Annotated in this window: 62 protein-coding genes (2 of these 62 running past the window's edge); 35 read left to right on the top strand and 27 right to left on the bottom strand. The window is 61.5% G+C overall.

What is annotated here, in order from left to right:
• From B8746_RS04855 to B8746_RS04840, 4 genes are all read left to right on the top strand, one after another.
• Positions 1–339, top strand: partial view of an aromatic amino acid lyase gene (locus B8746_RS04855; protein WP_084392100.1) — the 3' end only. Its footprint begins 1,014 nt before the window's first position; only the last 339 of its 1,353 coding nucleotides appear in the window; the start codon falls outside the window, past its left edge; its stop codon occupies positions 337–339.
• A gap of 119 nt (positions 340–458) precedes the next feature.
• Positions 459–1,172, top strand: coding sequence for a 2,3-diphosphoglycerate-dependent phosphoglycerate mutase (gpmA, locus tag B8746_RS04850; RefSeq protein WP_084393119.1), 714 nt, complete (start codon positions 459–461; stop codon positions 1,170–1,172).
• A gap of 6 nt (positions 1,173–1,178) precedes the next feature.
• Positions 1,179–2,033 (top strand): formyltetrahydrofolate deformylase, encoded by an 855-nt coding sequence (purU, locus tag B8746_RS04845; protein WP_084392099.1) that lies wholly within the window; start codon positions 1,179–1,181, stop codon positions 2,031–2,033.
• A complete protein-coding gene (locus B8746_RS04840) occupies positions 2,030–2,473 on the top strand; it encodes a bifunctional diaminohydroxyphosphoribosylaminopyrimidine deaminase/5-amino-6-(5-phosphoribosylamino)uracil reductase RibD (RefSeq protein ID WP_233123922.1) in 444 nt (147 codons plus the stop codon). Before purU ends, B8746_RS04840 begins: the two co-directional genes overlap by 4 nt.
• Before the next feature lie 117 nt (positions 2,474–2,590).
• On the opposite strand, the gene B8746_RS04835 is transcribed toward B8746_RS04840, so the two are convergent.
• The 3 genes from B8746_RS04835 to B8746_RS04825 are packed head-to-tail and all read right to left on the bottom strand — an operon-like array spanning position 2,591 to position 3,944.
• Complete coding sequence (locus tag B8746_RS04835; protein WP_084392098.1) at positions 2,591–3,367, bottom strand: glycosyltransferase family 2 protein; 777 nt, start codon at positions 3,365–3,367, stop codon at positions 2,591–2,593.
• Positions 3,364–3,669, bottom strand: a complete 306-nt coding sequence (locus tag B8746_RS04830; RefSeq protein ID WP_084392097.1) for a cell division protein ZapA — start codon at positions 3,667–3,669, stop codon at positions 3,364–3,366. The genes B8746_RS04835 and B8746_RS04830 overlap by 4 nt, the downstream gene beginning before the upstream one ends.
• The gene (locus B8746_RS04825; protein WP_084392096.1) at positions 3,669–3,944 is read right to left on the bottom strand and encodes a DUF4164 family protein; all 276 of its coding nucleotides are present in this window, start codon (positions 3,942–3,944) and stop codon (positions 3,669–3,671) included. Before B8746_RS04825 ends, B8746_RS04830 begins: the two co-directional genes overlap by 1 nt.
• Positions 3,945–4,040: 96 nt before the next feature.
• Between B8746_RS04825 and tkt the strand changes: the two genes are divergently transcribed.
• Positions 4,041–6,008: a transketolase gene (gene tkt, locus B8746_RS04820; RefSeq protein ID WP_084392095.1), complete on the top strand. Its 1,968-nt coding sequence runs from the start codon at positions 4,041–4,043 to the stop codon at positions 6,006–6,008.
• 211 nt (positions 6,009–6,219) lie between these two features.
• Here the strand turns inward: tkt and B8746_RS04815 are convergent, their stop codons facing one another.
• Positions 6,220–7,350, bottom strand: coding sequence for a citrate/2-methylcitrate synthase (locus B8746_RS04815; protein WP_084392094.1), 1,131 nt, complete (start codon positions 7,348–7,350; stop codon positions 6,220–6,222).
• Positions 7,351–7,427: 77 nt separating this feature from the next.
• Here B8746_RS04815 and B8746_RS04810 point away from each other — a divergent pair, with 77 nt between their 5' ends.
• The 9 genes from B8746_RS04810 to B8746_RS17070 all read left to right on the top strand — a co-directional run bounded on the left by B8746_RS04810 (position 7,428) and on the right by B8746_RS17070 (position 14,864).
• Positions 7,428–8,495 carry a citrate synthase/methylcitrate synthase gene (locus tag B8746_RS04810; RefSeq protein ID WP_084392093.1) on the top strand — a complete coding sequence of 356 codons (1,068 nt, stop codon included), beginning with the start codon at positions 7,428–7,430 and terminating at the stop codon, positions 8,493–8,495.
• 295 nt (positions 8,496–8,790) lie between these two features.
• On the top strand, positions 8,791–9,255 hold the full coding sequence (locus tag B8746_RS04805; RefSeq protein ID WP_084392092.1) for an ABA4-like family protein: 465 nt from the start codon (positions 8,791–8,793) through the stop codon (positions 9,253–9,255).
• Positions 9,256–9,257: 2 nt separating this feature from the next.
• A complete protein-coding gene (purT, locus tag B8746_RS04800; protein WP_084392091.1) occupies positions 9,258–10,442 on the top strand; it encodes a formate-dependent phosphoribosylglycinamide formyltransferase in 1,185 nt (394 codons plus the stop codon).
• A gap of 173 nt (positions 10,443–10,615) precedes the next feature.
• On the top strand, positions 10,616–11,623 hold the full coding sequence (gene gap, locus B8746_RS04795) for a type I glyceraldehyde-3-phosphate dehydrogenase (RefSeq protein WP_084392090.1): 1,008 nt from the start codon (positions 10,616–10,618) through the stop codon (positions 11,621–11,623).
• A 26-nt stretch (positions 11,624–11,649) separates the two neighbouring features.
• Positions 11,650–12,285 carry a class I SAM-dependent methyltransferase gene (locus B8746_RS04790; protein ID WP_084392089.1) on the top strand — a complete coding sequence of 212 codons (636 nt, stop codon included), beginning with the start codon at positions 11,650–11,652 and terminating at the stop codon, positions 12,283–12,285.
• A 3-nt stretch (positions 12,286–12,288) separates the two neighbouring features.
• Positions 12,289–13,488: a phosphoglycerate kinase gene (locus B8746_RS04785; RefSeq protein ID WP_084392088.1), complete on the top strand. Its 1,200-nt coding sequence runs from the start codon at positions 12,289–12,291 to the stop codon at positions 13,486–13,488.
• 13 nt (positions 13,489–13,501) lie between these two features.
• A complete protein-coding gene (locus B8746_RS04780) occupies positions 13,502–14,395 on the top strand; it encodes a fructose bisphosphate aldolase (protein WP_084392087.1) in 894 nt (297 codons plus the stop codon).
• Between the two features lie 98 nt (positions 14,396–14,493).
• Positions 14,494–14,727 carry a DUF1272 domain-containing protein gene (locus tag B8746_RS04775; RefSeq protein ID WP_084392086.1) on the top strand — a complete coding sequence of 78 codons (234 nt, stop codon included), beginning with the start codon at positions 14,494–14,496 and terminating at the stop codon, positions 14,725–14,727.
• On the top strand, positions 14,727–14,864 hold the full coding sequence (locus tag B8746_RS17070) for a hypothetical protein (RefSeq protein ID WP_158084534.1): 138 nt from the start codon (positions 14,727–14,729) through the stop codon (positions 14,862–14,864). Before B8746_RS04775 ends, B8746_RS17070 begins: the two co-directional genes overlap by 1 nt.
• 7 nt (positions 14,865–14,871) lie before the next feature.
• Here B8746_RS17070 and B8746_RS04770 read toward each other — a convergent pair whose 3' ends face one another.
• Positions 14,872–15,345, bottom strand: a complete 474-nt coding sequence (locus B8746_RS04770) for a VOC family protein (protein ID WP_084392085.1) — start codon at positions 15,343–15,345, stop codon at positions 14,872–14,874.
• Positions 15,346–15,483: 138 nt separating this feature from the next.
• Here B8746_RS04770 and thiE point away from each other — a divergent pair, with 138 nt between their 5' ends.
• Positions 15,484–16,149 (top strand): thiamine phosphate synthase, encoded by a 666-nt coding sequence (thiE, locus tag B8746_RS04765; RefSeq protein ID WP_084392084.1) that lies wholly within the window; start codon positions 15,484–15,486, stop codon positions 16,147–16,149.
• Positions 16,150–16,393: 244 nt separating this feature from the next.
• On the opposite strand, the gene B8746_RS04760 is transcribed toward thiE, so the two are convergent.
• Both B8746_RS04760 and B8746_RS04755 read right to left on the bottom strand, forming a co-directional pair.
• Entirely contained in the window at positions 16,394–16,660 is a 267-nt protein-coding gene (locus B8746_RS04760) for a DUF4282 domain-containing protein (RefSeq protein WP_084392083.1), read from the bottom strand.
• A 41-nt stretch (positions 16,661–16,701) separates the two neighbouring features.
• Complete coding sequence (locus B8746_RS04755; RefSeq protein WP_084392082.1) at positions 16,702–16,986, bottom strand: DUF4282 domain-containing protein; 285 nt, start codon at positions 16,984–16,986, stop codon at positions 16,702–16,704.
• A gap of 160 nt (positions 16,987–17,146) precedes the next feature.
• On the opposite strand from B8746_RS04755, the gene efp reads away from it, so the two are divergent.
• Together efp and B8746_RS04745 are read left to right on the top strand one after the other, a co-directional pair.
• Positions 17,147–17,713: an elongation factor P gene (gene efp, locus B8746_RS04750; protein WP_084392081.1), complete on the top strand. Its 567-nt coding sequence runs from the start codon at positions 17,147–17,149 to the stop codon at positions 17,711–17,713.
• An 8-nt stretch (positions 17,714–17,721) separates the two neighbouring features.
• Positions 17,722–18,531, top strand: a complete 810-nt coding sequence (locus tag B8746_RS04745) for an inositol monophosphatase family protein (RefSeq protein WP_084392080.1) — start codon at positions 17,722–17,724, stop codon at positions 18,529–18,531.
• Positions 18,532–18,771: 240 nt separating this feature from the next.
• On the opposite strand, the gene B8746_RS04740 is transcribed toward B8746_RS04745, so the two are convergent.
• Entirely contained in the window at positions 18,772–20,610 is a 1,839-nt protein-coding gene (locus B8746_RS04740) for an ABC transporter transmembrane domain-containing protein (RefSeq protein ID WP_084392079.1), read from the bottom strand.
• 128 nt (positions 20,611–20,738) lie between these two features.
• Between B8746_RS04740 and rpmE the strand changes: the two genes are divergently transcribed.
• Both rpmE and B8746_RS04730 read left to right on the top strand, forming a co-directional pair.
• Positions 20,739–20,954 carry a 50S ribosomal protein L31 gene (gene rpmE / locus B8746_RS04735; RefSeq protein ID WP_084392078.1) on the top strand — a complete coding sequence of 72 codons (216 nt, stop codon included), beginning with the start codon at positions 20,739–20,741 and terminating at the stop codon, positions 20,952–20,954.
• 162 nt (positions 20,955–21,116) lie between these two features.
• Entirely contained in the window at positions 21,117–21,830 is a 714-nt protein-coding gene (locus B8746_RS04730) for a hypothetical protein (RefSeq protein ID WP_084392077.1), read from the top strand.
• Here the strand turns inward: B8746_RS04730 and zapE are convergent.
• The 3 genes from zapE to B8746_RS04715 are packed head-to-tail and all read right to left on the bottom strand — an operon-like array spanning position 21,789 to position 24,077.
• The gene (zapE, locus tag B8746_RS04725; RefSeq protein WP_084392076.1) at positions 21,789–22,955 is read right to left on the bottom strand and encodes a cell division protein ZapE; all 1,167 of its coding nucleotides are present in this window, start codon (positions 22,953–22,955) and stop codon (positions 21,789–21,791) included. The genes B8746_RS04730 and zapE overlap by 42 nt on opposite strands.
• 8 nt (positions 22,956–22,963) lie before the next feature.
• A complete protein-coding gene (locus B8746_RS04720) occupies positions 22,964–23,584 on the bottom strand; it encodes a rhomboid family intramembrane serine protease (RefSeq protein ID WP_084392075.1) in 621 nt (206 codons plus the stop codon).
• A gap of 58 nt (positions 23,585–23,642) precedes the next feature.
• Positions 23,643–24,077, bottom strand: coding sequence for a DNA-binding transcriptional response regulator (locus B8746_RS04715; protein WP_084392074.1), 435 nt, complete (start codon positions 24,075–24,077; stop codon positions 23,643–23,645).
• Between the two features lie 231 nt (positions 24,078–24,308).
• On the opposite strand from B8746_RS04715, the gene B8746_RS04710 reads away from it, so the two are divergent.
• Positions 24,309–25,196, top strand: a complete 888-nt coding sequence (locus B8746_RS04710; RefSeq protein ID WP_084392073.1) for a 1-acyl-sn-glycerol-3-phosphate acyltransferase — start codon at positions 24,309–24,311, stop codon at positions 25,194–25,196.
• A gap of 89 nt (positions 25,197–25,285) precedes the next feature.
• A complete protein-coding gene (locus B8746_RS04705; protein WP_084392072.1) occupies positions 25,286–26,476 on the top strand; it encodes a mechanosensitive ion channel in 1,191 nt (396 codons plus the stop codon).
• 75 nt (positions 26,477–26,551) lie between these two features.
• On the opposite strand, the gene secA is transcribed toward B8746_RS04705, so the two are convergent.
• The gene (gene secA, locus B8746_RS04700; protein WP_084392071.1) at positions 26,552–29,338 is read right to left on the bottom strand and encodes a preprotein translocase subunit SecA; all 2,787 of its coding nucleotides are present in this window, start codon (positions 29,336–29,338) and stop codon (positions 26,552–26,554) included.
• A gap of 190 nt (positions 29,339–29,528) precedes the next feature.
• On the opposite strand from secA, the gene B8746_RS04695 reads away from it, so the two are divergent.
• The 5 genes from B8746_RS04695 (at position 29,529) to B8746_RS04675 (ending at position 33,572) form a co-directional block, all read left to right on the top strand.
• Positions 29,529–30,503 (top strand): peptidylprolyl isomerase, encoded by a 975-nt coding sequence (locus tag B8746_RS04695; protein ID WP_084392070.1) that lies wholly within the window; start codon positions 29,529–29,531, stop codon positions 30,501–30,503.
• Positions 30,500–31,750: a bifunctional glutamate N-acetyltransferase/amino-acid acetyltransferase ArgJ gene (gene argJ / locus B8746_RS04690; RefSeq protein WP_084392069.1), complete on the top strand. Its 1,251-nt coding sequence runs from the start codon at positions 30,500–30,502 to the stop codon at positions 31,748–31,750. Before B8746_RS04695 ends, argJ begins: the two co-directional genes overlap by 4 nt.
• Positions 31,747–32,151 (top strand): 8-oxo-dGTP diphosphatase MutT, encoded by a 405-nt coding sequence (gene mutT, locus B8746_RS04685; protein ID WP_084392068.1) that lies wholly within the window; start codon positions 31,747–31,749, stop codon positions 32,149–32,151. The genes argJ and mutT overlap by 4 nt, the downstream gene beginning before the upstream one ends.
• Before the next feature lie 10 nt (positions 32,152–32,161).
• Positions 32,162–32,329, top strand: coding sequence for a Flp family type IVb pilin (locus B8746_RS04680; protein WP_084392067.1), 168 nt, complete (start codon positions 32,162–32,164; stop codon positions 32,327–32,329).
• A gap of 79 nt (positions 32,330–32,408) precedes the next feature.
• Positions 32,409–33,572 carry an epoxide hydrolase family protein gene (locus tag B8746_RS04675; RefSeq protein ID WP_084392066.1) on the top strand — a complete coding sequence of 388 codons (1,164 nt, stop codon included), beginning with the start codon at positions 32,409–32,411 and terminating at the stop codon, positions 33,570–33,572.
• A 9-nt stretch (positions 33,573–33,581) separates the two neighbouring features.
• On the opposite strand, the gene B8746_RS04670 is transcribed toward B8746_RS04675, so the two are convergent.
• The 4 genes from B8746_RS04670 to B8746_RS04655 form a co-directional block, all read right to left on the bottom strand.
• Complete coding sequence (locus B8746_RS04670) at positions 33,582–33,884, bottom strand: aa3-type cytochrome c oxidase subunit IV (protein ID WP_084392065.1); 303 nt, start codon at positions 33,882–33,884, stop codon at positions 33,582–33,584.
• Between the two features lie 99 nt (positions 33,885–33,983).
• Positions 33,984–34,421, bottom strand: coding sequence for a DUF1178 family protein (locus B8746_RS04665; RefSeq protein WP_084392064.1), 438 nt, complete (start codon positions 34,419–34,421; stop codon positions 33,984–33,986).
• 12 nt (positions 34,422–34,433) lie between these two features.
• Positions 34,434–34,694: a glutaredoxin 3 gene (grxC, locus tag B8746_RS04660; protein WP_084392063.1), complete on the bottom strand. Its 261-nt coding sequence runs from the start codon at positions 34,692–34,694 to the stop codon at positions 34,434–34,436.
• A 28-nt stretch (positions 34,695–34,722) separates the two neighbouring features.
• Entirely contained in the window at positions 34,723–35,493 is a 771-nt protein-coding gene (locus tag B8746_RS04655) for a ComF family protein (protein WP_084392062.1), read from the bottom strand.
• On the opposite strand from B8746_RS04655, the gene B8746_RS04650 reads away from it, so the two are divergent.
• On the top strand, positions 35,492–36,397 hold the full coding sequence (locus tag B8746_RS04650) for a methyltransferase domain-containing protein (RefSeq protein ID WP_084392061.1): 906 nt from the start codon (positions 35,492–35,494) through the stop codon (positions 36,395–36,397). The genes B8746_RS04655 and B8746_RS04650 overlap by 2 nt on opposite strands.
• A gap of 241 nt (positions 36,398–36,638) precedes the next feature.
• On the opposite strand, the gene B8746_RS04645 is transcribed toward B8746_RS04650, so the two are convergent.
• From B8746_RS04645 to B8746_RS04625, 5 genes are all read right to left on the bottom strand, one after another.
• Positions 36,639–37,307, bottom strand: a complete 669-nt coding sequence (locus B8746_RS04645) for a DUF1013 domain-containing protein (protein ID WP_084392060.1) — start codon at positions 37,305–37,307, stop codon at positions 36,639–36,641.
• A gap of 144 nt (positions 37,308–37,451) precedes the next feature.
• Complete coding sequence (locus tag B8746_RS04640) at positions 37,452–39,065, bottom strand: DUF4332 domain-containing protein (RefSeq protein ID WP_084392059.1); 1,614 nt, start codon at positions 39,063–39,065, stop codon at positions 37,452–37,454.
• A 95-nt stretch (positions 39,066–39,160) separates the two neighbouring features.
• On the bottom strand, positions 39,161–39,823 hold the full coding sequence (locus B8746_RS04635; RefSeq protein ID WP_084392058.1) for an N-acetylmuramoyl-L-alanine amidase: 663 nt from the start codon (positions 39,821–39,823) through the stop codon (positions 39,161–39,163).
• A 55-nt stretch (positions 39,824–39,878) separates the two neighbouring features.
• Complete coding sequence (locus tag B8746_RS04630; RefSeq protein WP_084392057.1) at positions 39,879–41,291, bottom strand: HWE histidine kinase domain-containing protein; 1,413 nt, start codon at positions 41,289–41,291, stop codon at positions 39,879–39,881.
• A gap of 117 nt (positions 41,292–41,408) precedes the next feature.
• Complete coding sequence (locus tag B8746_RS04625; RefSeq protein WP_084392056.1) at positions 41,409–42,386, bottom strand: NAD(P)H-quinone oxidoreductase; 978 nt, start codon at positions 42,384–42,386, stop codon at positions 41,409–41,411.
• Positions 42,387–42,471: 85 nt separating this feature from the next.
• On the opposite strand from B8746_RS04625, the gene B8746_RS04620 reads away from it, so the two are divergent.
• Positions 42,472–42,642: a DUF1192 domain-containing protein gene (locus B8746_RS04620; RefSeq protein WP_084392055.1), complete on the top strand. Its 171-nt coding sequence runs from the start codon at positions 42,472–42,474 to the stop codon at positions 42,640–42,642.
• Positions 42,643–42,748: 106 nt separating this feature from the next.
• Positions 42,749–43,291, top strand: coding sequence for a DUF1465 family protein (locus B8746_RS04615; protein ID WP_084392054.1), 543 nt, complete (start codon positions 42,749–42,751; stop codon positions 43,289–43,291).
• Between the two features lie 42 nt (positions 43,292–43,333).
• Here the strand turns inward: B8746_RS04615 and B8746_RS04610 are convergent, their stop codons facing one another.
• Complete coding sequence (locus tag B8746_RS04610; RefSeq protein ID WP_084392053.1) at positions 43,334–43,792, bottom strand: winged helix-turn-helix transcriptional regulator; 459 nt, start codon at positions 43,790–43,792, stop codon at positions 43,334–43,336.
• Positions 43,793–43,897: 105 nt separating this feature from the next.
• Here B8746_RS04610 and B8746_RS04605 point away from each other — a divergent pair, with 105 nt between their 5' ends.
• The 3 genes from B8746_RS04605 to B8746_RS04595 all read left to right on the top strand — a co-directional run bounded on the left by B8746_RS04605 (position 43,898) and on the right by B8746_RS04595 (position 45,662).
• Positions 43,898–44,446, top strand: coding sequence for a GNAT family N-acetyltransferase (locus B8746_RS04605; RefSeq protein WP_084392052.1), 549 nt, complete (start codon positions 43,898–43,900; stop codon positions 44,444–44,446).
• A gap of 73 nt (positions 44,447–44,519) precedes the next feature.
• Complete coding sequence (locus tag B8746_RS04600; RefSeq protein WP_084392051.1) at positions 44,520–45,110, top strand: peroxiredoxin family protein; 591 nt, start codon at positions 44,520–44,522, stop codon at positions 45,108–45,110.
• A 42-nt stretch (positions 45,111–45,152) separates the two neighbouring features.
• Positions 45,153–45,662, top strand: a complete 510-nt coding sequence (locus tag B8746_RS04595; RefSeq protein WP_084392050.1) for a hypothetical protein — start codon at positions 45,153–45,155, stop codon at positions 45,660–45,662.
• Here the strand turns inward: B8746_RS04595 and B8746_RS04590 are convergent, their stop codons facing one another.
• Positions 45,663–46,145, bottom strand: a complete 483-nt coding sequence (locus tag B8746_RS04590; RefSeq protein ID WP_084392049.1) for an arsenate reductase ArsC — start codon at positions 46,143–46,145, stop codon at positions 45,663–45,665. It lies immediately after the preceding gene.
• Positions 46,142–47,869 carry an amidase gene (locus B8746_RS04585; protein WP_084392048.1) on the bottom strand — a complete coding sequence of 576 codons (1,728 nt, stop codon included), beginning with the start codon at positions 47,867–47,869 and terminating at the stop codon, positions 46,142–46,144. The genes B8746_RS04590 and B8746_RS04585 overlap by 4 nt, the downstream gene beginning before the upstream one ends.
• Positions 47,870–47,955: 86 nt before the next feature.
• Between B8746_RS04585 and B8746_RS04580 the strand changes: the two genes are divergently transcribed.
• Positions 47,956–50,151 carry a prolyl oligopeptidase family serine peptidase gene (locus B8746_RS04580; protein ID WP_084392047.1) on the top strand — a complete coding sequence of 732 codons (2,196 nt, stop codon included), beginning with the start codon at positions 47,956–47,958 and terminating at the stop codon, positions 50,149–50,151.
• 123 nt (positions 50,152–50,274) lie between these two features.
• Positions 50,275–51,159, top strand: coding sequence for an SDR family NAD(P)-dependent oxidoreductase (locus tag B8746_RS04575; protein WP_084392046.1), 885 nt, complete (start codon positions 50,275–50,277; stop codon positions 51,157–51,159).
• Between the two features lie 3 nt (positions 51,160–51,162).
• On the opposite strand, the gene B8746_RS04570 is transcribed toward B8746_RS04575, so the two are convergent.
• Positions 51,163–51,447, bottom strand: a complete 285-nt coding sequence (locus tag B8746_RS04570) for a hypothetical protein (protein WP_084393117.1) — start codon at positions 51,445–51,447, stop codon at positions 51,163–51,165.
• Here B8746_RS04570 and B8746_RS04565 point away from each other — a divergent pair.
• Complete coding sequence (locus tag B8746_RS04565) at positions 51,446–52,435, top strand: DMT family transporter (RefSeq protein ID WP_158084533.1); 990 nt, start codon at positions 51,446–51,448, stop codon at positions 52,433–52,435. The two genes, B8746_RS04570 and B8746_RS04565, sit on opposite strands and share 2 nt — an antisense overlap.
• 68 nt (positions 52,436–52,503) lie before the next feature.
• Here the strand turns inward: B8746_RS04565 and B8746_RS04560 are convergent, their stop codons facing one another.
• A complete protein-coding gene (locus B8746_RS04560; protein WP_084392044.1) occupies positions 52,504–53,181 on the bottom strand; it encodes a hypothetical protein in 678 nt (225 codons plus the stop codon).
• Between the two features lie 153 nt (positions 53,182–53,334).
• Positions 53,335–53,488, bottom strand: the 3' portion of a protein-coding gene (locus tag B8746_RS04555) for a DUF1674 domain-containing protein (protein WP_095380848.1). It continues 32 nt past the right edge of the window; 154 of the gene's 186 nt are visible here — the last part of the coding sequence; the start codon falls outside the window, past its right edge; it ends in the stop codon at positions 53,335–53,337.

Here is a 53,488-nt window from a genome sequence, read left to right as displayed (position 1 = left end):
GGGGTCGCTCAGGATGCAGCGACGCATGATAATCCGCTCGGTTTCATCCAGTGGCCAAAGCTCGCTGTTGCCAAACTCGAGAACATGAGAATGAGGTTTGCCGGCAAAGCCTTCCTGTCGGGCGGGGCGACATCATACGGCGTCGAGGATTTCTGGACGCAGGGCGTGTCGGTTTCAGATCAGCTTGCATGCGCCTGCGAGGCCCTGAGCGAGATTCTTGTGCTTGAACGCGCGGTGCTCGAAAGTCATGCCGACCCAGACAAAGCCGATATCGCCGAGGCCGTCCGTCAGCTCGAAGACGCGTCCAATAACGTGCCAGCATCTCTGGCCTTTGAGTAGGTTGCACAGGCGCGTCGAAGCGCACGTTTCTTGCGTGCGCGCTTTGTGTCGCGCTTGGATTTGGCATGGCCATGCTCTAAGGGCGGCTGTTGTAGAACAAATTGCACGGGATGATCGATATGCCGACGCTTGCCTTGATCCGACACGGCCAGAGCCAGTGGAACCTCGAAAACCGCTTCACGGGTTGGTGGGACGCCGACCTCACCGAAAAGGGCGAAGCCGAAGCGAAACGGGCAGGCGAGCTTCTCAAGGCAGCCGGCTTTGAACCGCGTCAGGCCTTCTCTTCGGTGCAGACCCGCGCCATCCGCACGCTGTGGCTGTCGCTGACGGCGATGGGCCGGGTCTGGCTGCCGGTGGAGAAGCACTGGCGTCTCAATGAACGCCATTATGGCGGCCTCACCGGCCTCGACAAGAAACAGACTGCCGAGAAACATGGCGACGAGCAGGTTCATATCTGGCGTCGCTCCTATGATGTCCCGCCGCCGCCCATGGAGGCTGGCAGCGAGTTCGATCTGTCCAAGGACCCGCGCTATGACGGCGTCGATGTGCCCGCGACCGAAAGCCTTAAACTGACACTGGAGCGCGTGCTGCCCTTCTGGGAGAGCGATATTGCGCCGGTGCTGAAATCAGGCACGGATGTCGTGATCGCGGCGCATGGCAATTCGCTTCGCGCGCTGGTCAAACATCTGTTCAACGTGCCGGATGAGACGATTACCGGTGTAGAGATCCCGACCGGCAATCCGCTGCTGATCGAGCTCGATGCCTCACTGAAGCCAACCGGGGCGCGCTATCTCGATGAGGCGCGTGCGACCGAATTGCCAACGCTGCCATAAGCGACGATGCCCGGTAAACGCTATATCCTTCGAGCGGCCGCACCCGACGCCATTGGTATCCTCGCCGATGTGGCGGGCTATCTGGCGCGCGGCGGACTGAATGTCGTCGAGAGCCAGGATTTCGGCGACCCGGATTCGGAACGCTTTTTCGTCTGGGTCGAGTTCGATTCGCCAGAAGGCTTTGACCGTGGGAGCTTCGAGGCGGGCTTTCGTGCGCTGGCGGAGAAGCGGGAGATGAGCTGGTCGCTGCGGCGCAAGGATGACGTGCCACGGGCGCTGATCATGGTGTCGAAGGGCGATCATTGCCTGAATGACCTTCTCTATCGTCATCGGCGCGGCCAGCTGGGCTGCGATGTCAGTGCGATTGTCTCAAACCATGAGGATGCGCGCTGGCTGGCCGAGCGTCATGAGCTGCCCTTTCACCATGTGCCGGTGACGCGGGACACCAAGCCGGACGCCGAAGCGCGCCTGCTTGAGCTGATCGCGGAGACGGACAGCGATTTCGTCGTGCTCGCCCGCTATATGCAGGTGCTGTCAGATGGGCTTTGCCAGGAGCTTTCAGGCCGCTGCATCAATATCCACCATTCCTTCCTGCCAAGCTTCAAGGGCGCAAGGCCGTATCACCAGGCGCACAAGCGCGGCGTGAAGCTGATCGGGGCGTCGGCCCACTATGTGACGGCTGACCTCGATGAAGGCCCGATCATCGCGCAGGATGTCGCCCCTGTGGACCACCGCATGAGCCCGGCGCGCATGGCCCAGATTGGCCGCGATATCGAAGCAAGGGTGCTGTCGCGGGCTGTAACCGCGCATGCCGAAGGCCGTGTGTTCCTCAATGGCGTCAGAACGGTGGTGTTCGAATGAGTCTGGACCATGAAGCCTATATGCGCCGCGCAATCGGCCTGGCGAAGGTCCAGCATGGGCGCACGGGCAAGAACCCGTCCGTAGGCTGTGTGATTGTGGGTCTGGATGGCAAGGTGCTGAGCGAGGGCGCGACTGGTGATGGCGGTCGTCCGCATGCCGAGCAGCTCGCGCTGGGCGGGCTGAAGGGCAAGTCGGCGGCCGGCGCGATCGTCTATGTGACGCTGGAGCCCTGCCGGGAACGCTCAACCGGTGAGGATGCCTGTTCGAAGCGGCTCATCGATGCGGGTGTTGCGAAAGTCTTCGTGTCGGTGATGGACCTTCACCCGCAGGGTGCAGGCGGCAAGGGCGCGCTGGAGACGGCGGGTATTGCTGTCGAGACGGGACTTCTGGGAGACGAGGCAGCCGCGCTCTATCGGGACTTCTTTGCGTCGCTGGACTGAGACCAGTTTTCCGCAGATGCCTGCGAAGGCAGGCATTCATGGACCGCCTTCTCAACGATCAATTGCGGTTTGGAGTCGCTGCATGGACACCTGCCTTCGCAGGTGTCGGCGGTTGCGTTACTTCCGATCGTCCGCCCGCGGATCGTCCCATTCTGCGGCGATGCCGGGCTTGCCGCGGCGCACCAGCCAGAACATGCCAATCAGGTCTGCGATGCCGGCGCCGAGGCGGCCGAGAAAGCCGTATTTTGAACTGCCATGCCAGCGGCGGCGGTCGTTCACCAGTTCCTCGCGCACCTCCCATCCGGCGCGCTTGATGAGTGCGGGGAGAAATCGGTGCATGCTGGCAAAATAGGGCAGTTCACGAAACGCGTCCGTGCGCATCAGCTTCCAGCCACAGCCTGTGTCGGTGGCGTCATCGCGCAGCATGAAGCGGCGGATGCCATTGGCGACGCGCGATTGCAGCCATTTGAAGCCACTGTCATTGCGGCTGTTGCGCTTGCCGGCGATGAGGCCGAGCTTGCCGGTGTTTCCCGGCGCGATGATTTCGGCCCAGAGGCGTTTCGTATCGGCAATGTCATTCTGGCCATCGCCGTCGATGAGCTGTGTCCAGCGTCCTGAAACGGCACGAAGGCCGGTCATCAGGGCGGCAGACTTGCCTGCGCGGCGAACATGGGTGCGGATGATGACGCGGTCCGGGTGCCGGGCCTGGGCCTCCGCGAGTTCGGCGCCTGTCGCATCGGCCGAGCAGTCATTCACGCAGACGATTTCATAGTCGAGATGGGCGAGCGCTTCGTGCACCTCGTCGAGCAGCGGGATGACGTTTCCTTCCTCATTGAAGAAAGGGATGAGGACCGAGAGATCGCGCTGGCCGGGTGGGCGCCCGTCTGGGGTCACTGGCCGGCCTCAACGCGCCGGGCGAGGGCTTCGATGCGTGCGGCGGCATCGGACAGCGCCGAAGCGGCCTTCTGCTGGCTGAGATCGGCGGGCGTGCTGCGGCGGGCGGCGTCGAGTTCGTCGAGCAGGGCAAGCGCGGCAACAAGGAGCAGGCGCGCTTCTCCAATATCGCCAACAGCATCAGCGATCTGGCGCACGCGCTTGTCGAGACGGCGCGAGAGCTCGACGAGGCGGGCCTCCTGTCCGGGGGCGCAGGCGACGGCGTATTCACGGCCGCGAATGGTGATGTCCGCCTTGGCCATCAGCTTGACCCTTCCCGGTTGAGGGCGGCGCGGACCTCATTGATGGCCGAGCCGAGCGCTTCGGAGGCTTCATCGGCGAGCGCCTGCAATTGCCGCTCACGGGCGAGCGAGGCGTCAAGCTCATCGGCGAGGCGTGCGCGGTCGGCGACCATGGCGGCGAGCTCGCGTTTTACGACGCCCGGATCTCCCGCGCGCTCGAAAAGCGTGTCGAGCGCGCCTTCAAGGCGTGACAGCGCCCGGTCGAGACTTTCCGCAGCAGAATTCAATTTATCCATAGCTTTCCCGATAGCAGGATGCAGGCCAGTTCGCCAAGCAGGTTGACATTAAAGGCTGCAGGCGTCCAAAGCGTTGCAAAAAGCAGGGGTATCAGCATGGCGGTTGAACACAAGGACATGGCGAACGCCATCCGCGCTCTGTCGATGGATGCGGTCGAACAGGCAAAGTCGGGGCATGTTGGCCTGCCCCTCGGCATGGCGGATGTCGCCACCGTGCTGTGGACGCATTATCTCAAGCATGATCCGCGCGACCCGTTCTGGCCGGACCGGGACCGGTTCGTCCTGTCGGCGGGCCACGGCTCGATGCTGATCTATTCGCTGCTCCACCTCACCGGCTATGAAAGCGTGACGCGCGATGCGATCCGCAATTTCCGTCAGGTCGGCCAGAAGACGCCGGGCCATCCGGAGAATTTCGTGACGCCGGGTGTTGAAACGACAACCGGCCCGCTGGGGCAGGGCATTGCGACCGCCGTCGGCATGGCGATGGCTGAGCGTCACCTGAATGCGCGCTTCGGCGATGACCTCGTCGATCACAAGACCTGGGTGATTGCAGGCGATGGCTGCCTGATGGAAGGGGTCAGCCAGGAAGCGATCACGTTGGCCGGACACCTCAAGCTCAACAAGCTGATCGTTCTGTTCGACGACAATTCCGTCACCATCGATGGCTCGACGGATCTTTCCGACGGTACTGACCAGCTGAAGCGATTCGAGGCGGCTGGCTGGGCGACCAAGGCGATTGACGGTCACAATACCCGCGAGATCTATGGTGCGCTCGAATGGGCGCAGCGCCAGGACAAGCCGGCCATGATCGCCTGCAAGACAATCATCGGCTATGGTGCGCCGACGATTGCCGGGACAGGCAAGGCGCATGGCGGCCCTTATGGCGCTGACGAGATCGCCGGGATCCGCAAGAATATCGGCTGGAGCCATGAACCGTTTGTCGTGCCCGAAGACATCGAGCACGCCTGGAAGCGCGAAGGCGCGCATGCCGCGCACCTCCACGATGAGTGGAAGGCCCGCCATGATGCGTCGAAGCTGAAAGACGAGTTCGACAAGGCGCTGGCCGGCGAGCTGGGGGACATCGCCGCTGTCGTCAAGGCGCACAAGAAAGCGGTCGTGGATGGCGGCGAGGACAAGGCGACACGCCAATGGTCTGGCGCTGTGCTTGAAGAACTGACCAAGGCCATTCCGGAAATGGTCGGTGGTTCGGCAGACCTTTCAGGCTCCAACAACACCAAGACCAAGGCGACCGAGCCGATGACGCCGGACAACTGGGCGGGCCGTTATGTACATTACGGCGTACGCGAGCATGGCATGGCGGCGGCAATGAACGGCATGGCGCTGCACAAGGGCATCATCCCTTATTCTGGCACCTTCCTTGTCTTTGCAGACTACTCACGCGCGGCGATCCGGCTTGGCGCACTGATGGGCGAACGTGTCATCCATGTGATGACGCATGATTCCATCGGCCTGGGTGAAGATGGCCCCACCCACCAGCCGGTCGAACATGTCGCCTCGCTGCGCGCGATGCCGAACATGCATGTCTTCCGCCCCGCGGACGGGGTCGAGACGGCGGAATGCTGGGAGCTGGCGCTGAAGAATGCCGATGGCCCGTCGACTATCGCCTTGACCCGTCAGAAGGTGAAGAGCGTCCGCAAGACGCATACGGATGAGAACCTGTCGGCAAAGGGCGCTTATGTGCTCTCACCGGCAAAGGCGGACGAGAAGCTTGTGCTGATCGCGACAGGCTCAGAGGTCGAGATTGCCGTGGCCGCTCAGGCCGAGCTTGAAAGCAAGGGCATTGGCGCACGCGTCGTCTCCATGCCCTGTATGGAGCTGTTTGAAGCGCAACCGGCGAGCTATCAGCGCGAGACGCTGGGCGGCGACCTGCCGAAGATTGCAGTTGAGGCCGGTGTGCGTTTTGGCTGGGACCGCTGGATCGGTTTCGATGGCGGCTTTGTCGGCATGGACAGTTTCGGTGCAAGCGCGCCGTACAAGGACCTCTACATGAAGTTCGGCATTACGTCCGAGGCGGTTGTCGTCCTGGCGGAGAAGCTGGCCTAAGCCACGCCCCGACCCTCCCTCCTTCGACAGGCTCAGGATAGAGGGGGGAGGGGCGTCGGTCTGAGACGCTTGTGAATACCGCCCTCTATGGTTCGACTTCGCTCACCATGTCGGGCTCTCCTTGACCTTCCAAAAGGCGACATGGTGAGCGAAGTCGAACCACGACGCCGCTGGCGCGCCACCCCCTCTCTTCTGGGGGGTAGGGGTGGGGTCAGGTGCCGGTATAGGTGGCGCGCGGCCTTATCAGCTTGCCGGAGGTAAGCTGTTCGATGGCATGGGCGATCCAGCCGGTGAGGCGACCGCTGGCGAAGAGCAGGAAGGGCGCATCGTCGGGCAGGTTCAGCTCCATGGTCAGCGCAGCCAGTGCCATGTCGATATTGGCGGCCTGTCCGGCTGCGTCTTCTGCGGCATCAATCGCGTCTTGCACCAGGCGTGAGGGGGACAGCCAGTCGATGAGGTGGGCCGCGCGCGGGTCACCGCCTGTATATAACGGGTGACCGACAGCTGGCACGCGCTCGCCCCGGGCTGCAAGAGCGCCCAGCGCCGTATTCGGGTAGGTTTCGGTGGCGTGGCGAAGATAGGCGAGCGCGCGGGCGCTGGCTTCGCCGTGCAGGGGACCGGTCAGCGCTGCGCACCCGGCAAGCGCCGCTGCGGCGAGCGATGCGCCGGTCGAGGCGGCGATACGCGCGGCAAAGGTCGACGCATTCAGTTCATGGTCGGCGACAAGGACGAGGGCGCGGCGGACAAGGTCCTCGCCTTCAGCGTTCAGGCTCCAGAAGCGGGCAAGGCGCGTATGAAACGGGTTCGGGCCGCCCTGGCGCGTGATGGCGTGGGAGGCGTTGTCGAGCAATCGCGCGCCGTCATGGATGAGAGCGTCATGGCCGCGTCCGAAGCCGGGCGGATCGATGGCGGCCTGTGCGGCGAGGCTGGAGAGCAGGCGGGCCTTGCCGGTCGCGCCGGGAACGGCGGTCAGGATGGGCGGAACCTCAGGAAAGTCGTCGGCTTGCCAGAGGATGGCGGCGGTCTCTTCGAGCGTCGCGGTGCTGGCAAGTTCGATGGCGGAATTGCCGCGATAGATGAGGTCCCCGTCTCGTACCGTGGTGATTGCGGTTTCCATGACCGGGTCGCCCCATGAGATAGCGGCGCGGGCGATGGCATTGCGGTTGCGGCCCGTGCGGCGCCGCTTGAGGAAGGCGTCGATATCGGCGGCTGAATAGAGGCTGATGCGCGAATCGGTCTCGTCCGGGCGGGAGTGGATCACACCGCGGCTGACATAGGCATAGAGCGTCTGAGGCTTGACGCCGAGCCGCTCCAGTGCGGCATCGCGGGGAATCCACTTCATATATTGATGCTATTGATCAAGATTGACGTTCGTGAGTCGTTACCAGACATCTCCGGTGAAAAACAGGAGAAATTGCAATGGACTCTGGACTTGAAAACATTGTCGCTGCCGAAACGGTTCTTTCCGATGTGGACGGGAAGGCCGGCCGCCTCGTCATCCGGGGCTGGCCAGTCGAGAAACTGGCGGCCGAGCTTGGCTATGAAGAGACGCTGGCGCTGCTCTGGGACGGCTTTCTCGATTGTCCCGGCGATGCGGGCAGCGTCCGTCGGGCCCTTGGCGAAGCGCGCCGGGCGGCATTCAGCCATGTCGGCACATTCGGCCCGGCTGTCGGGGTAGTCTCCTATCTGCGCACCGGATGGAGCCTGCTTGCCGACGATGAGACGCTGGAGACGGCGTTGGCGCTGCCAGCTGCGGCGGCAGTGTTTACCGCTGCAGCAATCCGCGAATTGCAGGGGCTTGAACCCATTGCACCGGATGCGTCGCTTGGTCAGGCGGAGGATTTCCTGCGCATGATGCGCGGTCGGCCCGCCCCCGCGCCGGACGTGAAGGCGTTTTCGGCCTATCTGGTGACGGTGTCCGATCATGGGCTGAACGCATCGACCTTTGCGTCGCGCGTGATCGCATCCACGCGGGCCGGCTTGACGTCGGCTGCGCTTGGCGGGCTATCAGCCCTGAAAGGTCCGCTGCATGGCGGCGCGCCGGGGCCGGTCCTCGACATGCTGGACGCTATTGGTGCGCCGGAGAATGCCGAAGAGTGGATCGAGGCGGCGCTGGCCCGCAAGGAGCGCCTTATGGGGTTTGGTCACCGGGTCTACCGCGTGCGCGACCCACGAGCCGACGCGCTGAAGGCGGCGGTTGCGCAGCTGCCCGGAACGGCGGGACGCATCGGCTTTGCCGAACATATCGAAAGCGCCGTCCTGAAGTCACTCGCGGTGAAATATCCCGAGCGGTCGCTGGAGACGAATGTCGAATTCTATACGGCGGTCCTGCTCGAAGCGCTCGACATACCGCGCGAAGCGTTCACGGCGATCTTTGCGATGGGGCGCATCCTCGGCTGGATCGCGCATGCCTGCGAGCAGATCGAAGAAGGGCGGCTGGTGCGGCCCAAGTCCGTCTATACCGGCCCGGTACCGCAAATAGCTTGAGAGCCATTGCCGTGGCCTCCGAGCGTTCGAAAGCCCCATCCCGACCTTCTCCGCGCGCGGGGAGGGGCGATGGGAGCAATCATATCTACCAGTCGCCCGCCAGTGGTTCGACTTCGCTCACCATGGCGGGCTATCTCCAAGGATGCATCAAGCCGACATGGTGAGCGAAGTCGAACCATAAGGCTGCGATGCTCACGGCTAACGGCATGCCCTTTCGGTGGGGCAGAAAGTATTGCGGAGAGCGCCAGACTGTTCTTATAAGCCCGACCACGGGCTTATGGGGAGGGGAAGGGCGATGAGTCTTGAGCTTGTTTACGTCGTGATCAATGCGCTGGTGGTGCCGGCCTGGTTGCTGCTGGTGCTGGGGCCGAAATGGCGGACGACCCAGCTTGTTGTGCATTCCGGTATCTATCCGCTCGTCTTTGGCGCCTTTTACACAATCTGCCTCATCGCCTCGATGTTTTTCGGCCAGTCTGCAGAGGGTGTTGGCATGGCCACGATTGCCGGAGTGTCTGCCCTGTTCAGCCATCCGAATGGTGTGCTGATCGGCTGGAGCCACTATCTCGTTTTTGATCTTTTCGTCGGTGCCTGGATCGGGCGTGACGCGCAGCGGCGCGGCCTGCCGCATATGGCCGTTGCGCCATGCCTGATTGCCAGCTTCCTGTTCGGGCCGGTGGGGCTTCTCGCCTATATCCTGGTGCGGCTGGTCAAGGGCGAGGGTATCAGCCTGTTTGAAGCCCCGGCAGAAGGGGCGCGGTAGACATGGTTTCCATCGGTACGCCGCTGTCGCCGTCGGCGACGCGCATCATGTTTCTAGGTTCAGGTGAGCTTGGCAAGGAAGTCGTGATCGAGCTGATGCGGCTCGGCGCGGAAGTCGTGGCCGTTGACCGTTATGAGAATGCGCCGGGCATGCAGGTCGCCCATCGCAGCCATGTGGTCGACATGACCGATGCTGCGGCGCTGCGAGCGCTGGTCGAGCAGGAAAAGCCGCATCTGATCGTGCCGGAGATCGAGGCGATTGCAACGGACGAACTGGCCAGGATTGAAGCGCAAGGGCTGGCGACCGTCATTCCGACGGCGCGGGCGACACAGCTCACCATGAACCGGGAAGGCATTCGCCGGCTCGCCGCGGAGGAACTCGGCCTGCCGACGAGTCCTTATGCGTTTGCGTCGACGGGACACGAACTGGCCGAGGCCGCCGAGAAGATTGGATATCCCGTGTTTGTGAAGCCGGTGATGTCGTCATCCGGCAAGGGCCAGTCGCATGTGAAGTCGGAAGCCCATATCGACCATGCCTGGATCTATGCGCTGGAGGCCGGCCGCAAGCGCGAGATGCGGGTGATTGTCGAAGGACAGGTGGATTTCGATTTCGAGATTACATTGCTGACCGTGCGCGCGGCGAACGGCACGGTATTCTGCGAACCGGTGGGTCACCGGCAGGAAAGCGGCGACTATGTTGAAAGCTGGCAACCCCAACCCATGAGCGAAAAAGCGCTGGAAACAGCGCGCGATATGGCACGGAAGGTGACTGATGCCCTGGGCGGCCTCGGCCTGTTCGGTGTGGAACTGTTCGTGAAGGGCGATGAGGTCTGGTTTTCCGAGGTCAGCCCGCGCCCGCACGATACCGGGCTTGTTACGCTCGCGACGCAGAATCAGAGCGAGTTCGCGCTGCATGCGCGCGCCATTCTCGGCCTGCCCGTCGATGCAAGCCTGAGATCCCCCGGTGCGAGCGCTGTCATCTATGGCGGGATCGACGCTGCAGGTGTGGTGTTCGACGGGCTCGAGGATGCGCTGGCCGTGCCGGAAAGCGAGCTTCGCCTGTTTGGCAAGCCGGAGAGTTTCAAGAAGCGGCGCATGGGCGTTGCCGTGGCGCGCGGATCGACCATTGAAGAGGCGCGCGAGCGGGCGCGAAAAGCGGCTGGCAAGGTGAGCGTGCGCAAGCGCTGACGCGGGCGGAGCGGTCAGGAATCGGGGCGACGAATGCCACTTTAATGGTGAATCGCCGCGACACTTCATGCCTATCGAGGGGTGAAAGCTGGACCTCGGCGTCCAAGCCGTCTAGACCCGGCGCGAAACCTGCATATTCGCGGGCGCAAATCGCCATTTTGGAGGAATAAGCTATGGCTGTTCGTGTCGCCATTAACGGATTCGGCCGGATCGGCCGGAATGTTCTTCGGTCAATCCTGGAGAACGGACGCACTGACATTGAAGTTGTCGCAATCAACGATCTGGGCCCCGTTGAGACCAATGCGCACCTTCTGAAGTTCGACTCGGTTCACGGCACGCTGCCGATGGATGTTTCGGTGGAAGGCGACACGATCAAGGTTGGTGGCCAGTCCTTCAAGGTGACCGCGATCCGCGACCCGAAAGAGCTGCCGCATGCCGCGAACAATGTCGACATTGCGATGGAATGTACCGGCATCTTCACCGACAAGGAAAAGGCGTCGATGCACCTCACAGCCGGTGCCAAGCGCGTTCTCGTGTCTGCACCAGCCTCCGGCGCGGACAAGACCATCGTCTATGGCGTGAACCATGACACGCTGACCGGCGACGACATGGTTGTCTCCAATGCCTCGTGCACGACGAACTGCCTCTCGCCTGTCGCCAAGGTGCTGAACGACACGATCGGCATCGAAAAAGGCATGATGACGACGATCCACTCCTATACCGGTGACCAGCCAACGCTCGATACGATGCACAAGGATCTCTATCGCGGCCGCGCAGCAGCGACCTCGATGATCCCGACCTCGACCGGGGCGGCAAAGGCTGTCGGCCTCGTCCTTCCGGAACTGAATGGCAAGCTCGACGGCTTCGCGATCCGCGTGCCGACCCCGAACGTGTCTGTGGTCGATCTGAAATTCATCGCCAAGCGCGCCACCACAGTCGAAGAGATCAATGACGCGATCCGCGCCGCCGCCAACGGCCCGCTGAAAGGCGTGCTCGGCTATACGGACGTGAAGAACGTGTCGATCGACTTCAATCACAACCCGCACTCTTCGGTGTTCCACACCGACCAGACCAAGGTGATGGACGGCACGCTGTGCTCTGTCCTGTCCTGGTATGACAATGAGTGGGGCTTCTCGACCCGTATGAGCGACACGGCCATTGCGATGTCGAAATTCATCTAGGGAGCGGCGAACGGAGTAGCGCGCTCATGGAACCGCCCCTTCCCAAATCATTCTGGGATGACCGGTTTTCCGGAGAAGATTTCGCCTATGGTGACCGCGCCAGCCGTCTGCTGATGGCCTGGCGCGACGTCATCGAAGAGACTGGCGGGACAGCGCTTGTTCCGGCTTGCGGAGAAGGGCGAGACGCCGTCTTTCTTGCCCGGCTGGGCCTTGATGTGACGGCGGTCGACATGTCGGACCTCGGCCTCGCCAAGACTGAAGCCCTGGCCGAATGCCATGGCGTGAAGGTTCGTACCGTCGAGGCCAATCTGTTCGAATGGGACTGGCCGGAGGCCGGCTTCGACATTGTCGCGTCCATGTTCGCGCACATGCCGCCGCATGCCCGCCCGAAGCTGCATGCGCTCTATGCGCGTACGCTGAAGCCGGGCGGACTGCTGTTCATGGAAGGCTTTTCACCGGAACAAATCGCCTATCAGGAGCGATATCAGTCAGGCGGGCCTGCCGATGTAGAGATGCTCTATGCCGCTGGCATGATCCAGGCCGACTTCGAAACGCTAGAGAGCCTCGCCTTCTGGACCGGAGTCGAGACGCTCAGCGAAGGAAAATATCATACCGGCCCGGCGGCATTGCTGCGGGCGGTATTCCGCAAGGATGGAGACTAGACAATGGCAGACTTCAACAGGCTCGAAGACGCAGACGGCCTCGCCGGCAAGACAGCGCTGGTGCGGGTTGATTTCAACGTACCGATGAATGATGCGGGTGAGGTGACCGACGATACGCGCCTGCGGGCTGCGCTCGATACGGTCCAGGCCCTCTCTGGCAAGGGTGCGAAAGTGGCGCTGCTCGCGCATTTTGGACGCCCAAAGGGTGAAGTGAAGCCGGAAATGAGTCTGCGACCTGTCGCGGATGCCTTTGCAACAGTGCTTGGCGCGCCGGTCGCCTTTGCTGAAGACTGCGTCGGCGAGACGGCGATGAATGCGATTCATTCGATCCAGGGCGGGGGCGTTGTCCTGCTGGAGAATACCCGCTTCAAGCCTGGCGAGGAAAAGAACAGTCCGGAGCTTGCCGACGAGATGGCAAAGCTCGGCGATGTCTATGTGAATGATGCCTTCTCAGCGGCCCACCGCGCGCACGTGTCGACCGAGGGGCTCGCGCGCCGCCTGCCGGCCTATGCGGGCAAGTCAATGGAGCGTGAACTTGATGCGCTGAATGCGGCGCTCGGGTCGCCGGAGCGTCCCGTGCTGGCCGTGGTCGGCGGGGCGAAAGTCTCGTCCAAGATCGACCTTCTGAAGAATCTTGTCTCGAAAGTGGACATGCTGGCGATTGGCGGGGGCATGGCGAACACCTTCCTCGCCGCGCGCGGTGTCAAAGTGGGCAAGTCACTCTGTGAGCATGACCTTGCCGATACGTGCCGCAAGATCGAGGAAAATGCGAAGGCGGCAGGTTGTGAGATCCTGCTGCCGGTTGACGTCGTCGTCGCAAAGGAATTTGCGGCCAATGCCGAGAACCGGACCTGCGCTGCCGCTGATGTCGCAGAGGACGAGATGATCCTTGATGCGGGCCCGCGGACGGTCGAAGGCCTCGAAGCGGCAATGGACCGGGCGAAGACGCTAGTGTGGAACGGCCCGCTTGGTGCGTTCGAGATTACGCCGTTCGATGCCGCGACCGTCGCTGCGGCGCGAGCAGCCGCGAGCCGCGCGAAAGCTGGCGACCTGATCGCAGTCGCCGGGGGCGGCGATACAGTTGCAGCACTGAACCATGCGGGCGCGGGCGAGGACTTTACCTTCGTCTCCACCGCCGGCGGTGCATTTCTTGAATGGATGGAGGGCAAGGCGCTACCGGGCGTTGAAGCCTTGAAACACTAGGGGAAGTAAATTCATGGCAAACACTGAAATGATGAAACAGGCGAGCGAGAAAGCCGGATTTATCGCGGCGCTCGACCAGTCGGGCGGATCAACGCCGAAGGCGCTGCGCCTGTATGGCGTGAATGAGGATGCCTATTCGAATGATGAGGAAATGTTCAGCCTGATCCATGAGATGCGGGCGCGGATCATCAAATCCCCGGCCTTCAATGGCGAAAAGGTGATGGGCGCGATCCTGTTCGAGCGCACCATGGATGGCGATATCGATGGCACGCCGACGGCGACCTATCTCTGGAATGAATGCGGCGTCGTCCCATTCCTCAAGGTCGACAAGGGCCTCGCGGACGAGAAAGACGGCGTCCAGGTGATGAAACCGATGCCGGACCTCGATGCGCTGCTGGAAAAAGCCGTGTCGAAAGGCATTTTCGGCACCAAGATGCGCTCTGTCATCAATGCGGCGAACCCTGCGGGCATCTCTGCTGTCGTGCACCAGCAATTCGATGTCGGCCGCCAGATTCTCGGCCATGGCCTCGTTCCGATCATCGAACCGGAAGTCACCATCTCGATCTCTGACAAGGCGGAGGCCGAGGAGATCCTGCTGAAGGAAATCAAGACGCAACTCGACGCGCTCGGCGCTGACCAGAAAGTCATGCTAAAGCTGACGCTTCCGGAGAAGGCAAACCTCTACAAGCCGTTGATTGACCATCCGCGCGTGATGCGGGTCGTCGCGCTGTCCGGAGGCTATTCGCGCGAAGAGGCCAACAATCGCCTGTCGCAGAACACCGGCATGATTGCGAGTTTCTCCCGCGCGCTGACCGAAGGCCTGTCAGCCCAGCAGAGCGATGAGGCGTTCAATGCGACGCTCGCAAGCTCGATCGACAGCATTTACCAGGCCTCCAAGGCCGGCTGATTGCCGCTTCATCGCGTGACAAATATTTAAGTGAAAAGGCGGCCTTTCGGGGCCGCCTTTATCATGACGGGGCAGGGCAATTGCCGTAGGCTCTGGCCATGCTCGAAATGCGTCCCTGTTGCGAAACCTGCGGAAAAGACCTGCCGGCCGATGAGCCGGGCGCCGTTATCTGTTCCTTTGAATGCACCTTCTGCAAGGATTGTGGGCGCAATGTTCACAAGGGCACCTGCCCCAATTGCGGTGGCGGTTTCTATCCGCGCCCACTGCGCAAGGGCAAGGCGCTGGCCAGGCATCCGGCCAGCAAGGAACGGATCATCAACCGGCCCGCCTGATGTATATCGGCATCATTGTCGCGGGAGGCGGCCTGCTGACTGTGTTCGCAGGTGACAGGCCGATCGTCGGAGGCATCTGCGCACTGGCCGGCATTGGCATGTTCGTCGTCGGGGTGCGCTCGGTGACTGAAAAATGACCCTGTCCTAGAGGTTCGGCAACAGTTCCAGCAGGTAGCCGTCCGGATCCTTTGCAAAGCCGACAATCGCGCCGCCGACTTCGGGGACAGGCTCGGGATAGCGGATGATTTCGCCGCCAGCAGCCCTGATCCTGTCAGCCATGGCGGCTGGATCGGGTGAGCGCACGACGATCTTCATGCCGTTCGAGCCCAGTGTCCGCTCGCTGCCATCGGTCCATTCCATCAGCACGATAGCGCTGCCGCCAGCCGGGAAGCGCAGGACGATCTCATCCATGTAAGAAAGCTTGAACTCGGTGACATACTCCATGCCGAGCGCCTCGGTATAGAAGGTGTTCGAGGCCTGAAGGTCCGAGACGCCGATACCGATAGCAGACAGGGATGCGGCACGCGGCGTCGAACTTGTGGCCTCTGTTTCGGGGGCGGGCGCCGTGGTGCAGGCGGCGAGAGCGGCAAGGCCGAGCGCGGCGGCGAATATCTTCATTGTGTCCTCCAGGGCCGGGTCTCAGCAGCCCGGTTCAGTGGTCACACTGTCGCGATAGCGCGCTATATGCAAGTGCAAACTGACGGCGGATGGCGGCGAAGGCTTTTCTGGCGCGGCGGGCCGGTCTAGGAGAGCGCAATGACCGAGCCAAACCGCCAGCGCACGCGCCTCTATCTGATCACGCCGCCCATTGTGTCGGACGTGGCAGGCTTTGCGCGAGACCTTGAGAACGCCCTGGACGGCGGCGATGTGGCCTGCCTGCAGGTGCGGATCAAGCCGGGCGATGTCCTCGATGTGGAGGCGACAAGGCGCGTGGCCGAGACCGTGCTGCCGATCTGCAGGTCGCGTGATGTGGCGCTGATCATTAATGACAGCGTCGATATATGCGAGGCGGTTGGCGCGGACGGCGTTCATCTCGGGCACTCTGACATGCGCGTGAAAGATGCGCGCAAACGGCTCGGCAAGGATCTGATCATTGGTGCGACGGCGAAGAATTCCCGCCATGTCGCGATGGAGGCCGGTGAGCAGGGCGCGGATTATGTCGCGTTCGGGGCATTCTTTCCGACCGAGACCAAGGTAGACACGGTGCCGGCAGAGCCGGAATTGCTGGAATGGTGGCAGGCGGTGATGGAAATTCCCTGCGTCGCGATTGGCGGGATCACGGCTGAGCGTGCGAAGGCGATTTCGCTGGCTGGTGCCGATTTTGTGGCGGTGAGCTCAGCGGTGTGGTCGCATCCGGGCGGAGCGAAGGCGGCAGTGGCGGCATTCAATGCAGCGCTCGATGAGGCGGTCACTGAGTTTTAAGGCCCCACCGTGGGCCCTCCCCATCCTTCGGCAAGCTCAGGATGAGGGGGGAGGGAGCGATGCCTTCAGATGTTTGCACGCATCCGCCCGCCAGTGGTTCGACTTCGCTCACCATGTCGGGCTTCTTCCCACGTCTCATAGGCCGACATGGTGAGCGAAGTCGAACCATGAGGCCGCTCGCTTGAAGTTAGCAGCTTGGCGAAACGTTATTCCCCTCCCCTTTGGGGAGGATCGGCGTGGGGGGCTAGACCTTCGGCTTGTCCAGTCTCAGCACCGACAGCACGAATTCGGATGCGACGCGCAGCGCCAGCAGTTTCAGGATGACGATGAAGGGTGTCTTGATCACGCCCCACAGGGCTTCGTCCCAGTCATTGTCGAACCAGGTTATGTAGTGCCAGAGGCTGCGCAGCCCCCACCACAGGATGAGGAGAATGCCGACATAGAAGAGGAATTTGGTGAGAACCTCACCCATCGGCTTCTCGAAGCTGAGATAATTGGAAATGATGTTCATCCCGATCCTGTCAGTTCAGGCCCGCCCGCATCCGGCGCGGCCTATTTGGTCTCGTTCTCTTTCATCTGCCGCAGCGCAGCCAGATTATCGCTGATCCGGAAAATGACGAGGAACATCTCGCAGATCATGCGGACATAGATGATCGCCAGTGGCAGCAGGATAAGGCCGCCAAGGAACATTCCGAAATTGCCGGAGAACAGGCTCTGCAGAAGGAAGAATATCCCGCCGAGAATGACGAGTGCGAGAAGTATGTAGTACAAGAATTTCACGATCGTTCCCGTGATCATCTTGTCGAAGCTCAAAAAGCGACCCAGCAATCCATCCATATCAAATGCCCCCTTAGCTCTCGTGAACGGAAATACATGGGTAACGCAATTGGCCCATATTCCAAAGCCCTTCCTTATTGCCGCGATCCTGCCGGGACATCTTGACCGGCCCGGTGTAGGCGGCTACCCCGCGCGCCGGGCTCCAATCGGGAAATCAGGCATGGCCAAAATCAACGGAAACGAAATCAAGCCAGGAAATGTCATCGAGCATCAGGGCTCGATCTGGCGCGCTGTGAAGACCAACGCTGTAAAGCCTGGCAAGGGCGGTGCGTTCAACCAGGTCGAGCTGCGCAACCTCATCAATGGTTCCAAACTGAATGAGCGTTTCCGCTCTTCGGAAACCGTTGAGAAGGTCCGCCTTGAACAGCGCGACTATACCTATCTCTACGATGCGGGTGAGGCGCACGCCTTCATGAACCAGGAAAATTATGAGCAGATCGAGATCCAGAAGGATTTCATCGGCGACCAGGAAGCCTTCCTCCAGAGCGACATGACGGTCGTCATCGAATTCTACGAGGACAAGCCGATCGGTATTTCCCTGCCGGACCAGGTCATCCTGACGATTGAAGAAACCGAACCTGTCGTCAAAGGCCAGACGGCCGCCAACAGCTTCAAGCCGGCGACCTGCGAGAATGGCATTCGCGTCATGGTCCCGCCTTTTGTCGGCCAGGGTGAACGCATTGTCGTGCAGACCTCCGACACCACCTATCTTCGCCGCGCCGACTAGGAACTGACATGTCGAAACCCTCCCCCGTCGGAACCGTGATGATCAATGCCGCCCGGCTCGCCGGACGATCGCTGGCGCGCGACTTTGGCGAGGTGGAGAATTTGCAGATCTCCAAGAAGGGACCGGCGGATTTCGTTTCGAATGCCGATCACCGCGCAGAGGAGATCATCTTTGACAGCCTGTCCAAGGCACGGCCCGGCTATGGCTTCGTCATGGAAGAGCGCGGTATTGTCGAAGGAACCGACAAGTCCAACCGGTTCATTGTCGACCCGCTGGACGGGACGCTGAACTTCCTGCATGGCCAGCCGCACTATGCGGTGTCGATCGCGCTGGAGCGCGAAGGCAAGCTGCTGACCGGTGTGGTCTATGATGTCGCCAAGAACGAGATCTTCTGGGCCGAGACGGGCCGCGGCGCCTGGCTCGACCAACGCAAGCTCTTCGTAGCCAGTCGCAAGCGGCTCGAAGAAGGCGTCTTCGCGACCGGTACACCGTGGATTGGCAAGGGCGAGGCTTCGCACCGCCAGTTCGCGCAGGAGATCGCATCGCTGACGCCGGTGACAGCCGGCATTCGCCGGTATGGTTCGGCGGCGCTGGACCTGGCCTATGTCGCAGCGGGCCGATTTGACGGCTTCTGGGAACGGGGCCTCAAGGCCTGGGACATCGCAGCAGGTATCGTGCTGGTGCGCGAAGCGGGCGGTCTCGTGGACGAGATCGATGGCGGCGACGTACAGACGACGGGTAATATTATCGCTGCGAATGAAGCGCTGATGCCGAAATTGAAAGAGCGCCTGCGCAAGGCGAAGGCTTTCGGGGAATAAAATCGCCCCCCCGACCCTCCCTCCTTCGACAGGCTCAGGATAAACGGGGAGGGGCGGACACCGCAGCCGCCTGCACTCATCCGCCCGAGATGGTTCGACTTCGCTCACCATGTCGGGCTTATTTATACATTGCATCAGGTCGACATGGTGAGCGAAGTCGAACCATGAGACCACTGGCACAAGACGAGCATGTTGGCATGACGTCATCCCCCTCCCTCTTGGGGAGGGTCGGGGTGGGGCTCACTCCGCCGCGGCGGCGGCAAACTGCATCTCGGCCAGTCGCGCATACAGCCCGCCCTTTGCCACGAGCGTATCGTGGCTGCCTTCTTCGACGATGCGGCCATCATCCATCACGACAATGCGGGTGGCGCGCCGGATGGTCGAGAGCCGGTGCGCGATGACCAGGGTGGAGCGGCCTTCGGCAGCGGTGGCGATGGCCTTCTGGACGAGGCCTTCGCTTTCACTGTCAAGCGCCGACGTCGCCTCATCGAGCAGCAGGATCGGCGCTTCACGCACGAGCGCGCGGGCAAGCGCGACGCGCTGGCGCTGGCCGCCGGAGAGACTACGGCCCTTCTGGCCGATATTGGCGTCGAGGCCGCCTTTCTCCTCAAGGAAGCGCCACGCCTCGGCCATTGTGGCGGCCTTGATGAGCTGCTTGTCGCTGACCGCCCCCAGCGCACCGAAGGCGATGTTCTCGCGGGCCGTGCCGGTGAAGAGCGCCGATTCCTGAGGGGCATAGGCAAATTGCGCGCGCCAGAGCGCCGGGTCTGTGTCAGTGGCGGCGACATCATCGACGAGGATGCGGCCCGATTGCGGATCGAACAGGCGGAGTGCGAGCCGGAACACCGTCGATTTGCCAGCGCCGGAGGGGCCAACCAGCGCGACGAATTCGCCGGGCCGCACATCAAGGGAGAAGTCCTTCAGGGCGGGCGCATCGGCCTGACCATAGGAAAAGTTGACCCGATCGAAGACGAGATGGCCTCGATGGTCCGGGGCGGTTGGCACAATGGTGGCGGGGGCGCGGATTTCCGGTCTCTCGTTCAGGATTTCGGTCGCACGGTCTGCAGCGCCGGCTGCACGCATCACCTCACCCCAGACTTCCGCCAGCATGCCGAAGCCGGACCCGGCATAGAAGGCGTAGAGGATCATCTGGGTGAGCTCGCCCGGCGTCATGTTTCCATTGGCGACAGAGCGCGCACCGAGCCAGAGTATGCCGACCATGCCGCCGAGCAGCATGATGGAAACGGCGAGGATCATGAAGGCGCGGGCGGTGATGCGCTTCAGCGCGGCCCTGAACACCTCTTCAGCTGCGGTGGTAAAGGACGCCTGGCGTTGCTTTTCCTGGCCATAGGCCTGTACCAGCTCAATCGCATCGAGTGCTTCAGCCGCCTGCGCGCCAGCGTCTGCAAGCTTGGTCTGCGCCTTGTTGGAGGCCCCGCGAATGATGCGGCCGATGAACATGACCGGGAACATGGCGAGCGGGATCATCAGGAGGAGCGTGCCGCCAAGCTGCCAGTTGGTGACCAGCATCATGATGATGGCACCGACAGTGGACAGGATGGTGCGGGTCGCGAGCGAGGCCGATGAGCCGAGGAAGGTCTCGATCAGGGAGACGTCCGCGGTGAGGCGCGACACTGCCTCGCCAGAGCGGATATTGGCGTGAAAACGCGGGCTGAGGCTGAGCAGCTTTGAATAGAGGTCGGTGCGCAGGTCTGCGGCGACGCGCTCGCCGAAGCGCGAAACGAAGTAGAAGCGCAACGCCGAGAGAATGCCCATCGCGACTGCCGCGGCGAGGACGTAGAAGAAGTACCGGTCAATCGTGTCGAGAAGCTGAGCGCCGCTCTGCCCGCCCTGGCCGGCATCGACCGCCTGCCCGAACAGGTACGGGATGGTGAGCGCGGAAAGCGCGGCGACGACAAGGAAGACAGCGGCCACGAAGACGAGACCGATATGGCGCTTCACATACGGCCAGAGCAGGGCGAGCGGCTTGATGCTGCGGCCCTTGGGGCGGTTCTCGCCTGCGCGCTCGGGACCGGTCTCGCGGCGGTCGTCGACGGTCTGGCTGCTCGTGTCACTCATCCCATTACACCTTGATTGCGGCGACCCCCTTGCGGGCGCGGTCTCTTTCTACTAAGACGCCGCTTTCCGATTTTCACAGAGGCCAAACCGCGCAGGTGCCGGCCGCTGACCCGCAAGGAATAGAGACGATGAAAGCCGAAGGCCATCCCGATTACCACTTCATTACCGTCGTGATGACGGACGGTACCGAGTACCAGACCCGTTCGACCTACGGCAAGGAAGGCGACAAGCTGGTTCTGGACATCGATTCCAGCTCCCACCCGGCCTGGACCGGCGGCACTCAGCAGCTTGACCGCGGTGGCCGCGTGTCGCGCTTCAAGGACAAGTTCAAAGGCTTCGTGTAAGCCTTATCTGACTCCATCAGACAGCAAACCCCGCCGGAAATGGCGGGGTTTTTTGTTGTCGACTTTCGCAAATGGGTAAGATTCTGCCGATTTCAGGTCACGCGGTTTTGCCGCATGGCCATGACCGCTAGGTTCAAGGCAGATCAATATTCAGGGAGTTCGATGATGCGTCTGGCCGGGTCAATCATACTGGGCACACTACCGGTGGCGGAAGCCGCCGCGGAGATCGGCTATTTTTCCGAAGCCATCGTTTCTTCTTCCGTCATTGACCGCGGCGAGCAGATCGGCGGACCGAGCCTCGAAATTGCAATTGGTGCGGATGTCGCTGTCGGGGCCGGCGAGGTCTATGCCGCTGTGTACCGGCTGACGCCGTTCGGCCAGGATCAGGAAGCATTTGCCGACGAGTTTGACTATACGGTGGGTTATGCCTGGGAAGGCGAAGGGTATGCCGCTGATGTGTCGGCGAACTGGCTGACTTATCCCGGCATAGGTGACGAGCCAAGCCTGGAGCTGGCTGGTGAGATTGGCTTCGATGCCCCGCTTAACCCGACACTCGCCGGCTTCTATGATGCCGAATTCGAGGACTATGGGCTGGAAGTCACAGCCGGGCCCGAATGGGATGCCGGCAACTGGACCAGCTATCTCATCGGGCGGCTGGGATTTGTCGAACCCGGCGACGGCTCGGAGACGCGGTCTTATGGCGGGGTCGAGATCGGCACGCTTCGCCCCGTCGGCGACCGGGCCGAAATTGGCGGGTTCGCAAGGTTCGAAGTGGCCAATCAGGACAGCTTTGCCGACCGGATAGAGAACGGCCAGATCGTGGATGTTACCGATTCAGGCCTTGCCGTCGGGGCGTTCATCGTTGCCAGTTTCTGATTTTTCGGCGCGCGGCGGCACGCGGTGTTCGAGCGCGAGATAGTCTTCGGACCGCATCTCGTGCAGGCGGCTTGCTGTGCGCTGGAACTCGAAACTGCCATCGCCGGCCGGGTAGAGATCATCGGCCTCTGCCGCCGCTGTGGCGACAAGCTTTACGCGTGCCTCGTACAATGCGTCGATCAGCGAGACGAAACGGGCCGCTTCATTGCGCTTGTCCTGGGTCAGCTTCGGGATGTCGTCCAGCAGCACGGTGTGGAAATTGGCAGCAATGGTGAGATAGTCGCGCGAGCCGAGTGGGCGGGCGCACAATTCGTCAAAGGTGAAGCGGGCGACGCCGGCCGCTTCACGAGGAACCAGAAGCTTGCGGCCCTTGATGTGCAGGAAGCACTGATTGGGGTGCGCGCCGAGGGTGAGGCGGTCGAAGGCTTTATCAAGCCGTGCCTCGGCCTCATCGCCTGTCAGCACGTGCCAGACCGGCGCTTCCTTCAGCCGTTCCAGCCGGTAATCGCGCTCCGAAGCGAGGTGGAAGACGTCGCAATTGTCCTTGATGATGTCGATGAAGGGCAGGAAGAGCTGGCGGTTGAGGCCGTTCTTGTAGAGATCGTCAGGATGGCGGTTGGAGGTTGCGACGACGGTGACGCGGCGCTCGAACAGCTCCTCGAACAGGCGGCCGAGGATCATCGCATCGGCGATCTGCGTGACCTGGAATTCGTCGAAACAGAGGAGTTTCGCCTCTGAGGCGATGAGTTTCGCCACTGGGGCGATCGGGTCATTTCCGGCCTTGCGGACACGGTGCGCGGCGCGGCGGCGCTCGGTGTCGCTCATCTCGCGCCAGATGTTCATCTCGTCCTGCACGCGGCCCATGAACTCGTGGAAGTGGACGCGCTTGGACGCGACGGGCGAAAGCTCATGGAAAAGGTCCATCAGCATCGACTTGCCGCGCCCGACGCCGCCCCACATATAGAGCCCGCGAATATGTGGCGCCTTGCGGAACAGGCCGCCCGACCCGGCATTCTTCAGCCGGTCCAGGACGCTGTCCAGCCTGCGGGCGGCTTCAAGCTGCGAGGGGTCCTCGATGAGCTTGCCGTTCTCGATCCGGCGGCGATAGGCGGTTTCGACGCTCATGCCCGGGCTCAGCTTCCACCAAACAGGGCTGCGATCTGCCCGGCAAAGATGCCGAGTGAATCCGGCACGACGATCATGGTCATGACGAGGCCGAACAGGGCGCCGCCAATATGCGCTTCGTGGCCGATGATGCGGTTCTCGCGGCCGGCAAGGGTTGCGCTGATCAGGATAAAGAGCACAGCAAACAGGACCGCTGGCATCGGGATAATCATGAAGATGTAGAGCAGGGAGAAGGGCCAGAACAGGCAGTAGGCGAGGAGAACGCCGGAAACCGCGCCAGACGCCCCCACGGCGCGATAGTCCGGGTTGCGGAAGTTTTCCAAATAGGCCCAGAGACTGCCGCCGACCAGCGAGGCGAAATAGATGATCAGGAAGTTTGTCGTGCCGACGCTGTACTCGATGGTCGCGCCGAACTGGAACAGCACGAACATGTTTATGAGCAGGTGAAAGACACCAACATGCAGGAAGCCCGACGTCAGCATGCGGTGGTATTCGCGGTTCTGACGGATCGGGCCGACATGGAACATGTTGGCCGCCTGAAATTGCGGATTTGACCAGCCGAAAACGCTAGCGGCGACGTTGACAGCGATCAGTGTCAGCGTGGCGGGGTAGAGGGAAAACTGCTCCATGACTCTGCCCTAGCGCAGCTTTCCATTGAGCGCATGACGTTTTCTGAAGAAAATCGCCTTATGCGGCTGCGATTTGCGGCCGGGCCTGCGCTTCCATCTGCTCGAAGAAGAAATCAAGCATGGTTTCAGGGCGCTGGATGAAGCGGTTATAGGCCAGTTTCGCCTTGAAGACGGGCTCAGGGGCGATGTTGCAGCCGCACCGCACAGCGGTTGCGACGATCTTGTCGCGGTCGGCATGGGCGCTCGAAACCGCGATACGGTGACGGCCCATATTCGCAATACGGGCGATGGTCATGTCGCCATCATAGCTGTCCGGCAGGGTCAGTTCGGTGACAACGAGGTCGAAGCGCTCAAGGCGCAGGCGGCGCTCGGCTTCCATCAGGGTTGGTGCAAGGACAAGATCAATCTGGACGCGGGCCCGCGCGGCCTTGTCGGCCGCAATCGCCAGCATGTCTCTGACCGGCTCGTGATCCTCGATCCATAGTACTTTCATAAATCTACCCTGTTTGGTCCAGTAACCGGAGCACCATCAGCGCTCCCCCTCAGTCATGAACAATCTGGCAGCTTCTGCTTACGGCTTGGTAAAGCAGAACTTGCTGAATTCTTTACAGATTCACATTTCCGGCGAGCCGCAGTTAAAGCGATGCGTGCTATCAATTCCGTGCTAAACTGAGCAATGACAGGCGATTCAGACGCAAGATCTGGGGGCAGGCAGGAAAAGAGCATGGAAGAGGCAATCAAAAAAAATTACCAGGCCTCAGTCTTTCTTGAAGGCCTACCGGACACCGACACGCACATTGTGGACACGCTGATCGAGGAGAGGTGCCCGAGTTTTGTCTCGCACTGGACCTGGCCAGTCGTGCGTCCGGCCCTCTACTCCATGCTCGGCTATCGCAAGGCGCGGTCCATGGCGGATGCGCTGATGCAGCTGAACGGGCGGCGCTCCTTCGAATACCTCTCGCAGGAACTCCAGGTCGATGTTTCGATCGACCAGCTTCACCACCTGCCCGAGAAAGGCCGCGTGGTTGTCGCGGCGAACCATCCGACAGGGCTCGCTGATGGTGTGGCAGTGTGGGACGCACTCATGCAGAAGCGTCAGGACATTGTCTTCTTTGCCAATGCCGATGCGATCCGGGTGAATCCTCAATTTCAGGACGTGATCATTCCCATTGAATGGGTTGCATCGAAGCGTTCGCCGGCCAAGACGCGTGAGACGCTGAAGCGTGCGGCCGAAGCGTTCGAGCAGGAAAAGTGCGTTGTCATCTTCCCGTCCGGCAAGCTCGCCAAGCGGATTGACGGGGTGCTGAGCGAGCAGGACTGGTTTCCCACTGTGGTCAGCCTTGCGCGAAAGCAGAAGGCCCCGATTGCGCCACTACATGTGAAAGCGAAAAATTCCTGGTTGTTTTACAAACTAAGCCAGATCAATGGCGAGCTGCGCGATATTACGCTGTTTCATGAGTTGCTGAACAAGAAGCGCGCCCGGTTTGACATGCATTTCGGGCCGCTCATCGAGCCCGACGCTCTGGCAGGCGAGGCGGCAGAGGTGACCGACAGGCTGCAGCGCCATGTGGCATATGAATTGGCGCGCGAGCCTGACAGAATTTTCAAATAATCCGCGACTTTCTGGAACTTCTGCCTAGTTCATTCCTTACTATCTCTTAAGGGTTCCATCCGGAACCCCGGAGCGAAAGGGGTGATTCCATGGAAGAATTTTGGAACAATACTGTACAACAGGTGCAGGATTACGGGCCAAAGATACTCTTTGCCATCGCAATACTTATTGCAGCCTATCTCGTTGCACTCCTGGTGAAATGGGTCATATCGGCGGCGATCAACAAGACCGGTTTCGGCAAGGGCCCGGTCGATCCAGACGGAAAGGCGACCAAGTCCCTGGGAGACAGCCTGGGGATAGCGGCCTTCTGGATCGTGATGCTGATCGGCGTAATACAGGCACTGACAAGGCTTGAACTCCGGCAGATTGTCGATCCGCTGAACAATATGCTGGCCGATGTGCTTGGCTACCTGCCGAACATATTCGGGGCTGTGATTATCTTTGTCCTGTTCATGATCGTTGCGAATGTCGTGCAGAAGACAGCGAAGGCGGTGTTTGTCTTTGCCGATCCTGTTCCACAGCAACTCGGCATTGCGTCCGGACCGGTCAATATTTCCGGCATCACAGCGACTGTTCTGGCGGCGATTATCGGCATTCTCGGCGCAATTGCGGCGTTCGACATCCTCGCCATCGATGCGATATCGGGGCCGGCGAACGAGATGCTTCGCGACATTGTTTCGGCCATTCCGCGTATCCTGATTGCGGCGATCCTGCTGACGGTCTTCGTGCTGATCGGCCGGTTCGTGCACAATCTCATCATGCGCACGCTGCCGGGCTTTGGTGTCGATTCCGCGGTCGCTGAACTTGGTCTCTTCAAGGGCGCTGACAAGGGGCTGACGGCCTCCAGCATCATCGCCAAGGGTGCCCTGTTCTTCATCGTGCTGCTGGGGCTTATCCAGGCGCTGCGGGCGCTGGAATTCGATGTGCTGACCAACGCCACCTATACTGTGCTTGACCTTGCCGCATCGATTGTCTTCGGCGCGGTGATCATCGTGGTTGGCGTCATCATTGCGCGGCTGGTGAGCAGCGCCATGGCTGCGACAGGCTCTGGCGTCAGCGATACGGCGGCGATGGTGGTGAAATGGGTGATTGTCGGCCTCGCCATCATTCTTGGCATTTCGCGCATGGAACTCGACCCGACGGGCGGTGAATTCGTGCTGAACGTGGCCGAAATGCTCGTCATGGGCGTGTCTGTCGGTCTCGCCGTCGCGATCGGTATCGGCTTTGGCTGGGGCGGACGCGACTGGTTTGCCCGCCAGCTCGAGAAGTGGAAAAGCTAGCCACTGACAGAGGTCCAGAAGAAAAGGCCGCTCCGGACGGGGCGGCCTTTTGCTTGTCTGGTGTCCGGCCTGAAATCAGACCTGTTGCTGGTCAGCGCCCGTGAGAGAGCCGTGGCAGTGCTTGTACTTCTTGCCCGAGCCGCAGGGGCAGGGCGAATTGCGCGGCGTCTTCGACCAGTCTTCTTCGGCCTGGTGCAGGGGCGGGCCTGCATGCGGATCGTTCGGGCCTTCAACAACGCCCGGCGTCATTTCATTGTCGCCGGTGTCAGGGTTGAGGTGGGTTTCCTGCGTGCTCGACAGGGCCTGTTCGCGGCGCAGCAACTGTTCACGGGCCGCGGCCATCTCGGCGCGCTGGTCCTCGGTGGCGGGCGGCGCGATGCGGATGTTCATCAGGATGCGCGTAACTTCAGTGCGCATCGTGTCGAGCAGGTCATTGAAGAGCTTGAAGGCTTCTTCCTTGAATTCGTTCAGCGGATCGCGCTGACCATAGGAGCGCAGGTGGATGACCGAGCGAAGCTGGTCGATCTGCTGCAGGTGCTGGCGCCAGCGGCCGTCGAGGACCTGCAGGAGGACCTGCTTCTCGATCTGCTGCATCTGTTGCTTGCTGACCTGCTCGACCTTCTGTTCGAAGGCCTGGTCGGCGGCGACGCGGATGCGCTCTGCAATCTCGTCATTGGCAACGCCTTCCTCGGCAGCCCATTTGGCGATCGGAAGCTCAAGGCCGAGTTCCGACTTGAGCGTTTCGGTGAGTCCGGTGACGTCCCACTGTTCGGCAAACGCCTTGGGCGGCATGGCAATGGCGACGAGGCCGTCAATCACGTCATGGCGCATGTCGGTGACGACAGCGGTGACATTGTTGGCGTGCATGAATTCGCGGCGCTGTTCAAAGATGGCCTTGCGCTGGTCGTTGATGACGTCGTCATATTTGAGGACGTTCTTGCGGATCTCGAAATTGCGCTGCTCGATCTTCTTCTGGGAGGTTTCGATGGCCTTGTTCATCCACGGATGGGTGATGCCTTCGTCTTCCTTGATGCCGAGGCTCTTCATGATCGAGTTGAGGCGGTCTGCTGCGAAGACGCGCATCAGGTCATCCTCGACCGAAATGAAGAATTTCGACTTGCCGGGGTCGCCCTGACGGCCTGTCCGGCCGCGCAGCTGGTTATCGATGCGGCGGCTTTCATGGCGCTCGGTGCCGAGAACGAAGAGACCGCCTGCGGCGAGCGCTTCCTTCTTGCCGACCTCGATGTCGGCCTTGAGCTCGGCTTCCATCGCCTTTTCTTCCTCTTCGGAAGGGTCGCGGCCATGTTTTTCCTTGAACGCGTCAATCGCTTTCCAGAGGCGCATTTCAAGGTTGCCGCCGAGCTGGATATCGGTGCCGCGGCCAGCCATGTTGGTCGCAACCGTGACGGCGCCCGGAAGGCCGGCATCGGCGATGATCTCGGCTTCTTTCTCGTGGTGACGGGCGTTCAGCACCTTGTGCGGGATCTTGGCCTGCGTCAGCAGGGTGGAGATGATCTCGGACTTCTCGATGGAAGCGGTACCGAGCAGGACCGGCTGGCCCTTGGCGCGGGCGTCGCGCACTTCCTTGATGATTTCCTGATACTTCGCAGAGGCGACCCGGTAGACGACGTCGTCCTCGTCGATCCGCTGAATCGGCTTGTTCGTCGGCAGCTGGAACACTTCCAGCTTGTAGATGTCGGCAAATTCAGCCGCTTCGGTAATGGCTGTACCGGTCATGCCGGCGAGCTTTTCGTAAAGGCGGAAATAGTTCTGGAAGGTGATGGAGGCGAGCGTCTGGTTTTCCGGCTTGATCTCGACGCCTTCCTTGGCCTCGATCGCCTGGTGGAGGCCTTCGGAAAGGCGGCGGCCTTCCATCATGCGCCCGGTGAACTCGTCGACCAGCATGACCTGGCCGTCCTTCATCAGATAGTCCTTGTCGCGGTGGAAAAGCTTGTGGGCGCGCAGCGCCTGGTTGGAGTGGTGGACGATGGTGACGTTGTGCGGGTCCCAGAGCGAGCCCTCGAGCAGGCCTGCCTCTTCCAGCATCTGCTCCATCTTCTCCATGCCGTCTTCGGTGAAGATGACAGAGCGCTGCTTCTCGTCGAGCTCGATATCGGTTTCATCATCGAGCTTGGGAATCAGCGCATCAATGGTGCGGTACAGGTCGGAGCGGTCATCGGTCGGACCGGAAATGATCAGCGGCGTGCGCGCTTCGTCGATCAGGATGGAGTCGACCTCGTCAACGATGGCATAGGCGTGACCGCGCTGCGCCATCTGGTCGAGCGAGTATTTCATATTGTCGCGCAGATAGTCGAATCCGAACTCATTGTTCGTGCCGTAGGTGATGTCGCAGGCATAGGCTGCCTTGCGTTCCTGGTCATTGAGGCCATGGACGATGACGCCCGTGCTCATGCCGAGGAAGCCATAGAGCTTGCCCATCCAGTCGGCGTCGCGGCTGGCGAGATAATCGTTGACGGTAATGACGTGCACGCCCTTGCCGGCAAGCGCATTGAGATAGACGGCGAGCGTTGCGACAAGCGTCTTGCCCTCACCAGTGCGCATTTCCGCGATGGAGCCCTGGTGGAGGACCATGCCGCCGATTAGCTGGACGTCAAAATGCCGCATGCCGAGCGAGCGGACAGAGGCTTCGCGAACTACGGCAAAGGCTTCTTCGAGCAGGTCATCAAGGCTTGCGCCCTCATCAAGGCGCTTCCTGAATTCTGCGGTCTTGGCTTTCAGCTCAGCGTCACTGAGCGCCTGCATGCTTGCTTCGAGGGCGTTGATCTTCTCGACGCGCTTGCGCATCGGCTTGATCCGCCTGTCGTTCGAGGAGCCGAAAATCTTGCGGGCAACTGAGAGCATATGGTCTCGCACCAATCTACGCGGTTGACTTGGTTAGGCCCTCCTGCCTTGAACTTCTTTACAGGAGGTGCACACGGAAGTGTATGCGAATGGGCACACTAACCTCTCGACCAGTACCCGCCGGAGACTTAAGAACGCGGCTCAGGGGTGTCAATGCGGGCGGCTGTAGGTGAATCAGAAGGGAAAATGCATGAAATCCTCCCGGACTTTGCTCCTCGGTCTGTGCCTGTCGGCCGGACTGGTCTTGGCTTCATGTGACACGGAGTTCACGAACCCCGTCCGCAGCCCGGTCGGATTCGACGCGTCTACCGCAGCGGTGGTGAATGGCGAGCCGATCTTCATTTCCGATGTCGAGCTCGAAGCGGTTGCGCAGGGCCGGATTGAAGCGGGCGAGCCATTCGGCCCCGACCACACCGAATACCAGCTTGTCCTGGAACAGCTCATCGACCAGCGCCTGCTCGCCCAGGAGGCTGTGCGGCGCGGACTGGATCGCACGCCGCAAGCCCAAAGACGGCTGGAGACAGCCCGCGAGCGCCTTCTCGGGAATTTCCTGATGGAAGACCTTGTCGCGACGGAGGTCACCGAAGAGGCGATCAACCAGATGTATGACGAGCAGGTGAAACTGCAGCAGATTGATGATGAGGTCCGCATCCGCCACATCCTGTTCGAGAGCCAGGAACAGGCGGCGGCCGTCCTGCCGCGGGCGCGCGGCGGCGAGGACTTCACAGCGCTTGCATTCGAGTTTTCCAAGGACACGCGAACGCGGCTGGATGGCGGGTCGTTTGGCTGGGTTTCCCCGAACGAGATGATCGACCCCTTTCCCTCCATTATTGCTGACACGCCTGTGGGTGAGATTTCCGAGCCGTTCGAATCCGAGCAGGGCTGGCATATCCTCAAGGTCGAGCAGCGGCGAACGCGCCCGCCCAAGACCAAGGAGGAGATGCGTCCCGAAATCGTGACCTATCTCACCTTCACCAAGATCAGCCAGATCCTGAGGGAGCTGCGGGTCAGCGCGAGAATTGAGCAGCGCGATGGTGGACGGGCCATGGTGCCGCCATCCATGGTCGATGAGGCAGGCGATGGCGCAGGACCGGCCGGCGAGGATGGCGATCCGCCGATTGAGACAGTTGAACCGGATGAGGATGAAGGTCCTGTAGAAGAATGAAGCTGAAACCCTCCCCATTCGCGCCAGCGAGCTTTCCAGCGCTTCCGGCCATCAAGGGTGTACAGGCTGCGACGGCCTCACGCGGCTTCTATGCCAAGCGCGGTATCGAGCGTGATGACGTGTTCCTGTTCCTGATGCCGGAAGGCACGAGCGTGGCCGGCGTGTTTACCCGGTCGCATACGGCATCGGCAGATGTCGAATGGTGCCGTGAGGCCCTGCTTCAGGGGAAAGGAAGCGGGCGTGCCGTCGTCGTCAATGCAGGCAATTCCAACGCCTTCACCGGTGTTGCGGGCGTGCAGAAGAATGAAGCGACGCTGACGGCGATGGTCGAGACGCTGGGTGTGCCGAAGGAACAGTGCTTTCTTGCTGCAACAGGCGTTATCGGTGAGCCGCTGCCAGACCCAGCCTATGTCGGCAAGATGCTGCCGCAGCTAAACGCGGCGCTGGGCACGCCTGACTGGGAAGCATGCGCGCGGGCCTTCTCGACCACCGATACCTATCCCAAGGGGGCCGGGACAGAGACCGAGATTGACGGTGTGCCGGTTGCGATTACGGGCATTCTGAAAGGCTCTGGCATGATCATGCCGAACATGGCAACCATGCTCTGCTATGTCTTCACCGACGCCGCCATCGCGCCGGACGTCCTGGACGAATTGCTGCGCGAAGTGGTCGATCCGACGCTGAACTCGGTGACGGTGGACGGTGACACGTCGACGTCCGACACCTGCATGCTGTTTGCCACCGGGTCATCCGGCGCGCCTCTGATTGAGGACGGGTCCGACCCACGCCTGGATGCATTCAGGGAAGCGCTCTATGACGTGTTCCGTAATCTCGCGCACCAGCTGGTCAAGGATGGCGAGGGCGCGACAAAATTCGTCGAGATCTGTGTGGAGAATGCGGTCACGGCGCAGTCGGCCAAGACGATTGGTCTCAGCATCGCAAATTCGCCGCTGGTAAAGACGGCGATTGCGGCGGGAGATGCCAATTGGGGCCGGATCGTCATGGCGGTCGGCAAATCGCTCGAGCCGATCGTTCGCGACAATATGCGGATCTGGTTCGGCGACCTGCTGATTGCGGAAGGAGGCCTGCGGGCACCGGGCTACGATGAGGCGGCCGCAAGCGCGCACTTTGCGCAGGACCATATCAGCATTCGTGTCGATGTTGCGGCGGGCGACGAGGCGTGGACCGTCTGGACCTGCGACCTCACGCACGCCTATGTCGACATTAACGGCGCCTACCGGACATGACGAAGAAGCTTCTGCTGGTTTCGGCGGCGGCGATCTTTGACGGCGAAGGGCGGATTCTGCTCGCCCAGAGGCCGCCGGGAAAGGCGATGGCGGGGCTTTGGGAGTTTCCGGGCGGCAAGGTCGAACCGGGCGAGACACCGGCCATCGCCCTGGCGCGCGAACTGAAAGAGGAACTACAGATTGCGGTCGATCCGGAAAACCTGGAACCGATTAATTTTGCGAGTTTCGATTATCCTGACTTTCACCTTTTGATGCCACTTTTCGCCGTAAGTGATTGGGATGGTGAGCCTGTTGCGCTCGAAGGGCAGACGCTCGAGTGGGTCAAGCCAGCCGATCTAGATAAGTATCCTGCGCCGCCGGCAGACATCCCGCTCTTTGCGGATCTGGCGGCGCGTTTTTGAAGAGGTCGATATGATCCGTCATCTGTCTCAGCGTTTTCTCGGCGACTCACGTGGTGCGGCAGCCGTCGAATATGGCCTGCTTCTCGGTCTGATGGTGATCGCCATTGTGGGCGCTGTGACGGCTGTCGGCTCAAGCACCAGTGAGAATTTCAACTCCGTTAATGATGGCTTCAGCTAAGTAGCCTCTTTCCGCAGCGAGAGAATTGACGCAGCGGCCCTGCTGGCCTTGTTCGGACAGGTTCCGAACGGAGACGAGCATGAGCGAGCCGCAGCCCTTTCAAATCGATATCCGCCAGCAGGTTCTGGAGCGCATTCGCCAACGCGTGCGCGACTATCGCTGGTTCCCGGCCCCAGAGACCGGCGGCGACTGGCAGTTCGGTATGTCCGCCCCGGTGATGAAGGACATCCAGGCGTACTGGCTGAATGGCTATGACTGGCGGAAGGTCGAGGCCGAGCTCAATGCCTGGCCGCATTTCAAGGCTGAAGTTGACGGACAGGAGCTGCACTTCCTGCACATTGTCGGCGAGGCAGGCGGCAAGCGGCCCCTGCTGCTGACGCATGGCTGGCCGGGCTCATTCTACGAATTCTTCGAGGTGATCGGCCCGCTCGCCTTTCCTACGCAGCATGGCGGCAAGGCCGAAGACGCGTTCGATCTCGTAATCCCGTCCCTGCCGGGTTACGCCTTTTCCGGCAAGCCTGCCTCACCGATTGGCCAGAGGCGCACAGCTGAGCTGTTCGACGCGCTGATGCGCGATGTGCTCGGCTATGACACTTACCTCGCCCAGGGCGGGGACTGGGGCAGCATGGTGACTTCCTGGCTCGGCTTCAGTCACAGTCCGGCATCCGGTGGCGGCTGCAGGGCAATCCATCTCAACATGATGGCACTGCGGCCCAATCCGGCGACACCGCAGTCGGAAGAGGAGAAACGCTGGATCGTCCAGAGCCAGGCCGCGATGCAGGCCGAGGGCACCTATCTCATGCAGCAGTCGACCAAGCCGCAGACGCTGGCAATGGCGCTCATGGACTCACCGATGGGAACGGCGGCGTGGATCCTTGAGAAGTTCCACGGCTGGTCGGACCTGACGGATGGTGACCTCTTCAGCGTCTATTCGCGCGACCAGCTGCTGACCAATGTCATGCTCTATCTCGTCAACGAGGCGATTGCGACTTCGGTCTGGTACTATGCGGCCTTCTTCCTCGAGGGCGGCGGTGTCCTGCCAGAAGGCAAGCGCATCGAGGTGCCAACCGGTTTCGCGAACTATCCGGGGGAGACCTATATCATGGCCCCGCCGCGCAGCTGGGCGGAACGGGTCTATAATATCACCCACTGGTCAGACATGCCGAAGGGTGGGCATTTCGCTGCGATGGAAGTGCCGGAGCTGTTTGTTGAAGATGTCAGGAACTGGGTGCGGTCGCTCTGAGGCAACCGGCTACATCATCATGCTGACGAGGGCGATAATCAGCTGGATGAAGAGGGCGAGGCCGGTGAGGCCGATCACGGTCGCGATCCATGCGCCACCAAAGCCCATGCCGACGCCAATGGCGATACCGGTACCCGCCATCAGGGCGAGCGCGACAAGCCAGTTCATGCCCATGGACAGGGTGAACACCATATAGCCGACGGAAATCAGGAGGATCAGGCTGCCCCAGGCGCTGGCCTTCATGAAGCCGGAATACATTTTGGACTGGGCGTCGATCTTCATCTCGCCATGTGTGTAATTGCTCTCGGCCATTGGTCGTCTCCAAAGCGGGGGTCTTGCACGCCGTTTTATTTATACGTGTGCGAGCGTCAAGCGGCCAAGTGGTCGCGGGCTGCAACCGGGCGTGGCAAGCTAGTTCAGTCTCGACTTGTCGGGTTGTTTTTTCGGCGCGAAAGCCGGGTGAAGGGGCGTCGCTGGAACGCCTTCTTCGCGGAGGGCTTCGCGCTCTTCTGGCGTGGTCTCGCCCCAGATGGGCTTGTGCTCGCGTTCGCCATAAAACATTGAGCGCGCTTCCTCGGCAAAGCCGTCGCCAACATAGTCGTAATTTTCGGCGATGTGCTGGCGCGCCTTTGCGGCGAGCTTGCCGAAGACTTTTTCAGGATCGCTCGCGCCGGCCTTTTCGGAGGGACGTACTGACGGGGCCATGACCTGCTTTCGCACTGCGGTGCCTGAGCAGGAAGGGCAGATCACCTGTCCGGCCTCGACCTGCGTGTCGAAGCCGTCCGACGAGGCGAACCAGCCGTCAAAGGTTGCATCACAATCCTGGCATTCGAGGGCGTAGCGGATCATTTTCGTGTCTCGTCAGGCTCCCTGCAGCATCGGGTCAAGCTTGCCGGCGCGGTCGAGCGCAAACATTTCGTCGCAGCCGCCAATATGCGTATTTCCCACAAAGATCTGCGGGAAGGTTCGTCCACCATTGGAACGTTGAATCATTTCAGCTTTCTTGTCCGGGTCCATGCCAGCATCGATTTCGGTGAAATCGGCACCCTTCGTCTTCAGAAGGGATACGGCCCGTGAACAGTAGGGACAAAAGCCGCGCGTATAGATAGTGACTTTGGACATTCGAGCTCCAGAGTTTGGTGTCGTCCATCTATATGGTGACGTCCGAAGGCCTGACAACGCGCGCGAGCACCAGCACATGCACCTTGGCCGCCTTGCCCTTTTTCAGGGCACGGGTGCACGCTGCAAGCGTCGCGCCAGTGGTGAAGACGTCGTCGACCAGCAGGATACGCGCGCCTTCGATGCGACTGAGCCGACTGCGGCGGGCCGCGAATGCACCACGCACATTGAGATGACGCTCACGCGCCGAGCGGGTTCCCTGGCTTGGCGTGGCGCGCGTGCGCTTCAGCGCATCGTGGCAGACCGGTTTTCCCGTCTGGCGGGACAGGGCTGCGGCGAGCCAGCCCGACTGGTTGTAGCCGCGTGCCGCGAGCCGCCTGTAGTGCAGTGGAACCGGGACAATCAGGTCGGCCTGGTCAAGCAGGTCCTGCCCGGCTAGGGCCATCCAGCGGGCATAGGTGGCGAGCCCCTCACGGCGGCCAGCGCGTTTGAGGTCAAGCACGGGTTTGCGCGAGGCGTCATCATATTGCAGGGCGGCGCGGGCAGCGTCCCATTTCGGCGGCCTTGCTGCACACGCACCGCAAATGCCGGCATCGCCGAGGTCGGCCTCGAGTGGCAGGGCGCAGGTCTGGCAGCCTGCGCCAGTGAGAAAGGTCAGCCGGGCGAAGTCTTCAGGCGAGATCAGGCCATCGCCGCCATGATGATCGCCAGAGACAAGTGAGCGCGAAGGCCACACAAAACTGCCAATCGACCGCAGTCCGGTCTTTGCTGCACGCGACATGCGGTGCATATCGAGCCCCATGACACCAACCCCACCCAAGCTGTTCGACGCTGCCCAGGTGCAAATGCACCGCGACCGGGCCGCCGGAACCTATGGCGAATATGACTTCCTGAAACGCCGGGAGTCGAGTCAACTCATTGAACGGCTGGAAGACGTTTCCCGGACCTTCCAGCGGGCGCTGGATTTCGGGGCGCATGATGGCACAGCGACCGAAATGCTTGCGGCGCATCCGCAGGTTGCGGCGATTGAGGCGCTTGAGGCGTCGCCGCGGCTTCGGGCCCTGGCAATGGCAAGGGGTGTCGAGGCGCGCGGGATTGCCGGTGAGACCTTTGGCCTGCCGGATGCGACCTATGATCTGGTGACCAGCGTGCTGGCGCTGCACTGGGTGAATGACTTGCCCGGCGCGCTTATCCAGATCCGGCAGGCGCTCAAGCCGGATGGGCTGTTCCTCGGCTGCCTGTTCGGGGCGGGAACGCTCAGCGAATTGCGCACCAGCCTGATAGAAGCGGAAACAGAGCTGACAGGCGGGGCTGCACCGCGTGTCTCGCCACTGCCGGGGCTGCAGGACATGGCCGGGCTGATGCAGCGGGCGGGATTTGCGCTGCCAGTGGTCGATCTTGAGACAGTGACAGTGCGTTATGGGGACCCCTTCCGGCTACTCGCTGACCTCAAGGGCATGGGCGAACAGGCCGCGTTTGCGGCAAATGAGAAAGCGCCGCGCCGGCCGCTCTCGCCGCGCATCCTCGCTCGCATGGCGGAAATCTATGCCGAGCGCTTTGCCGACCCGGACGGGCGGCTGAGGGCGACATTCAATGTTGTCTGGCTGTCCGGCTGGGCGCCTGATGCGAGCCAGCCAAAGCCCCTGCGGCCGGGAAGCGCGAAACACTCGCTGGCCGATGCGGTGCGCAAGGCGGGAAAGCGCTGATCCGATAAGCAGGTGATGCGGCGGCCCACCCCGACCCTCCCCAGAGGGAGGCGATGGTTTCAAAGTTTACGCTTATCGCCCGCTATGGTTCGACTTCGCTCACCATGTCGGGCTTTTTCTTACGTTGCATTCAAGGCCGACATGGTGAGCGAAGTCGACCCATGAGGTCGCTGCCAAAATACCTGTATCTTGGCGCGCCGCCATCCCCCTTCCCCTTCATGGGAGGGTCGGGGTGGGGTGCCTAGTCCTTGAACGCGCTGAAGACGTCGTCGGCGTTTGGCTCATTGCTGTCGGAGGAAGACTGCTCGGCTTCGGAGGCCGCGTCGGCTTCCTCGGCTGGTTTGAGGCCCGGGCCTTCGCTTTCCTTCATCGCGTCGAGTTTCTTGCGGCGGTCAACGGCCTTGTTGACGACTTCGTCCAGCTCGATCTGTGAACAAAGGCCGAGGGTCACAGGGTCGACCGGTTTGATGTTCTGCGAGTTCCAGTGGGTTTTCTCGCGGACATTGGTGATGGTCGCCTTGGTCGTGCCGATCAGCTTGGAGATCTGCGGGTCGGAAACCTCAGGGTGGTTGCGGATGAACCAGGCAATCGCATCCGGCTTGTCGGCGCGGCGAGCGACCGGCGTATAGCGGGCGCCCTTCCGCTTTGGCTGCGGGATGTGAGCGATCTTCGACTCGGCCACGTGCAGGCGGTAGTCCGGATTCTCTTCGCCCTTGCGGATTTCCTCACGGGTAAGCTCACCGCGCGAGATCGGGTCCACGCCGCGCATGTTCTCGGCAACGTCGCCATCGGCAATGCCCTTGACTTCCAGCTTGTGCAGGCCGCACAGGTCCGCGATCTGGTCAAAGGAAAGCGTTGTATTGTCGATCAGCCAGACTGCTGTCGCCTTTGGCATCAGAATTTCGGCCATTTTGGGCTCCGTTTGCTTGGTCCCGAAACGCAAGCCGCCCGACCTTTCGGCCGGGCGGTCAGGGTTCCAGAAGGGGAATTATTCCTAACGGCAGAGATTATACGCGCTAAGCGCGCGAAAGGGAAGGCGGGTGCAACAGGACGATCAGCCCACGTCCTTCGCCATGCCGATCCAGCTGTTGATTTCTTCGGCGTCGGGGGCGCTTGAGCCGGAAATGATGCGGCGCGCTTCGGGGGTCTCGACAAAGGCTATGGAGGCCTTGAGAAGCTCTGAGGCGCTGGCATTGGCGACCGCCTCGAGACTGCGATAGCCGGCGCCGACGAGGATTTGCACATCGTGCACCCGCAGGCTCGGCAGGGCCATCTTGAGGCGCGCCTGGTCCTGCCAGTCCGCGAAGCTTTCCGGCGTGATGTAGCCGGTGTCGAGGGCGTCGGCGCTGTCCATCGGATTGGCGTCGAGCAGATCGGCTATCGTGGTGATGCCGATCTTGGCAAGGCGTTCGGCGGTCTTTGGCCCGATGGAAGGCGCGTCGACAACGTCGCTGTCCAGGGTGAGTTCGGAGGCTGCCGAGACGATGACCGGATCGCGGGACGCGGCTGGCGTTTCGTCCGCTTCAGGCTCTGTATCGGCGACAGGCGCAGTCTCGGCCTCCTGTTCCGGCACGGTGTCGACAGCGGGCTCTGGCAGCGGCGCCTCTTCCACAGGCGCTGCAGCAACAGGTTCTGGAACGGGCACCGCTTCCTGCATTGGCGCGGGCTCGACCTGTTTGACGTCAGGCTCGATGATGCGCGGGGTGTGTTTCGTGCCGGTTGGTCTGGGTGCAAGCGCGTCGAGCTTTTCAATCGGCATGCGCAGCACGTCGCGGGCGTGGACCTTGCGGATCGCCTTGTCGTCATCGGGGAGCGACTTGATGACCTTTCCGGTCTCCTGAAGCTCCTTGTACATCTTGGTCACGATCGCCCGGTCGGCGGCATTGTCCATCTTCTTGGTGACCCAGCGGATGGGAATGTCGAGCGTGGCGAGATAGCCGCGCAGCTTCAGGTTCACCTTCCTGGGTTTGACCTTCGCTTCCTTGATGGCGCGCACATAGAGCGTCGCGATGCCCTTGGTGGCATAGGCGCAAAGGTCGGCAATGGCGTCGAGCATCGTGTCGTCGAGCCCGGCAGGCGGGTTCTTCGCGCCGACATCAATATCGTAATGATCGATGAAGGTCTGATAGTGCGGGTGAGAGCGCTGCGCACCGGCCAGCACCATGTCAGCAACAAATCCCGGTCCATCGCCAGCCGGCACGTCAGGGTAGCCTTTTGCCTCAATGCGGCGGACGATCTCGTCCCGTGACTTGGCAATCGACCATTCGACGGCGCGGTGGATGGAACCTTCCTCTTCGGTCTGGCCGGTATGGAAGGGCTGACACGGGTCTGAATAATAGTGGCTCATCACGCCGAGCGCATAGGCGGCGTAGCCCCATTTCCTGTCGCGGAGGGCCTCGACCGCGCGGCCATACCATTCGGTGGCGGCATCCTGCGCGCCGCCCCAGTTGCCTTCGGAGACATGGAGGACGTGGTTCTTGAAGTCCTTGAAGTCGGTGTCAGGCGCCTTCGCCCCTTCCAGCAGCCACATATGCTCTGCCAGGAGCAGGTTTCGCCAGTCATCCGCGTCGGGGCCATCAATATGATTGAGCGCTTCCATCGCGATGAAGTGATGCGTCGAGCGGCAGCGATGCGCGACGATCACGTTCTGCAGAAGGCTGGTGGTCATGATGGCTCCCCGTTGTTTCCTCGGGGAGCATGAGAACGCCGCTTTGGTTAAGCCGCCGTTAACCGAGATTGACGGGAGGTTACCGGATGGCGGGCCTAATCGGCGAGCGCCGCCTTGAGGTCAGTCATGGGAAAGAGCGGGCCGGGGTCCACGCGCCTGTAATTGTCGCCGCAGCCTTCGAGCCGGCGGGGGTCGAGTTCGGAATGGCTGAAAACATCTTCAGGCCCGAGCCCATAATCGGCGGACAATTTTTTTACGAGCGCCGTGACCGCTTCGATCTGTGCCGGTGGAAACGGGTCCTTGCCGTCCCCATCATTGACGAGTTCGATGCCGATGGAGCGGCGGTTCACATTCTCGCGCACGCCGTGAAAACTGACATGGCCGGCCGTGCGAAGGTCCGGGCGCTGCTGGGCAATCGCGCCGTCGCGCCCGATCACGTAATGGATCGACTTGTCGTCCTGGTCGAGAAACCAGTCGCGCCAGAAAACGGCTGACCCGCCAATCTCGGCAAAGCGGATTTCGCCCGCCTCGCAGAGCGGGCCGCCGATTGTATGGATGACGATCATGTCAATTGTGTCGGCGCTGCGCGGCTCACCGCCATTGTGAACGAAGTCGGCCGGGAGCCGGTCAATAGTGAGGGGGGGCGGGGCGTCTGCGGTTTTCGGCGTGTCTGTGGGCGGCCAGGGCGTCACGCACGCCGCCATCAGCAGCGAGGCGGCTGCCGCCATTGCGATTTGTACCAAGCCCGATTTTGCCATGCCTCACTCGCTGGAAAGCTGAACATTGAAAAACAGATTATCGCAAGTCTGCGGACTATTGAATCTCTTCGAGTTTCTCGCGCGCCTGGCGCAGGGCATCAAGCAGGACTTCATCACGAAACGGCTTCGAGACGACAGCGCAGTCCCCCAGGCCGTCCGGCAGGTTTTCCAGCTCTTCATAACCTGTGCAGAAAACAATCTCGACCCCCGCGACACGCAGGCCCATCGCCAGATCGAAGGATTTCACGCCGCCCACATTTCCGTCAAGCAGGGCAATCTTCGGCATGTCCGATTCAACAAGTTCGCGGGCCTCTTCGACCGTTCCAGCCGGTCCGATGACGCGGTAGCCTGCCTCGGCTATCCTGAATTCGAGGTCCATGGCCGTCAGCACCTCATCCTCGACGATCAGGACTGAAGGCAGGTTCGTCGAATGCGATTCCGCAGCAGGCTGTATCAGCGACGGGTCCGGCTTGCGACCGGAGGGGTGATCGCGGTTGGTGCGGATGAAGATTTTCGCCTTGAGGCCTTCCCTTGTCCATTCGCGGTGAAGTTCGCCCTCGGCAAACTCGCGGATGAGACGGTCGAGCAGGGTTGTGCCAAATCCCGATTGTGAGGGAAGCGCAAGCAGTTCAATGCCGGATTCCTGCCAGAGGAGCTGGATTTCGCCCTGCTTAAGCTCCCAGGTGACATCAAGCCGACCATCCGGCGAGGATAGGGCGCCATATTTCGCCGCATTGGTCGACAGTTCATGGACGATAAGGGCGAGCGACTGGGCCGTGGATGGTTCCAGAATAATGGACGGCCCCGACAGCGTTACGCGCCGGAGCGTCCTGTCGTCATAGGGCGCGATTTCGTCGCTGATCAGGCGCTTCAGGTCTGCGCCGTCCCAGCGAGAAGCGGCCAGAAGGCTGTGGGCGCGGGCGAGCGATGCGATCCGGCCTTCGACCGATGCCTTGTAGGCTTCGACATTGTCGGCCTTGGTCAGGCTGACAACGGCCTGGGCGACAGCCAGCGCATTCTTGGCGCGGTGGTCGATCTCGCGCATCAGCAGTGTCTGGCGTTCTTCGGATTTCTTCTGTTCGGTGACGTCGGTATTGGTGCCGAACCAGCGCTGGATCGCCCCAGACTCGTCGCGGATCGGCAGGGCGCGCGACAGGAACCAGCGATACTCGCCCGTGTGACTGCGCAGGGGGAAGAGGTCTTCCCAAGGCTCGCCCGTGGTGAAGGCATGGGTGATTTTTTCGACCACCCGGTCGACATGGTCTGGGTGATGGACGGCCTTCCAGCCCCACCCCTTCATCTCTTCCAGCCTCGTGCCGGTGTAGTCGTACCAGCGCTGATTGTACCAGAAGATGCTGCCATCCGGCTCAGCCATCCAGGCCAGTTGCGGAATGGAGTTCGCCATGGTGTGGAACGCGGCCTCCATCGAGGCGGCGTCCCTACGCAAGGCTTCAAAGCGATGGGGCATCTAGATCCAAACTGTCGCTCGCGTCATGGAGAAAATTCCTGAGAGCACACTCGACGGTAACACACTCATAAAGTGTGCGCGAATCAATACTCTCGCGCGCTGCGCGCGATTCACAGGTCAGGAGAGGTCGAGCAGGATCTTTCCCGTGTGCCCGCCCTTGGCCATTGCTGCCTGCGCTGCATCGGCCTGGGCGAAGGGATAGACCTCATCAATGACGGGTCTTATCGCGCCGGAGGCGACGAGCGGCCAGAATTTCTCCTCAATGGCGGCGCGGATGTCTGATTTTTCCGCGACCGGGCGTGCTCGCAGCGTGGTGCCGGTCAGGACGAGACGCTTCAGCATGAGTGGCATCAGGTTGAGCTCAACCACAGGACCATTCAGATAGGCGATATTGCAGATGCGACCGTTCACCCTTGCGGCCGAGATGTTCTTCTGGACATAATCCCCGCCGACCATGTCGAGCGTGACGTCTGCCCCGCCGCCATCACGCACGACGGCCTCGAAATCCTCGGTCTTGTAATTGATCGCGCGCGTGGCGCCGAAGCCGGTGGCAGCCTCGCATTTCTCGGCTGTGCCTGCTGTGGTCCAGATGTCCTTTGCGCCCGCTGCTTTCACCATCTGGATCGCCATTGAGCCAATGCCGGATGTGCCGCCATGGATGAGGATGCTTTCACCCTCGCGAAAAGCGCACCGCATGAAGATGTTGGCGTAGACCGTCATCATCGCTTCAGGCAGGGCGGCTGCTTCCAGAAGGCTGAGATTTTCTGGAACGGGCAGGAGCGAGCCTTCATCGATTGCGGCGTATTCGGCATAGCCGCCACCCGCGAGAAGCGCGCAGACCTTGTCGCCGGGCTTCCACTTTGTGACCTTCGCCCCGACCGTCTCGACAGTGCCTGAACATTCAAGGCCCATGATCGGCGAGGCGCCTGGCGGCGGCGGATATTTTCCGGCGCGCTGGACCAGATCGGCGCGGTTGAGACCCGCAGCGGCGACTTTCACCAGAACCTCATTGTCACCGATTGCAGGTCGTTCGACCTCGGCGACTTTCAATGGCTGTCCGTCTTCGGCGATGATCGCTTTCATCATGTTAGTCATGGGAACGAGATTCCTGCTTGATTTGTTCGCGGCAGTGCATTTGCCTTGTGGCAAGCATGCCTAGAGGCACAAGGGAGATGGATCAATGTTTGAAGAAGAGGCACCGAAACCCGCCAAGCTGGACCTGGAAAGGCTCTCGGTTGATGAACTGAAAGCGCGTGTCGAAGCGCTGAAGGCTGAGATCGCCGCCTGCGAAGCGGAAATCCGCAAGAAACAGGATCACAAGTCTGCTGCAGACAGCATCTTCAAGAGCTGAGCGTGCCGTCTCTTAAGACCCCTTAAACGGGTTGCCCCGTAAAACGGAATGTGTTGCCCGCCAGCCGGGGCACGACAGACGCCGACGACAAGAATCCGAGACTTTCATGGCCGTATCTCCAGACTTCAGTGACGATTTCAACATGCCCGATTTTACCGCGAGCCGGGTGTTCGAGAAGGTCTTCGCTGATGGCATGGCGCTGGTTGAGGAAACCGCCTCCTATCTGGATGGTCCGGGCCGGGACATGTCGCAGAAGCTGCCGCGTGAGGCGGGCCTGACCTATGCCGCCTGGAGCATGGAGCTCACCACCAAGCTGATGCAGGCCGCAAGCTGGCTGGTCATGCAGCGCGCCGTTCGCGACGGTGACATGAAGCATGAGGATGCGCTGGCCAAGAAGTACCGGATCAGCCGCGATGGCCCACCGCTCGACCCGTCCAAGCAGCGCGGACGCGGCCTGCCAGACCATTTTCTCGATCTGGTCGAGAATGCCGAGAACCTGTTCAGCCGGATCTGCCGTCTCGACGCGGCCATCTACCTCGCCGGCCATGGCGACGAGGCCAGCCCGGTCATGCGCCAGCTGGAAGAACTGAAAGCGGCGGCAGAAGACGGCGCGTTCGACCCGCTTCGCGTCTGGGGCCGGGCCCGATAGGTCGACCGCCAACAACACTTCAGGAAGTCCTTTCGTGAGAGCCTAGCGCCGCAGGACGATCCGCAGATTGTCCGGCTGCACTTCGCGTCCGCTGCTGTCGACAAAGGCGGCGCGGACAGCCTCGCGGCTTCTCGCATCGGTGAAGCTGACGGGCGGCTGGCCGTCGCCATCGAGCCAGGTATCCCCCCATTGGGTGAGGGCGATCAGAATGGGACGAAGCGCCTCGCCCTTGGCCGTGAGGACATATTCGGGACGCGCGCGTCGGCCCTCCACCTTGTAGGCGCGCTTTGCGAGTAGCCCGGCTTCGACCAGTGATTTCAGGCGGCCTGAGAGGATGGTGCGGGGTGTGCCGAGCTCGGACTGGAAGTCATCGAAACGCCGGATGCCGTAAAGTGCTGATCGCAGGATCAGCATCGTCCAGCGATCCCCGATCTGTTCGATCGCCTTGGCGAGGTTGCAGTCTTCGGGCGGGACGGGCGATTTGCGAGAGAGCGGGATCATGATTGTGGACCCTGCATGGGTTCGCCTTCCAAATCCAGCCCCTTCGCGCAGGGATGAAACTCGTCTAGACCGACAGGCCTGCCCATACCGAGAGAAAGGTGCGACATGGCTATTGGCCCCACGCTTGAAACCGAGCGACTTATCCTGCGTCCGCCCAGGGCGGAAGATTTCGAGCCATGGTGTGCCCTGCATGCCGATGAGGAGGTCATGAAATATCTCGGAGGGACGCAGGGGCCGGAGCTGACCTGGCGGTCGGTTTGCGGCATGGCCGGAGCCTGGACCATTGAGGGCTTCTCCATGTTTTCCGTCATCGAAAAGTCGAGCGGCCAATGGGTTGGCCGGCTCGGTCCCTGGCGGCCGCATGGCTGGCCGGGCACCGAGATCGGATGGGGGCTGGCGCGCTCGTCCTGGGGCAAAGGCTATGCGACCGAAGGTGCGGCAGCGGCGATGGACTATGTCGTCGACACGCTGGGCTGGCAGGAAGTGATCCATACGATCCTGCCGGAGAATGCCGCCTCGGTCCGGGTCGCAGAGCGGCTGGGCAGCCAGTATCTGCGCAAGGCGCCGACCCCGCCGCCATTCGAAGGCATGATGTGGGATGTCTACGGCCAGACCGCCGAGCAGTGGCGGCAAAACCGCGGCTCGAAAGCCTGACCACATAATTGTGAGGTGCGTGTGATGGCGTTCGCGATTAGAGCGGGGGACATACCCAATCAAGGAGCTCCCCATGATCCGCACCAGTCTCGCCGCTCTCATCCTCGCTGGCCTTGCCGCCGCGCCAGCAGTCGCCGAACAGGACCAGATTCAGGTCGGCGCAGCGATCGGCCCGGAAGTGGGCAGTGCTGCGCCAGACGTCTCACTGGTCCGGCCGGATGGGACTGAGGTCTCGCTCGACGCGCTCACTGGCACGAATGGCGTGGCGATCAGCTTTGTGCGGTCGCTCGACTGGTGCCCCTATTGCCAGAAACAGGCGGCAGAGCTGGAGGCCGCGAATGCGCCGCTTGAAGCGGCGGGATGGCCACTCGTGCTGGTGTCGTATGATGACACAGAGACCCTGGCAGATTTTGCGGCGAAGAAGGAGCTTACCTACACGCTCGCATCGGACCCGGACTCGGCAGCCATAATGGCGTTCGGGCTTCTCAACGAGGACATGCCGAAAGGGTCGAAATATTGGGGCGTGCCGCATCCGGCAATCGTCTTTGTCGATGCTGATGGAACTGTGGCGGCGGTGCTGCGCGAGGAGGGCTACAAGGACCGCCCACCCGTGGAGGTCGTCACCCAGACCGCGATTGACCTCAATGAGGCAGCGGGAAGCTAAACCGCTGGAACCGGGAAGCCATGCCCTCTAGACAGGGAAGGCATGGCCCATCCCCTCTCCGCTCCGCTCGCAGACACAGCGAAATTTACCGCATCGCATGCAGGCATGGTCCCGGAAGTGGACTCAAGCCTGCCCTGGCTGGTGACGGGCGCTGTGCTGATGGTGCAGCAGGCTGCGATCATGGCCTTGTCAGAGGCTGGCACCGAATTGCCGCTGATGCCGGGTCCGAATGAACTCGTCGCGCGCATTGCTGATGAGACGGTTCTGGAGCAGCCATTCACCGCGCCGATGAAACCTGCAGACCACCGCGCCTTCGAACATGTTGTGGCGGCGCGCAATGATGTGATGCATCCACGCCCGACAGGGACAAAGGTGGACGCAGTGCGGCTGCCGGACGGGCTGATGGTGGCGGTCGGGCTGGTCCGGCATCTTGCCCTGACACAGCCAGTGCGGCGCTTCATGGTTGGAGAGGCCGATCAGGCCATACTCAGGGATGCGCTCGGCCAGATCGAAACTTCCGTTTCCTTCTGGCGGACGGTGCTGCCGAACTGATTACGAGGTCTTGTGAATGTCCTGCGCGGCGGTTTTGAGTTCAGCATCGCGCAAGGGTTCGAAGTCAATCTCAGCCAGTCTGGAGAGGCGTTTGTAGAGCGCGGCATAAGTGTCCTCGAAGGCGATACGCTGGCGCGACATCTGCTCGACGGCGGCAGGGTCCGGCAAGCCCCAATGGACCTGGACGGGGTGGCCCGGCCAGACGGGGCAGGATTCTCCCGCTGCGCTGTCGCAGACGGTGATGACGATATCCATCCGGGGTGCGCCCGGCTCTGCATAGACATCCCAGCTTTTCGATTCGAGGTCCCAGATATTGTGGCCCTTCGACTCCAGCACGCTGAGCGCCATGGCGTGAAGTTCGCCGCGGGGCCTCGACCCGCCGCTATAGCCGCGCATGTCCGGCAGGCTTGAGGCAATGACTTCGCCAATGATGGACCGCGCCGAATTGCCCGTGCAGAGTATGAGGACGTTGCGCGTCTTCAAAGGTCCGGTCTCGTGGCTGCGACACCAAGTTCGCGCTCAAGTACGGCGCCGAAGGCCAGCAGCTTTGCTTCCTGGAAGAGCGGGGCCCAGAGCGAAATGGCGACGGGCGTCTGCGCTGGCGGAGCATCCGGGTCAGATGGCGCGCCGAAAATGGTGCGCGGCCTGGTCTCCTGAAAGCCGGCACGCATGACAAGGCAGGGATGGCCGGTGAAATTTGTCGGTGTCAGGAGGCCGGAGGCGAAATTCGGCCCGATAACGAGATCGACGCCTTCAAAGGCTTGGTGCATGGCCTGCATCCAGCGGCGGCGGAGGCGGTCCACATTGATGATGTCGGCGGCTGTGAGGAAGCGGGCCGCGCGGAAACTGTTCGGCCATGCGGCGTCTTCCTGCCAGACCATTTCATCGTCGAGATCATTGAGCGTCAGCGCTTCGAAGGCAGCGGCTGCCTCAGCCAGCAATTGCTGTGGGAGCGGGCTTTGCGGCAGGTCGGGTGTCTTGAACGGGACGATTTCGGCGCCGAGCGACAGGGCGATATCGAAGGCTTCAAGTTCAGCCTCTGTCGCATTCTCGCGCCAGGCTTCGTCAAAGCCGAGTTTCAGGCCGGATACATCTTCCATTGGCGCGTAGGAAAAGCCGGCTTCCAGCGAACTGGGGTCTGCTGCGTCATAGCCGCTGATGGCCTGCAGGACATAGGCAAGGTCCTCGACGCTGCGCGCCATTGGGCCGACCTTGTCCAGCGACCAGCAAAGCGCCATGCCGCCGGCGCGCGATACGCGTCCAAATGTTGGACGCAGGGCAGACCCGCCACAACGATGCGACGGAGAGACGAGCGATCCCAGAGTCTCGGTGCCAATTGCGAAGCCGCAAAGGCCGGCTGCAACGGAGCTGGCTGAGCCCGCGCTTGAGCCGGATGATCCCTCGCGCGGGTCAAAGGGGTTGCGGGTGACCTCGTCGAACCAGATGTCGCCATAAGCCAGAGCGCCGCAGGTCGTCTTGCCGAGAAGCACAGCGCCGGCCGAGGCGAGCTTGCGCACCACGGTGCTGTCAGCCGATTTCACATCGCCGTCGCTATAGGGTTTTGCGCCCCAGGTGGTTTTGGCTCCGGCTGCGTCGAACAGGTCTTTCAGGCCATAAGGAATGCCGTGCAATGGCCCGCGATAGCGCCCCGCGCGAATTTCAGCATCCATGGCATCGGCTTCGGCGCGGGCGCGCTCCGGCATGACGGTGATCCAGGCGTGGAGTTTGGGATCGATTTCGTCGATGCGGGCGAGGTAGATATCCGTCAGCTGACGCGATGTGACGAGGCCGCGGCGAATCCAGTCCGCCAGTTGCGACACCGGTGCGAAGGCAATGTCTGCGTCGTCAGATGGCAGTGGGCGGGCCTCGACCCGCGAGGGGATGAGGGCGTTCCTGCCAAGATGGGTCTGATAGGTGACGCCGGGCAGGCGTGGATCGAAGGTCTGGGCGGGGGCAAGGTCGTTCGGCTTTTCGAAGGCACGCAGCTGCTGAATGGCGCTCAGCTGATCTTCAATGGTGGAGACCATCTGTTCGCGTTCGGCAGCCGTGAAGCTGACGCCCGCAACCTTCTCGGCATTGATGAGTGTGTCAGGGGTCATGGCTGCCTCTTCACCCTCCTGTGCGGCGCTGCGCCCCGACAGGGCGGCCAGTCCGCCAAGTCCTGCTGCTCCTGCCTTCAGAAGATTGCGTCTCGTCGTGACTTTCATGAGCGCTTCCCTGTTTGCGAAATGAATTTTCACATTAAGTTGGCGACATGCAATAGCCAGACAGCCTACAGAACGGCGATGCCCTGATGCGTGTCGTCATTTGTGCCACAGTCGCCGCGAGCCTGCTCGCTGCATGCCAGACCGAACCTTCAGCCAATCTGACACCCGAGGAGAACCCACCAAACGTGACCGTAGACGCTTCAACAGATTTCGCCCTGCCGACAAGCGATAATGACCCTTATGTCTGGCTGGAAGAGGTCGAGGGTGAGAAAGCCCTGGACTGGGTCCGTGCGCAGAATGAGCGCACGCTGGGCGAGCTGCAGGCCGATCCGCTTTACGACCATTACTATACGGACGCGCTGGACGTGCTGACCTCAGATGAGCGGATCCCTTACGGGTCGATCCGCGATGGCATGGTCTACAATTTCTGGCAGGACGACACCAATGTGCGCGGCCTGTGGCGGCGTACCCCTCTGGAAAGCTATGCGACGGATAATCCCGAATGGGAGACCATCGTCGATTTTGACAAGCTGGCCGAGGAGGAAGGCAAGAACTGGGTCTATAAGGGCGCAAACTGCTTCCAGCCGGAAGGCGGCAAGTGGCTGTGCATGGTGTCGCTCTCGGATGGCGGTAAGGATGCCGTGATACAGCGCGAGTTCGATCTTGAAACAAAGACATTCGTGGAAGGCGGCTTTGTCACGCCTGAGGCCAAGCAGGGTATCGCCTGGGTCGATGAAAACACAGTGCTGATTGGCACCGACTGGGGCGAGGGGACGGTCACTCAATCCGGCTACCCCTTCATCGTGAAGCGCTGGACGCGTGGAACTCCACTGTCTGACGCTGTTGAAGTCGTCCGCGGCGAGGTGACGGATGTGGGCGTCTGGCCCGCCATCATTGAGAAGGAAGACGGAACGCGCCTCCAGATGGCGGTGGAATCCGACACATTTTTCACGTCCACTTATTGGTGGCTGCCGGACGGCGAGGATGAAAAAGTCCAGCTGCCAATCCCGCCAAAGTCCACGCCGCAAGGAGTCTATCAGGGCAAGCTTCTGGTGACCCTGGAGCAGGACTGGGCACCGGAAGGTCAGCCTGTCGCGTTCAAGTCAGGCGATCTTGTCGCTTTCGAACTCGACCCGTTTCTCGAAACGCGCGCTCTGCCGGCAGTAGAGCTGGTGTTCAGCCCGGATGAAAGTCAGGCAGTGAATGGTGTGGCGATCGCCAAGGGCGCGGCGCTTCTGTCGCTCCAGGAGAATGTTGTCGGGAAAGTCCTGACGCTTGAGCCGGGCTCTGGAGGCTGGACCACGAGCGAGATTGTGCTGCCTGGTACGGGCCAGTCCGGGATCGCGTTCGCGGACAAGGATGTTGATACGGTCTTCCTCAATTATGAGGGCTTCCTGACGCCAGACTCCCTGCTGCGTTACGACGTGTCATCTGGCGAAGTGTCGCCGCTCAAAAGCCTGCCGGCGAAGTTCGACACAGAGGGGCTCAAGGTCGAGCAGTTCTTTGCGACGTCGACCGACGGAACCAGGATCCCGTACTTCATCATTCACAAGGAAGACATGCCGCTCGATGGCACCACGCCAACGCTGCTCTATGGCTATGGCGGCTTTCAGGTGTCGATGAACCCGTCCTATTCGGCGGTTCGCGGTCGTCTCTGGCTGGAAGAGGGCGGAGCCTATGTCCTGGCGAATATTCGCGGCGGCGGCGAGTTCGGCCCGCAATGGCACCAGGCCGGCCTCAAGGGCAAACGCCAGATCATCTATGATGACTTTATCGCCGTCGGCGAGGATCTGATCGCGCGGGGTGTCACCTCGTCCGAGCATCTCGGCATCATGGGCGGCTCGAATGGCGGCCTGCTGATGGGAGCCATGATGGTGCAGCGGCCAGACCTCTGGAACGCAATCGTCATCCAGGTGCCGCTTCTCGACATGCTGCGCTATCACAAGCTGCTGGCGGGGGCGTCATGGGTCGATGAATATGGCGATCCGGACGTGCCGGAAGAGCGGGCTTTCCTTGAAAAGATCTCGCCGTACCAGAATTTCGATCCTGCAGCAGACTATCTGACGCCGCTTTTCCTGACCTCAACCAAGGACGACCGGGTGCACCCCGGACACGCGCGAAAAATGGCGCACCTTTTCGAGCTTGCTAATAAGCCGTTCTATTATTATGAAAATATCGACGGGGGTCATTCGGCTGCAGCTAACCAAAAAGAGACTGCGCGCAGATCTGCGCTCGAATACACCTACCTGAACCGCCGGCTGTTCCCCACCGCCGGACGGTAATGTCCCCAGTTTGACCCTCTCCCGACGGGGAGGGGGTCAAACAACCTCTCCTTCCCCGACGCGAGCCTTGACTTGGAGTGGATGCGAGCGCCCCTTCGATGAAAACAGATATCGGAGGAAACCATGGGCGATCTATCGGGAAAAGTGGCAATCATCACAGGCGCGGCGAGCGGTATCGGGCTGGCCGGTGTCGAGGTGTTCGCAGAGGCGGGCGCGAACATCGTCGCCGGTGACCTCCAGGACGAGAAAGGCAAGGCGCTCGAGGCGCGTTTCGGGCCTGACCGGGTCCGCTATGTGCATTGCGATGTGACGAAGACCGCCGACCTTGAAAAACTGTTCGAGACAGCCGAGGGCGCGTTTGGCGGGCTCGACATTCTCTGGAACAATGCCGGTCATGGCGGTACGCCGACCGGAGTCGAAGACCTTGATGAGGCGGGCTGGGACGCAACGATGAACCTGCTCCTGAAGTCAGTCTTCGTGGGCACCAAGCTCGCCATTCCTCACATGAAGAAGCGGGGCGGTGGGTCGATCGTGAATACGTCCTCCATCTCTGCCGTGTGTGCGGGCTATGCGCCGATCACTTATTCAGTCGCCAAGAAAGGCGTTGCGCATTTCTCAAAGCTCGCCGCGGCAGAGCTCTCGAAATACCAGATCCGTGTCAATGCGATCCTGCCAGGATTCATCGCAACCTCCATCTTTGGCGCTTCGCTCGGCCTGTCGCGCGAGCAGGCCGACCAGATGGCCGCGCTGGTCGAGCAGCAGGGCGGTCGGATGCAGCCGGCTGGCCGGACGGGGCAGGGCAAGGATATTGCTGAAATGGCGGCCTATCTATCTTCGGAAAAGGCGGCCTTCATCACAGGCGGAGAGTTCCTCGTCGATGGCGGCATGACGGTCGGTCCGCGCCACAGCTGGGACGAGACCGATGGCGGCCCGCTGCTGGACGCGCTTGGGATCAGCGTGGAACAGGCCGAACAGATGCGCCTCGCCATGCAGGCAGGCGGGCAATAGACGCTAGCTGTCTGTCCCGGTCCGCAGGCCCGGTATGCTTTCCACGGCGCTCAGCAGGCTTTCGAGGGTTTCGGCGTCGGCGACCTTGCGATCCTTCTCGTCGAACAGGGCGTAACCGGTCTCTGTCTTGCGGAGCGGGAATTTGCGCCAATGGGCGCGTGTGCGATACAGCCAGACTTCCTTCGGTTCTGCGCCGGAGGCTGACCAGCCTGTCCAGACATGATCAGCCGGGACAGAGCGCCACAACTTGTCTATGGCATCGAGGTCAGATTGGGAAAATGTCTGCATGAGTGATCAGATAAGCCAGAATGGTGCCAGTGGCGATGGAGAGGGCGAATCTAAGGCCCGGGGCCTGTCTGGCAATGCCCTTGGCGCGATGTTCATGGTTCTGTCGGGGATCGGCTTCACGGTCTACATCGTCCTGTCGAAGGAGCTGTCGAAGGAGGTCCACCCGGTCTTCCTTGCCTTCTGGCGCTCTTTCATTGCGTGTCTGATTTCCGTTCCAGTGATCCTGCGCGTCGGGCTCCACAAGATGAAGACGAAGCATCCTGGCCTGCTCCTGCTGCGGTCCCTGTTCGGCACGCTGGGCTTCACGCTGGCCATGGTGGCGGTGTCCGATTTCTTCACCATGTCCCTGTCGCAGTTCAATGCGATCAGCTTTTCGCGGCCGCTCTTTGTGACCGTGCTGGCGGCGGTTGTGCTGCGGGAAGTCGTCGGCCCGCATCGCTGGGGAGCTGCGGGTGTGGGTTTCATCGGCGTGCTGATCATGGTGCTGCCCGGCATCTTCGTGTTCTGGCAGCCTGGCGCTTTTGACGGTCTCAATCTCGACATGGGCACGCTGTGCGCCATCGCCAGCGCCTTCTTCCTCGCCTTTGCCATCGTGCTCGTGAAATCGCTGTCGGCGGAGCTCTCAGCGGTTGCGCTGCTGACCTATGCAAACATCCTCTCATCCATCCTTCTCCTGCCTTTCTGTTTCATCTTCTGGTCCGACGCGTCGCTCGAGACGTGGGGCTGGATCGTGTTCATGGCAGGTACCGGCTTTATCGCCCAGTTCTGCTATATTTCGGCGGTGAAGGTGGGGGATGCGTCCTTCATTTCGCCGATCGACTATCTGCGCCTGCCGATGGCGACAGTGGCGGACCTGATCATTATCGGCTTCCTGCCGGGCGCAAATGTCTGGATTGGTGCCGCCATCATCATCGTGTCTGCCGGTTATATCACGGTACGCGAGCGCAAGAAGGCGGTGCAGAGAGTGGCGCGGCCGCATGACGGGTGACCGGCCAAAAGAAAAAGGGCCGGCAAATTGCCGACCCTTACCCGTCCCTGGGTAAACTTGTCTGATGGCTAACGGCCTTTTCCGCCGCCGCCTTTCTTGCCGCCGTGATGGCCACCTCCACCGCAGACATTGCAGCCGCCCTTGCCTTTCTTGCCACCGCGGCCCTTGAAGCTGCCGCGGAAGGTGAGGGAGGCTGCCGCCGATGACATGGCGCTGGCCGAGGAGGAGGCACTTGCATAGGCAAAGCCGCCCCCGCCACCATAATAGCCGCCATCAACGCCGCTGCCGACGCCGCCATTGAAGGCGTTGATGTCGATGCGAAGCCCACGTTCCACCAGGAGTGGGGGACGCGGGGCTGGAGGTATATAGCGCGGCGGAGGCACCGGGCGGGTATCGCCGCAGCATTCACCGCCGGTCGTGTAGCGGTTGACGTAAGTGCGTGTCTTCGACTCGTCGATATAAGTGCGGGTCGTTGCGCCATAGGATGCCGACCGGACAGCAGGCGCTGAAGTGTAAGTGGTACGCGTCGAGCTGGTCGAGGCTTTCTGCGGGAGCGGCGGGCACGACCATGTGTCGGTCTGCGCGTCCACGAGATAGCAGCCTGGCTCCGGCGGGGTCAGCTGGTGTGCTTCCAGAGGGGCCGGGCCTTTGTTGACGGGACGGTTGGCGTATCCATCTGCGACAGCAGGGGCTGCAAACAGGGCAAGAGTTCCTGCGAGCGCGGCAAGTCTGTAGCGTTTTGGCATGCAATTCGCCTCCTGAGCGAAAAATTCGGTCGTGTCTGGAGAGGCTCACGCAATCCAGAGGCCAGACGTCAGTAAACGCCCAGACAGGATGGTCTGCAAACAGGTTAACCTGAGACGCGAAATTTCTTCGTGCGCCAGGAGAGTGCCGAGGCGTCAGAAATCGTAGGTGATACCCTTGCGTTCCCAGTCTCCGAAACGGGTGGGTTCGCGATGTTTCGGGCCGCCGGATTCCTTTTCCCGCTCGGCTTCCAGCGCCTTTTCGCGCTGCAGCTGTTCGGTGCGCCGGGCTTCGGCTTCGGCGAGGGCG

The organism is Henriciella pelagia, from assembly GCF_002088945.1.
Taxonomy (GTDB): domain Bacteria; phylum Pseudomonadota; class Alphaproteobacteria; order Caulobacterales; family Hyphomonadaceae; genus Henriciella; species Henriciella pelagia.
Note: the sequence above shows the minus strand (reverse complement) of the source record. Positions and strands in the feature narration are given on the sequence as shown.

Bases quoted from the DNA above. Each gene is read 5' to 3' on its own strand.
- B8746_RS04610 (WP_084392053.1), bottom strand. From the start codon at position 43,792: ATGATCCCGCTCTCTCGCAAATCGCCCGTCCCGCCCGAAGACTGCAAC.
- B8746_RS04710 (WP_084392073.1), top strand. From the start codon at position 24,309: ATGGAAGAGGCAATCAAAAAAAATTACCAGGCCTCAGTCTTTCTTGAA.
- purU (WP_084392099.1), top strand. From the start codon at position 1,179: ATGCCCGGTAAACGCTATATCCTTCGAGCGGCCGCACCCGACGCCATT.
- B8746_RS04770 (WP_084392085.1), bottom strand. From the start codon at position 15,345: ATGAAGATATTCGCCGCCGCGCTCGGCCTTGCCGCTCTCGCCGCCTGC.
- B8746_RS04705 (WP_084392072.1), top strand. From the start codon at position 25,286: ATGGAAGAATTTTGGAACAATACTGTACAACAGGTGCAGGATTACGGG.
- B8746_RS04630 (WP_084392057.1), bottom strand. From the start codon at position 41,291: ATGCCCCATCGCTTTGAAGCCTTGCGTAGGGACGCCGCCTCGATGGAG.
- mutT (WP_084392068.1), top strand. From the start codon at position 31,747: ATGACGAAGAAGCTTCTGCTGGTTTCGGCGGCGGCGATCTTTGACGGC.
- B8746_RS04585 (WP_084392048.1), bottom strand. From the start codon at position 47,869: ATGAAAGTCACGACGAGACGCAATCTTCTGAAGGCAGGAGCAGCAGGA.
- efp (WP_084392081.1), top strand. From the start codon at position 17,147: ATGGCCAAAATCAACGGAAACGAAATCAAGCCAGGAAATGTCATCGAG.
- gpmA (WP_084393119.1), top strand. From the start codon at position 459: ATGCCGACGCTTGCCTTGATCCGACACGGCCAGAGCCAGTGGAACCTC.
- B8746_RS04565 (WP_158084533.1), top strand. From the start codon at position 51,446: ATGAGTGATCAGATAAGCCAGAATGGTGCCAGTGGCGATGGAGAGGGC.
- B8746_RS04815 (WP_084392094.1), bottom strand. From the start codon at position 7,350: ATGAAGTGGATTCCCCGCGATGCCGCACTGGAGCGGCTCGGCGTCAAG.
- B8746_RS04695 (WP_084392070.1), top strand. From the start codon at position 29,529: ATGAAATCCTCCCGGACTTTGCTCCTCGGTCTGTGCCTGTCGGCCGGA.
- tkt (WP_084392095.1), top strand. From the start codon at position 4,041: ATGGCGGTTGAACACAAGGACATGGCGAACGCCATCCGCGCTCTGTCG.
- B8746_RS04810 (WP_084392093.1), top strand. From the start codon at position 7,428: ATGGACTCTGGACTTGAAAACATTGTCGCTGCCGAAACGGTTCTTTCC.
- B8746_RS04645 (WP_084392060.1), bottom strand. From the start codon at position 37,307: ATGGCCGAAATTCTGATGCCAAAGGCGACAGCAGTCTGGCTGATCGAC.
- B8746_RS04745 (WP_084392080.1), top strand. From the start codon at position 17,722: ATGTCGAAACCCTCCCCCGTCGGAACCGTGATGATCAATGCCGCCCGG.
- secA (WP_084392071.1), bottom strand. From the start codon at position 29,338: ATGCTCTCAGTTGCCCGCAAGATTTTCGGCTCCTCGAACGACAGGCGG.
- B8746_RS04775 (WP_084392086.1), top strand. From the start codon at position 14,494: ATGCTCGAAATGCGTCCCTGTTGCGAAACCTGCGGAAAAGACCTGCCG.
- purT (WP_084392091.1), top strand. From the start codon at position 9,258: ATGGTTTCCATCGGTACGCCGCTGTCGCCGTCGGCGACGCGCATCATG.
- B8746_RS04570 (WP_084393117.1), bottom strand. From the start codon at position 51,447: ATGCAGACATTTTCCCAATCTGACCTCGATGCCATAGACAAGTTGTGG.
- B8746_RS04780 (WP_084392087.1), top strand. From the start codon at position 13,502: ATGGCAAACACTGAAATGATGAAACAGGCGAGCGAGAAAGCCGGATTT.
- B8746_RS04655 (WP_084392062.1), bottom strand. From the start codon at position 35,493: ATGGGGCTCGATATGCACCGCATGTCGCGTGCAGCAAAGACCGGACTG.
- B8746_RS17070 (WP_158084534.1), top strand. From the start codon at position 14,727: ATGTATATCGGCATCATTGTCGCGGGAGGCGGCCTGCTGACTGTGTTC.
- B8746_RS04720 (WP_084392075.1), bottom strand. From the start codon at position 23,584: ATGGAGCAGTTTTCCCTCTACCCCGCCACGCTGACACTGATCGCTGTC.
- B8746_RS04650 (WP_084392061.1), top strand. From the start codon at position 35,492: ATGACACCAACCCCACCCAAGCTGTTCGACGCTGCCCAGGTGCAAATG.
- B8746_RS04680 (WP_084392067.1), top strand. From the start codon at position 32,162: ATGATCCGTCATCTGTCTCAGCGTTTTCTCGGCGACTCACGTGGTGCG.
- argJ (WP_084392069.1), top strand. From the start codon at position 30,500: ATGAAGCTGAAACCCTCCCCATTCGCGCCAGCGAGCTTTCCAGCGCTT.
- B8746_RS04640 (WP_084392059.1), bottom strand. From the start codon at position 39,065: ATGACCACCAGCCTTCTGCAGAACGTGATCGTCGCGCATCGCTGCCGC.
- B8746_RS04575 (WP_084392046.1), top strand. From the start codon at position 50,275: ATGGGCGATCTATCGGGAAAAGTGGCAATCATCACAGGCGCGGCGAGC.
- B8746_RS04805 (WP_084392092.1), top strand. From the start codon at position 8,791: ATGAGTCTTGAGCTTGTTTACGTCGTGATCAATGCGCTGGTGGTGCCG.
- B8746_RS04665 (WP_084392064.1), bottom strand. From the start codon at position 34,421: ATGATCCGCTACGCCCTCGAATGCCAGGATTGTGATGCAACCTTTGAC.
- B8746_RS04580 (WP_084392047.1), top strand. From the start codon at position 47,956: ATGCGTGTCGTCATTTGTGCCACAGTCGCCGCGAGCCTGCTCGCTGCA.
- B8746_RS04560 (WP_084392044.1), bottom strand. From the start codon at position 53,181: ATGCCAAAACGCTACAGACTTGCCGCGCTCGCAGGAACTCTTGCCCTG.
- B8746_RS04605 (WP_084392052.1), top strand. From the start codon at position 43,898: ATGGCTATTGGCCCCACGCTTGAAACCGAGCGACTTATCCTGCGTCCG.
- zapE (WP_084392076.1), bottom strand. From the start codon at position 22,955: ATGAGCGTCGAAACCGCCTATCGCCGCCGGATCGAGAACGGCAAGCTC.
- B8746_RS04840 (WP_233123922.1), top strand. From the start codon at position 2,030: ATGAGTCTGGACCATGAAGCCTATATGCGCCGCGCAATCGGCCTGGCG.
- rpmE (WP_084392078.1), top strand. From the start codon at position 20,739: ATGAAAGCCGAAGGCCATCCCGATTACCACTTCATTACCGTCGTGATG.
- B8746_RS04830 (WP_084392097.1), bottom strand. From the start codon at position 3,669: ATGGCCAAGGCGGACATCACCATTCGCGGCCGTGAATACGCCGTCGCC.
- B8746_RS04600 (WP_084392051.1), top strand. From the start codon at position 44,520: ATGATCCGCACCAGTCTCGCCGCTCTCATCCTCGCTGGCCTTGCCGCC.
- gap (WP_084392090.1), top strand. From the start codon at position 10,616: ATGGCTGTTCGTGTCGCCATTAACGGATTCGGCCGGATCGGCCGGAAT.
- B8746_RS04670 (WP_084392065.1), bottom strand. From the start codon at position 33,884: ATGGCCGAGAGCAATTACACACATGGCGAGATGAAGATCGACGCCCAG.
- B8746_RS04785 (WP_084392088.1), top strand. From the start codon at position 12,289: ATGGCAGACTTCAACAGGCTCGAAGACGCAGACGGCCTCGCCGGCAAG.
- B8746_RS04595 (WP_084392050.1), top strand. From the start codon at position 45,153: ATGGCCCATCCCCTCTCCGCTCCGCTCGCAGACACAGCGAAATTTACC.
- B8746_RS04740 (WP_084392079.1), bottom strand. From the start codon at position 20,610: ATGAGTGACACGAGCAGCCAGACCGTCGACGACCGCCGCGAGACCGGT.
- thiE (WP_084392084.1), top strand. From the start codon at position 15,484: ATGACCGAGCCAAACCGCCAGCGCACGCGCCTCTATCTGATCACGCCG.
- B8746_RS04625 (WP_084392056.1), bottom strand. From the start codon at position 42,386: ATGACTAACATGATGAAAGCGATCATCGCCGAAGACGGACAGCCATTG.
- B8746_RS04790 (WP_084392089.1), top strand. From the start codon at position 11,650: ATGGAACCGCCCCTTCCCAAATCATTCTGGGATGACCGGTTTTCCGGA.
- grxC (WP_084392063.1), bottom strand. From the start codon at position 34,694: ATGTCCAAAGTCACTATCTATACGCGCGGCTTTTGTCCCTACTGTTCA.
- B8746_RS04730 (WP_084392077.1), top strand. From the start codon at position 21,117: ATGATGCGTCTGGCCGGGTCAATCATACTGGGCACACTACCGGTGGCG.
- B8746_RS04620 (WP_084392055.1), top strand. From the start codon at position 42,472: ATGTTTGAAGAAGAGGCACCGAAACCCGCCAAGCTGGACCTGGAAAGG.
- B8746_RS04715 (WP_084392074.1), bottom strand. From the start codon at position 24,077: ATGAAAGTACTATGGATCGAGGATCACGAGCCGGTCAGAGACATGCTG.
- B8746_RS04675 (WP_084392066.1), top strand. From the start codon at position 32,409: ATGAGCGAGCCGCAGCCCTTTCAAATCGATATCCGCCAGCAGGTTCTG.
- B8746_RS04755 (WP_084392082.1), bottom strand. From the start codon at position 16,986: ATGGATGGATTGCTGGGTCGCTTTTTGAGCTTCGACAAGATGATCACG.
- B8746_RS04760 (WP_084392083.1), bottom strand. From the start codon at position 16,660: ATGAACATCATTTCCAATTATCTCAGCTTCGAGAAGCCGATGGGTGAG.
- B8746_RS04635 (WP_084392058.1), bottom strand. From the start codon at position 39,823: ATGGCAAAATCGGGCTTGGTACAAATCGCAATGGCGGCAGCCGCCTCG.
- B8746_RS04825 (WP_084392096.1), bottom strand. From the start codon at position 3,944: ATGGATAAATTGAATTCTGCTGCGGAAAGTCTCGACCGGGCGCTGTCA.
- B8746_RS04615 (WP_084392054.1), top strand. From the start codon at position 42,749: ATGGCCGTATCTCCAGACTTCAGTGACGATTTCAACATGCCCGATTTT.